This window comes from Brenneria roseae subsp. roseae (assembly GCF_003115845.1).
GTDB classification, from domain to species: domain Bacteria; phylum Pseudomonadota; class Gammaproteobacteria; order Enterobacterales; family Enterobacteriaceae; genus Brenneria; species Brenneria roseae.
Window position 1 is genome coordinate 115,344 of sequence record NZ_KZ819024.1, and the last position, 57,671, is coordinate 173,014.

The following is a 57,671-nucleotide window of genomic DNA, read 5'->3' on the forward strand; positions in this document are numbered from 1 at the left end:
GATCTCTGTATAGTTTATAGGTATAAGGTAAGTTTTATAAAAGAGATTAAACATCTCTTTTATGTTCCAGATAAAATAAAAAAACACATAATGCCCAAAAAAACAAAGAGAGATGCCTAATTACCATATCATCATAGATGGGGATACCAAGATAGTTAAAGAGAGGAGAATCCTCTAATCCATACCCGAAAGCAATAAGATGATAAGAAGCTAATAAGAATAAAAAAACTCTTTTTCTGCGAAATAACAGCAAGCAGATGATTGATATAAACAGGTATAAATAAACAGGCCAAACATAAGAATAAATTACTATGTCATTCATTTTTATTATTTTCTAAATAAATTAACAGTGCACTTATACCGCAAAAAAACAAAGATAAATAGTTAATGCTCACGCTTGAGTTTATAGGGATGTCAAGTAGCGTGAAAAAAGGCGCGTTTTTTAAATCATATCTGAAAGCGATCATATGAAAAGAACCGAGTAAGAATAAAATCACTCTATTCTTACGAAATAGTAATAAAAAGAGTATCGATGTAAATATATATACGTAAATCGGCCATACATAAGAGTAAATTATAGTATCATTCATTTTTATATAAAGTGTAAATTCCGTTGATTGTTGATGCGTCCACAAAACCTTCAAAAATCAAAGGCACCGTTCCCATAGTCTTCCATCCACGAACAAAATCACTATTAATATATCTGAAAAGCCGGAAAGTATCTTCTCTTACAACATTTCTGAATAACCCATAGGCGGAAATCCCTAAATCGACGCTGGCGTAGGCTAGATCAGCATGATTTTCGCTTTGACCTATTGATTGAGCAACAGCTCGATAGGCATCCCGCGTCCAGCCCGACCGGTTTTCCCTAAACAGCAGATAATAACCGTTCTCATACAAATTATTTAAACCGTGGGAAACATTTAGCGACCCGAATCCGGCGCAAAGATAGCCCGCAGAGGCGGCGCAGGTGGCAATACCGGCCACAACCTGTGATCCTCCGCCGATAAAGCCAATCTGTTTTAATATGATATTAAAAGATTGCGCTTTTTTCTCTTTTTCAAAAACATAATACTGCATCATCTTTTGCGTCGATAAGTCAAATTTCTGTTTTTGCAGATTGTTTATTTCTTTATCGAGTAAACGGATAGCCGCCTCTTCCGTTAAGCAGAAGTTAAGCACATCCTGTCTTAGCTGGCTGGTCAACACGGCGATTTCTTTCAGAAACTCCCGGCGGGCCTCATAGCCGTGGATATAAAGCAGCGCCAGTTCATCCGTCAGCCGGTTTAGTTGGGTTATTTTTCCTTCCAGATTAATGGCTGACATCATATCACCATAAACAATAGGCGCTGGTGCCCGCTTTGCAGTGTTCCCACTCGATACAAGCATATTTAAAGGAAACGCTTTCCTGCGGCGGCATATCATTTTGCGTCATTGAATGTGGGGCGGATAGCTTTAATTCGACAATCCGGGCGTCCCTCAGTTTTATCACGAAATACTTCTCGATTCCTCCGCTCTCAGAAATACGATAGAAAACGAATTCACATTGCAATACTTCATGGTTGCTCAGCGACATTGCCAGCAGGGGGGAAGATTTGTCGATCGGTTTTCTTATTTCCAGAGGATGGAGCGAAAGGTTGTCATGGTGTTCAAGGTAACTGATTAAATCATAAATGAAGATTTCATCTTCATGGCCTTGCTGATATTTATTGCCGATGGAAAGGTGCGTGCCGCAGCCGGAAGAGATAAGCCCTTGCTTGTTGCCGTTAATCGATGCGTATATTAAATTTGCCATTTTAAAATCCGTTTTAATTAAATTTTTTAAAAACCCCTTGTTTTATGGTCGGGATGTTATCCGGGAAAATATGTTTTGTAAAGGGATAGGGAACAGTAAAAATATATTCACAATTAATAATTAGGTGGCTAGTTAAGGTATTTTTATTGGCAGCGATACCAAGTGTTACCGGTTATTTTAACGATAATAAATTATGTGATGATCCATTATTCATCGCGTTCGCAAATAGCGCCACGTCGCCATGAGTCACCAGCGAAGATGCTACCCGTTTTGGCGAGCGTTTTTTAAAGTGCGGATAACGGAGGGGGGCTCAAACTGCTAACGGCGGTTGCCGATCGGGACCGGGGCACCCGGTTTATGAAAGAAACCGAGGGACATTTATTCGACGGTCATCGTAAAAAACCGGCACTGTTGCTGGAAACACTGGACGCCGTACTGCAAGATAACGGTAATCTCATCAAGGCAGCGGAACGCCTAGCGATTCACCGAAATACGCTAAACCTGCGTCTATAACGGATTGAACGGCAGTCAGGCCAGTCACTCAGCAATCCTCAATTTCGTTTAAATGCGCAACAGCAGGAGTTTTTATGAAAATTATTAATGCCGCACTTCGACGACAAAACGGACTTTTCACTATCACCGTAGACAACGGTCTGATCGCCTCCATTAATGCCCAGCCGGCGCGATTAACCACAGCGGAAAACAGCGATACGATCGATGCCGGTAGCCAACTGGTCATTCCTCCGCTGGTCGAGCCGCATATTCATCTGGATGCGACGCTGACTGCGGGTGAACCGGAATGGAACATCAGCGGTACGCTGTTTGAAGGCATTGAACGCTGGAGCCAGCGCAAAGCCACCATCACCCACGACGACACCAAACGCCGGGCGCACACCGCCATCGGCATGCTACGGGATCACGGTATTCAGCATGTGCGCACCCATATTGACGTCACCGATGCCAGTCTGGCCGCGCTGACAGCCATGCTGGAAGTGAAGCAGGAAGCGCGGGATTTGATTGATTTGCAAATCGTCGCGTTTCCTCAGGAAGGCATTGAATCCTTTGCCAACGGACGCCAGTTGATGGAGCGCGCCATTAAGATGGGGGCCGATGTGGTCGGCGGGATTCCCCATTTCGAGAACACCCGCGATCAGGGCGTCAGTTCCATCAAATTCCTGATGGATCTGGCTGAACGCTCGGGTTGTCTGGTAGACGTACACTGTGACGAAACCGACGATGCCCAGTCACGCTTTCTTGAAGTATTGGCTGAAGAAGCCCGGGTCCGCCGGATGGGACATCGGGTCACCGCTAGCCATACGGTGGCCATGGGCTCTTACGACAACGCTTACTGCTATAAACTATTCCGCTTGCTCAAGATGTCGGGGATCAACTTTGTTTCCTGCCCAACCGAAAGTATTCATCTGCAAGGACGTTTCGATACTTTCCCCAAACGACGCGGCGTGACGCGGGTGGCCGAACTCGATCGCGCGGGCATGAATGTCTGCTTCGGACAGGACTCCATCAGGGATCCGTGGTATCCGCTCGGTAATGGCAATATTCTTCGCGTTCTGGATGCCGGGATGCATATCTGCCATATGATGGGCTATGAAGATCTGCAACGCTGCCTTGATTTCGTCACGGATAACAGCGCCAGAGCGATGAATCTGGGGGAGAAATATGGCATTGCCGTCGGTCGCCCAGCCAATATGGTGATACTGGATGCCGGGAATGACTATGAAGCCTTATGCCGCCAGGCGAAAGCCAGCGTGTCGATCCGCCATGGCAAAGTCATCATGCGCCGTACTCCGGAACGGTTGAGCTATCCCGATTGAATGTCGGGCATCCGGGTTATCCTCCGGATGCCTCACCGCCTTATGTTCATTGCGCATGGCGTTCTATCGATTGAATCATTGACTGTTTTGCCGTATCCAGATGCTGGCGCAGTTCACGCATGGCGAGTGAGCGATCGCGGCATGCCATAGCGCTCAAAATAGCCAGATGCTCTTCCACCGCCAGCGTATTCCGCTGTTTCAGCGCCCGATCGTCCCATTGATAGTGGAAATGAAAAATCACCGAAATGATTTCGCTCATCTGGTCAAAGAATGGATTGTTGGCGGCGGAGATGAGCAGCATATGCAGTTGCTGATCGAGCAGGGAAAACATCCGGTAATTCTGATTGATGGTGTTGCGCAAATGACGATGGTTTTCGAGTAGCTCACGCACGGTAATCCAGCGGCTGTCACTGTCAGACAGATTCATGAAACAATTCAGCGCATGAACTTCCAGCATTTCGCGCAGTTCAAACAGCTTTTCTGCATATTCCTGATCAAACTGCTTCATTTTCCAGTGTCCGCGCCGCACGCTTTCCATCAGGTCATAGCGGGAAAAGCGGAGTAAAAATTCACGCACCACGACCGGCCGCACATTGCACTGGCGCGCCAGTTGCAGTTCGGTAATGGTATCACCGGGTAGTATCTGGCGCTGATTGATCATGTGGTAAAACCGACTTTCAAACAGCTCAGTCTGCTCATCCATCGTACCGCTGATAACGTCAAAACCGTCAGCGTCGGTCGGCTGACGCGCAATGGCGTACTTACCTCCCGCCTGTTGCAGCACGCCCTGTTCCATCAGATAGCTCAGCACATGGATCACCGTGGTGCGGCTGATGTTAAACATGTCCGCCAGCGTGGACTGCGACGGCAAGGGCGAAGTGATATGTCCCAGCGAGATCGCCTCAATGAATTGATTGATCACGCTGTGGCGTAGTGTTGATGTCCTGCTCATCGACAACCTCAAACTGCTTTTTATGCATTAAAAACCGATTAAGAACTGAAGTCAGTGTGATTAATCACATTACTGAAAACTTTGCGCTACCTAACGGCGCTTTTTAATAAAAGATTCATTCCATAAACAGGATGCCTTGAGGTCGGAATAATGTTATGAAAAGCTTAATTTGCCAACACCCAACACAAATGAAATATATAGATCGCCCCATTCCTGTTCCATCAGACAGTGAGGTTCTGATTAAAGTAAAAACAGTAGGTATTTGTGGTACCGATATTCATGCCTGGGCGGGAAACCAACCTTTTTTTAATTACCCCCGCGTATTGGGACATGAAATATGCGGCGAAGTGATCGCTTTAGGAAAAAAAATAACATCATTCCGTATTGGCCAACAAACCAGCGTTATTCCTTACATTGCCTGCAACCACTGTAGCGCATGTCTGAATAACCGCCCCAACTGTTGTGAAAATATTTCGGTTATCGGGGTTCATCAAGATGGCGGTATGGCTGAATATCTCTCTGTTCCCGCCGAAAATTTACTTTCCGCGGAAAATATTGACCCGATAACGGCCGCGTTAATCGAACCTTTCGCCATCAGCGCCCATGCAGTTCGCCGCGCCGACTGTACGCCCGGCGAAAGCGTACTGGTGGTGGGCGGCGGCCCTATCGGCCTCGGCGTCGCCGCCATCGCACAGGCGGATAAGCTGCATGTCGTATTGGCGGATACACAGCTGGAGCGGCGTGAGCACAGTAAAAATATTTTAGGGATCTGCGTGTTGAATCCGGCCGATGCCGATTTTGAATCCCAGTTGCGTCAAGCGTTTCATGGCGAACTGCCGAACAAAGTGATCGACGCGACGGGTAACCAGCATGCCATGAATAACTGCGTGAATCTCATCCGTCATGGTGGTCAGATTATTTTTGTCGGTCTGTTCAAAGGTAATCTTTCTTTCTCCGATCCGGATTTCCATAAAAAAGAAACCACGATGAAAGGCAGCCGAAATGCAACAACGGAAGATTTCAAAAAAGTTGAAAAACTAATGAGTGAGGGAAAGTTAAAAGCGGAAATGATGCTAAGTCATCGTTTCACCTTTAGCGAACTATCGGATATTTATGAAAGTGAAATTGTTAATAATAAAAACCTGTTAAAAGCTGTCGTGGAATTTTAATCAACACCCGTTATATTCTTTATGATAAACACCTTGTCCCCTACAAAAAGTACAATGAGGTTGTTATGAAAATAAAAATGATGCCGTTATGTTTTGCCGTGAGCTTTTCATTGTTCAGCACATTCGGCGTACACGCTGAAACCAAGGAACTTCGTTTTTCATGGTGGGGAGGAAATCAACGCCATCAGGCTACGTCATTAGCGATTGCGGAATTTGAAAAGGCCCACCCGGATATTAAAGTCAAATCCGAGCCGGCAGGCTGGGACGGCTATTTATCAAAGCTAACCACACAGTTAGCCGGTAATAATGAACCGGACGTTATGCAGACCAACTGGAACTGGATGGTGCTGTTCTCCAAAGACGGCAATGGGTTTTACGACATCGGCAAAGTCGCAACCCAGATTGATCTGACCCAGTTTGCCGATCAGGCGAAAAAAATGGTCACCATGGAAGGAAAACTGAACGCGGTGCCTGTCGCCATGACCGGACGTTCCATGTACTACAACCCGGAACTGTGGCAGAAAGTGGGCCTGGCCTATCCCACAACCTGGGATGAGATGATTGCCGCCGGCCCGATCTTTAAACAAAAACTCGGTGATGACTATTATCCCTTCCTGCTCGCCAACCACGATACCACCATCATGACATTTCTGAATTCCTATATGATTCAGAAATATAACAAAACCATGATTGATGAAAAAAACCAGACCTTCGCCTTTACGCCACAAGAATGGCAGGAATACTTTGGCCTGTATAAAAAGCTGGTCGACAATCATGTGATTCCGTCTATGAAATTTTTTGCCGCTTATGGCAAAGCCAACGCCTGGGAAATACCACACTGGCTGGAAGGGAAAATCGGCGGCGTACACACCTGGAGTACCGATAACACCTTTTCCGGCAGCCTGAAAGCGCCGGCGACACTGGAAGTCGGCCCGTATCCAATGCTGGCGGGCGCGCATGACAGCGGCATTTTCTTCAAGCCCGCGATGATGTTCTCCATTGGCAAAAATACCCGTTACCCGCAGGAAGCCGCGCAGCTTATCAACTTCATGCTGAATTCCCCTGAAGGGGTTAAAGCGATGGGGTTACAGCGCGGCGTGCCGCTAAGTCAGGCGGCGGTTGCTCAGTTAATGGCGGATGGCACGATCAATCCCGATCAGCTTCCGGTTCAAGGGCTCAAACAGGTAGAGTCGCTGTATGGCGATATCCCTCCTTCGCCCTATATGGAAAATCCGCAGTTGCTGGCAGCATTTTTAGAACATTTGCAAAAGTATGATTATGGACAGATGACGCTGGAAGAGGTCGCGCAGTCCTTCCCGCGAAGCGGAGCGCGAATTTTAAAAAGGATCATGTAATGCGACAGCGGAACGCCGATGCATATCGATGTTCCGCTACCGTTTCATGACAAAAACCAGCGATGATAAATGCTGCCGTTCACCCATTTCATTTTACAAAAACGTGAGAAAAAAATGCCGGCTGATAGCAAACAACACATAAATGAAAAATTGGATCTGTTATTTAATGAGATTATTACCGTTCGCACCGACGATCAGGCGCTAAAAAAGCTGAAAGTCATTGCCTCCGATCTCTCCATTGAAAACTGGGACTGGTCGCAAGGCGTCGGGATCTACGGTATCTGGCGTCTCTATCAGGTAACAGGGAAACCGCACTATCTGGATTATATTCACGGCTGGTATCAACGCCGTCTTGAGGAAGGGCTGCCAGAAAAAAACATCAACCGTATGGCTCCGATGCTGACGCTCACCACCATGGGCATTACACAGCAGGATCGCCAACATGACGCCTTGATCCGTGAATATGCCGGCTGGATTGAAAACCAGCTGTTGCGCACACAGGAAAATGGTTTTACCCACTGTACCAGCGACCACCTGAATGAAGAGCAGCTTTGGGTCGATACCTTGTTTATGAGCGGCCTGTTTTATGCCCGTGCGGGCGCTTACCTGAATCGCCCGGACTATCGCGAGGAAGTCTCTTATCAGTTCTTACTCCACATCAAGTATCTGATCGATCGCCAAACCGGACTGTGGATGCATGGCTGGAGTTTTAACGGGCCAGGCAACTATGGCGCCGCCCTGTGGGGCCGAGGCAACGGCTGGGCAGCAATCAGTACCGTCGATTTTCTGGAGATGCTGGATACGCAGGATGCCAGCTACCAGATGATCCTCAACACATTCCGTCGTCAGGCCGACGCGGCGGTGAAATATCAGCATGAAAGCGGCATGTGGCATACGTTGCTCAATCATCCGGACAGCTATCTGGAAGCCTCCGGCACCGCCGGTTTCACCTACGCACTGCTGAAGGGAATACGCCTGGGTTTGCTGGACGAACGTTATCAGGATGCCGCCTGGAAAGGGGTTGATGCACTGCTTAGCCGCATCAATGCACAAGGCGAAGTTGCGGATGTATCGGCAGGCACATCGGTCGGCGCCGATCTGGATCACTATCGCCGCATTGCCATTAAACAACGCGCTTACGGACAATCCCTCACCATGCTGGCATTAACGGAAGCGCTGGCGGGCAGCCAATAACCGCCATCCGTGTATCATGACGCTTTTTTCACGGGAAGATTCCCTGTTCTCTGTAGTCGTTAGGTTGTCCCCGCTCTGCGGGGACTTTTTTATCCTGCGATATCATGTGACCACCTCGCCGGACTCGGACAGCAATCCCTCCCGGCAGCGCTGTCGATAACTTTGCTCAAACGTCTGCATACCCGCCGCCGCCCCCGTTTGAATCAAACTCGGCAACTGATGATGTTTTCCTTCCCGAATCAGGTTCCCTACGGCGGCCGTTGCCGTCAGCACCTCAAACAGTGCGACACGTCCGCCCGATGACATCGGCAGCAACCGCTGCGCCACCACCGCCTGTAAACATGCCGCCAGTTGGCTGCGGACAAAGGCTTTTTCTTCACCGGGAAACGCATCCACCAGCCGGTCGACCGCCTGTGCCGCGCCGCGGGTATGCAGGGTGGCAAGCACCAGATGACCCGTTTCCGCCGCGGTCAGCGCCAGCCGAATAGTCTCGGTATCACGCAGTTCCCCCAGCAAGATAACATCGGGATCCTCCCGCAGTGCCGCGCGAAGAGCCTGCGCAAACGACACGCTATGCTGACCGATTTCCCGCTGCTGGATCAGGCATTGCCGGCTGGTATGGATAAACTCGATCGGATCCTCCAGCGTGATGACATGACGGGGATGCCGTTCGTTCAAGGCGCCGATCATGGCGGCCAGCGTGGTGGATTTCCCGCTCCCCGTCGCGCCCGTGACCAAAATCAACCCATCCTTCCGTTCAAGCAGATCCGCAAGAACCCGCGGCGCCCGCAGCGCATCCAGCGAGAGGCAGGACGATGGGATAAGCCGCAGCGCGATGGAGAGCCCGTGACGCTGACGAAAGACGTTAACCCGCAGGCGCTGCCCATCAACCAGCGTCAGCGCCCCGTCAACCTGCCCTGACTGCCGCAACTGCTGTTGCTGAACCGGCTCAAGCCACGCCGCACACCATTGTTCCAGCTGTTCGGAACATAAACATGGTAAGGTATTTTCAGACCGTAGCCGACCATCAATACGCCATACCGGAGGATGTCCGCTACACAGGTGCAGATCCGAGGCATTATGTTTTACACTAAGCGCCACCCATTCACCCACATCCATAGATTAATCTCCTGAACGACTATGACCACTATCCAACAGAACCTACAGGACATTCGGCAGCAGATCTCAACGGCCGCGCGACAGTGCGCAAGGGCGCCAGAGGACATCACGCTGCTTGCAGTCAGTAAAACCAAACCTGTGACGGCCATCGAAGAAGCAATCAGCGCCGGACAACGGGCATTTGGTGAGAATTATGTTCAGGAAGGCGTGGACAAAATTCGTTACTTCCGGGAAAACCAGCCGGAAACGCATTTGGAATGGCACTTTATCGGTCCGTTACAGTCGAACAAAAGTCGGTTGGTAGCCGAAAATTTTGACTGGTTCCACACGGTGGATCGTCTGCGGATCGCCCAGCGTCTGAGCGAACAGCGCCCGACAACGCTGCCGCCGCTGAATGTGCTGTTACAAATCAATATCAGCAATGAACCGAGTAAATCCGGCATTATGGTCGATGAATTAGCGGAACTGGCCGCCAGCGTGGCGGCGTTGCCGAATCTGCGGCTACGTGGTTTGATGGCTATTCCGGCCCCGGAAACGGATTATCAGCGTCAGTTGGCCGTTTTCCGGCAAATGACCGATCTGTTTCAGCCGTTAGCCTTACATCACCCCCATATCGATACCCTGTCGATGGGGATGACCGATGATATGAAGGCGGCGATCGCAGCAGGAAGTACATTGGTGAGAATCGGTACGGCTATTTTCGGTGCGCGTGACTATTCGGCAGCCTGATTCGTCATCATTAATCAGAGCCCGTCACCGGGACACGGTCTTAACGGAATAACGGTAATCAGCGAGAATTCAGATGCAGCAACGTAAAATAGTGTTTATAGGCGCCGGTAATATGGCGCAGGCCATTATCGCCGGATTAATTGAAGGGGGTTACCCCGCCGGCAATATCAGCGTATGCGCGCCTTCCGGCAGGAATCGCGATGTACTGGCGGCCAGATATGGCGTCACCGGCAGTGCTGATAACGTGCGCTGCGCGCAGGAGGCGGATGTTATTGTACTGGCCGTCAAGCCGCAGATGATGGCAACCGTATGCGAACCATTACGCCAGCAGGTGGATTTCACTGGCAAACTGGTGCTGTCGATTGCCGCCGGGATCAGCATTGACCGCTTTAAGGCGCTGTTAGACGAGAAGCTGAATATCGTGCGCATTATGCCGAATACACCGTCACTGGTAGGGAAAGGCATGAGCGGACTGTATGCGCCGGCGATCGTTAGCGAAACCGACCGGGCATTCACCGCCGAACTGATGAAAAGCGTTGGCAAAGTATGCTGGGTCGGGAATGAATCCGGCATTAACGGCGTTATCGCCGCCGCAGGCAGCGCGCCCGCGTATTTCTTCCTGTTTATGGAAGCCATGCAACAGGAAGCGATTCGCCAGGGATTCGATGAGGAGACGGCGCGTCTGCTGGTACAGCAGGCGGCTTCCGGCGCCGCCGCGCTGGTAGAAGCCAACCCCGGGACGCCGCTGTCAACGCTACGGGAAAACGTGACGTCCAAAGGCGGCACCACGGCGGAAGCGCTGCGGGTGTTTAACGAACGCCAGTTGACGCAGACGGTGGCAGAGGCCATGCAGGCTGCGGTCAACCGCGCACAGGAAATGGAAAAGTTATTTTAATGCAACGCGCTAATCATCCGCCCGTTTACTCTCTTTAATAAGGAACTGATGTATCTATGCTTACCCTGACTTTTCTGGTCAAGACGCTGGTCGACCTCTACGTGATGGTATTGCTGTTGCGCATTTGGATGCAGTGGTCGCACAGCGACTTTTATAATCCTTTGTCGCAATTCGTAGTAAAAATTACTCAGCCGATTGTCGGCCCGCTACGTCGTATTTTGCCGTCACTGGGCCCGATTGATAGCGCATCGCTACTGCTGGCGTTTATTCTGACCACCATCAAGTATCCTTTGCTGTTGCTGATTCAGGTGGGTGCGCTATCGCTCAGCCCGATGAATCTGCTGGTCGGTTTGATCTCCCTGATTAAATCGGCGGGCTATCTGATTTTCTGGGTGGTGATCATTCGCTCGCTGATGAGCTGGATCAGTCAGGGCCGCAGCCCTATTGAATATCTGCTGCACCAGTTGACGGAACCCTTTATGGCGCCAATCCGCCGCATTATCCCGGCGATGGGCGGTATCGATTTCTCCGCCATGGTGGTGATCCTGATCCTGTATATGCTCAATTATCTGGGTATGGATCTGTTTCCGGGATTGTGGTTCTTGCTGTGAGCGCCGTCACCCGCCATAACGACGATCTGATCATTCGGCTGTATATACAGCCGAAAGCCAGTCGCGACCAGATTATCGGACTGCACGGCGACGAACTGAAAGTCGCCATCACCGCCCCACCGGTCGATGGGCAGGCCAATGCCCATCTGACCAAATTCCTCGCCAAACAGTTCCGGGTTGCTAAAAGTCTGGTCATTATCGAAAAAGGTGAACTCGGTCGGCATAAACAGATTAAAATCATCAACCCGCAAACCATCCCGGCAGAAGTCGCGGAACTGATTCAATAAAGACGCAGGAAAACAGGAATGCAAAAAGTGGTTTTGGCTACCGGTAACCCCGGTAAGGTGCGTGAACTCGCCAGTCTGCTGGCGGATTTTGGTCTGGATATCGTGGCCCAAACGGAACTGGGGGTCGATTCCGCTGAAGAAACGGGCCTGACATTTATTGAGAATGCGATCCTGAAGGCGCGCCACGCCGCTCAGATTACCGGCTTACCCGCCATCGCCGACGACTCCGGGCTGGCGGTGGATGCATTAGGCGGCGCGCCGGGCATTTATTCCGCGCGCTACGCGGGGGTGGATGCCAGCGATCGGCAGAATCTGGACAAGCTGCTGCATACCCTGAAAGCGGTGCCTGACGAACAGCGCGGCGCCAGCTTCCACTGCGTGCTGGTTTATCTGCGTCATGCGGCAGACCCTACTCCGCTGGTATGCCTCGGTAGCTGGAAAGGCGTGCTGACGCATGACCCCGTCGGCGCAGGCGGTTTTGGTTACGATCCGATCTTCTTCGTACCGGAGCTGGGCAAAACGGCCGCCGAGCTCACGCGTGAAGAGAAGAACGCGCTGTCTCACCGCGGTCAGGCGCTGCGTTTGCTGCTGGATGCCCTGCGTCATGCTTAAGCTACCGCCGCTCAGCCTGTACATTCATATTCCCTGGTGCGTGCAAAAATGCCCCTATTGCGATTTCAACTCCCACGCGTTGAAAGGCGATATTCCGCATCAGGAATATGTTGACCACCTGCTGGCCGATCTGGATGCCGATCTGCCGCTGGCGGGCGTTCGGCCGCTGCATTCGATATTCATCGGCGGCGGCACGCCTAGCCTGCTGAGCGCGGAAGCGATGCAATCGCTGCTGGATGGCGTGCGGGCGCGCCTGACGCTAACGCCCGATGCCGAAATCACCATGGAAGCCAATCCGGGTACGGTAGAGGCCGATCGTTTCAGCGGCTATCAGCGCGCGGGCATCAACCGCATCTCGATTGGCGTACAAAGTTTCAATCCGCATAAGCTCACCCGGCTGGGCCGCATTCACGGCCCGCAAGAGGCCAAACGCGCCGCTCATCTGGCCGCCGGACTGGGATTACGCAGCTTTAACCTTGACCTGATGCACGGGCTGCCCGACCAGTCGCTGGAAGAAGCGCTGGACGATCTGCGTCAGGCGATTGCGCTCAATCCCCCCCATCTGTCGTGGTATCAACTGACCATCGAACCCAACACGCTGTTTGGCTCCCGCCCGCCCAAGCTGCCGGACGACGACGCGCTGTGGGATATTTATGAGCAAGGGCACCAACTATTGAGCGCGGCGGGTTACCGCCAGTATGAGACATCGGCCTATGCCAAACCGGGTTATCAGTGTCAGCACAATCTCAACTACTGGCGCTTTGGCGATTATCTGGGCATCGGCTGCGGCGCGCACGGCAAGCTGACCTTCAGCGACGGGCGTATTCTGCGCACGGTGAAAACCCGCCATCCGCGCGGCTATATGCGGGGCAACTATCTGGATAAACAGCATGAGGTGGCGAATGAAGACCGGCCTTTCGAATTCTTTATGAACCGTTTTCGCCTGCTGGAAACCGCCCCGCGAGCAGACTTCAGCGCCTACACCGGGCTGGATGAAAGCGTGATTCGCCCGCAGTTGGATCAGGCGCTGGCGCAGGGCTACCTGATTGAGACCGCCACTCACTGGCAGATTACCGAGCACGGCAAGCTGTTTCTAAATTCGCTGCTGGAGCTGTTTTTAGCGGATTAACTCGCGGGAAGCCACAGGAATGGAATCGCGATGAGTTTCTGCAAAAAGTCCGGGATAAAATGCGGACGGAACAACAAAATAATTAAGCTGACGCCGCAAGACGCTGTGCGCAATATTGGATGGATATAGCAAAACTGGGGGCGATGAAAACGCCGCCGAGTCACGCGCTGACTCCGGTGAGAATATTTTGATAAATGTCAGCGTTTTCAGCTTCCTGAGATTGAATTTCCGCGTACGGTTATGACAAAGTGTACGCATGTTGAATCTGCTGGTGACGACGATGAAATATATAAAATTACTCATAGCATCGCTGCTGATGGTCTCGGTATTGAGCGGTTGTAATACCGCGCGCGGTTTTGGTCAGGATGTGGAAAAACTGGGCAGTAAAATTTCCAGTTCAGCCAGTTAACGGCGTATTGCGCGTCAAGCCATACGCTGCGCAGAAGCCCCCGGGAAGGTGATACTCTCGGGGTTTTCTTTATACTCGCAGCATCAATTTCCGGACATTCCCGTTAATTACGTCGTTTTCACGTTGTCGCCCTCTTGCGCGTAATCATCCTGTAAAGCTGACTTGTCAGACGACTCGTCGGCCGCCGGCAACTCCTCCGACAGGGCAATTTGCTGCACCGCCAGTTCGCGAAACCGTTTCGGACTGACGCCGGTATGCTTATGAAAAAAACGGGTAAAGTAGGCTTCATCGTTAAACCCCAGCGACGCCGCCAGCTGTTTGATGGTTTTCGCGGTATACACCAATTCACGCTGAGCCTCCTGCACCACCCGCATATTGATCACATCCAGGCTCGACATCCCCAGAGCAATACGACACAGCCGGGAAAGGTGGCCGGGCGACATGCCCATTTCACAAGCATAGTCATTCACGGAAAGCCGCATCCTGAATTGCCGATCCACGCTACGCAGGAACTTATTAATCTGCGCCGCCTTGCGTGAACAAGTGGCGAGCTCCTGCTGCTCCAGCGACAAATGGCTAATGCGCGAGATATAAATAAATAGCGAGGTAAACAGCGACATACACATCGCCGTCTGGTTGACCGTCGGTACGCGAAGTTCGCGCAGCATAGCTTTGTAAAAACCCAGCACGGTTTTTTTGTCGCCCGCCGTTTTATCCAGCGCGATAACGCACGGCTGGTGAATCAGTTTCATCAAACTCGGCGCCAGCAGGTTTGCCATTGATTCCAGTGGTTTCTGAGAAGCGGTAACGGTCAGTCCTTCGGTGTCCGGCGTGTAATGAAAGGCATGAACGGTCTGCGCGGGCACCAGGATAAGGCAGGGAGACACCGCCGTTAAGCGGGCGCAATTGAGTAACACATCAACCTGCCCTTGCTGAATAAACAGCACCTGAATTAATGATTCATGCAAGTGTGGACTAACTTTCCAGTTATAGACTTTTGAGCGATAAGAAATATTTTCGACATTAAAGAAGTTTTCCCAGCTTAACTCTGATTTTTCGCCATATAAGGCATAGGCGGGAATAGTGTTCGTCATCAGCGTTCCCCTTAAATCTGTCCGATCTTTCGGTTAATCATCTTGAATACAGTAGGGACTTCCGACGTTTGAGCCGGCGGATCAAAGCAGTGGCGTTATCACCGCAATGACTTATTGGCTTCATATTCCCGCCCGCAAACTCATGGATAATCGGCTTAGATGAAATGTGGCGCGTCCATGGCAACGGATATCGTTCCACCGCCGTAGACCGTATCGCGTGACAGGCTGTCCTGTATTCATGCACATGTTTGCTGCCGGCATGGCCGCATCATTCAACAGATTCTGACTGAGGATGAAGGATCACCGCGCCTTCAGCCCTAAGGCTGTCAATCTCCGCCGCTGAATAGCCATACTGAGAGAGGATTTGCCGGGAGTGATAACCCAACGCCCGCGATGGGAGAATACGGGCCGGCCCCATTTCCCCGATGTTCACCGGCGGCGTGGTCAATACCCGCTGGTTACCCGTGGGGTAAGTCACCTGACGCAGACAGTCATTCGCCCATGCCTGCTCATCCTCCAGGATCTCGTCAGGCGTATAACCTTTCTCATGGGCAAAATCGTTTTGCTTGAGCATGGTCATCATTTCGCTCAACGTTTTCTGAGCGATCTGTTCACTGATGATATCGATAATCGCGCGGTTGCGCCCATGACGGTTGACGTCGTCAATCCGGCAGAAGTCAGGGCTGTCCACCAGATCCGCCCTTCCAAGCAGCGTCATGAATTTATTAAAAAAGCGGTCATATTCAGGAATACAGATCACCATCCAGCGGCCATCTTGGGTTTGATAGGTGTTGTTGAACGGGTTGGCCACTTCACGGCGGGATTTCGGATAGCGGTTGCCGTACTGAGCAGACACCACGGCAATACTCATCATAAACAGGGCCGTATGATGCAGACTTACGGTGACTTTATCGCCTTTGCCGGTTTTATAGCGTGCCAGCAGCGCCGCGCAGATGCCCGAAACCAGGCACATCGAAGCCTGAAAATCACCGAAACCATTCACCGAATTGATCGGCGTTTCGCCCCGTTCGTTGGTGGAACCCAGGATCCCGCCCCGGCACACGTAGGCGGTGGCGTCAAATCCCGCCGTATCCTTCTCCGGCCCCTGTTCACCGTAGCCAAGGATCTGCGCGAAGATCAGGCCGGGAAAACGCAGGTGCAGCTCTTCATAGGAGAAACCCAGACGCTCCAGCGCTTTCGTCCGATAGTTGGTCACAATGACGTCCGCCGTCGCCAGAATTTTATAGGCGATCGATTTTGCCCGATCGTTTTTCAGGTTAAGGCACAGGAATCGCTTGTTGGCATTGGCAATATCAAATGCCGGGTTTTCCTCATCGCTGTAGGGCATATTGAAAACCGACGCCTGCGTCCGGCCGGGATCCCCGGCCGGCGGTTCGATCTTAATCACATCCGCGCCCCAGTCGCCCAGAATGCGGGGCACCGTGGGCGCCGCCAGAAAAGAGGTCAGATCGACGACTTTCACTCCCTCCAATGGTCTCATGATATTTACTCCTTCACTCAGTAGATAATCTGGATTTTATTAAAATATCAAAAAGTTACATTCTCAGCGTTTGATGAACCACCGGATGATCCCTTTTTTCGATTGGCTGAATACGCACCATCAGAATGATCAGCGCGCCGACGATGGCGACCGTCGCGCCGAGGTACAGGGCGTATTCATATTTGCCTGTGATATCAATGATCAAACCGGAAAATACCGGCGAAAGAATGCCGGCGGCCGTGCCAAACACGCCGTTCAGCCCCACCAGTACGCCGGTGTTTTTCTGGGAAAAAACCATAGGAATAGAGAAATGCGATGCCATGGTAAAACACAAAAAGAAGTTGGAAGCGGAGATCAATCCGGCGGCGCTCCACAGGCTGCCGGCGCGCGTGCCCAGAATTAAAAACAGCCCGGCCAGCAGCAGCCCGAGAATCGGCGATAGTTTCCTGCCGAAATTTTGCCCAAAGCGCTGAGAAGCGCTATCGGCCACCAGACCGCCCAGCGGATAAGCGAAAATCGCCACCAGATAAGGCAGCATGGAGTAAATGGCACTCTGCTTCAGGTCAATCCCCCGTCCCATGGCAAAATAGGTGGGCAGCCAGGTCATAAACAGAAAGAAAAGATAGTTGGTGCAGAAATAGCACAGCGAACATCCCCAGACCGAGGGCGTGGAAAAGATATCGCGCTTACTGAGTACCGGTACGCCGTCCGTGTTGCTTGATGAAACGCCGGCTGGTGGGGCGATCTTTTGCCCGGCCTGAATATAAGACAACTCGGCAGGCGTGATATGGGGATGCTGCTCCGGCCGATTTTTACCTAACCGCCACCAGATAAGGCACCACAGGATGCCCGGCAGGGAAACGACATAAAACGCCATTTGCCAGCCCCAGGTTTGGATAATCCAGGCGGAAAACACCATCGAAGCGGCGATGCCCGCCGGACAGCCTACCTGCAATAACCCGGTGGCCTTGCCGGATTCATTTTTCGGCACCCAGTTGGCCAGCAGTGAAAAATTAGCCGGCACCAGCACGCCCTGCCCGATGCCCACCAGAATACGCAGCAACATCATTATCCCCAACGTCGAGCCAAAGGGGGTTAAAAATGTGAACAGCGCCCACCACAGGGTGCCGGTCACCAGCACGACGCCGCCGCCAAAGCGGTCGGCCAGCGCGCCGGCGGGCAACATGGTTACGGCATAGCCGATAAAAAAGGCGGTGGACACCCAACCGAACTCCGTTGCGTTCCAACCATACTGCTGCATTAACGCCGGCCCGCACATGGACATACTGCTTCTGGCGACAAACATGACAAAATAATCAATGATCAGCAGAACCACGATGTTCCAGCGTGTATTACCAATTGATGTACTCATATGCCACTCCCGCGATAAAACGAAAATGGCTACACCAGCGATGACGCCAAGAGATGCAGCCATTGTGATCGGTGATGATGACGCTGCTAGCGAGGCATCACGCAATAACGCCGGCGCTGGCAATCAGCGGGCGGGCAATCGTCAGGCGCTGAACGGTACGCGGCCCTTCTTCAAACCATAACGCTCTGGCATCGCGGTACATTCTTTCGACCGGTCCGTAGGGGTTATCCTCGAAATACCCGATTCCCCCGAAGATCTCCAGGCAGCCATCCGATACGGTACGGACGGTATCAATGCCGTGCAGCTTGCACATGGCGGAGACCATTTCGATATCCTCGCCGCGATCGAATTTTCTGGCGCAGTCCTGCAACATCACCCGCAGCGCATGGACCTGCGTTCCCATGTCGGCAAGGGTCTGCTGGATGGCCTGGCGCGCGGCCAGCGGTTTACCGAACGTCACGCGATCTTTGGCCCGCGCGATGGCGAGTTCCAGAAAGCGTTGGGACATGCCCAGACAGGTGACGGCGATCATGGCGCGGGAGTGCGCCAGCGCATCCATGAAAATATCCAGCCCGTCGCCCTCTTTCCCCATAATGTTGTGTGCGGGAACCTCGCAGTTCTCAAAGCGCAGATAGGCGTGGCCCGCGCCGCGGCATCCCATCATGTGCGGCATGGGATCGATGTAATAACCGGGAGTGTTGGTTTCGATCAGGAAGGCGGTCAGACCGCCTTTTTTGCGTTTATTTTCATCCGTGACGGCAATGACATAGCTGGCATCGGAGATGTCGGTGTGGGAGATCAGCGTTTTTGAGCCGTTAAGGACATATTTGTCGCCTTTCCTGACCGCGGTGGTGCGAATATCCGCCCCGGAACCGCAGCCGGCCTCAGTTAACGCGAAGTTGATGTAGGCGTCTTTATTCGCCAGTAACGGCAGCCAGCGGGCCTTTAAATCTTCCGCGCCGTGATCGCGCAGGATGCGCCAGTTCAGACCGTTGGCATGATGCAAATTCATTCGCATGCCGCCCGGCCCGCGGCAGAACTCTTCCATAACCGAGAAAAACTGTTCGCAATTCAGTCCCAGGCCGCCATATTCTTCGGGGATAGCCAGGCGGAATAAATCATTTTTACGGCACACATCATAATAGGCTTCAGGAAAGACATTGGTTCTTTCCACTTCCAGTTGCAATTCTTCCAGATCGGTTTCTGTCACTCTACGGACTTTTTTCTTCAAGGCATCCAGTTCTTGTTGCGATAATATGGCCATATACCACCTTCTATTTATCATTGAGTGAATACGAAAGTTATGATGGTGATTAAATTGGTATTTAATCGTTTCCACGCATTGCGAGGATTTTATTCTCTGTAAATAATTCGCTGCATGGTTGGCGATAATCAGATTATAGGAACAGGATGCATCATTTAAACATTGACATTTTCAACTAATCACAGGACAAATCGAACATTGCGATAAACGCCCTAGAGGAAACAAAATAAAAACAATTAAAAAACAATAATTTATAAAATAAACACTTTTATATTAAATATTTATTTTTATGATTCATTCCTGTTTTTGCGAGAGAGATCAATATTTATTAGCAATGTGTATTTACGCCATATAAGGTTAAATCAATGTTAATCAATATAATTAAAATTCACAGCAATGATCTATATCCCTTATCTCATAAAAAAAGAAATGTCTATTTTGTCCAAGTAATTGTCATGATTGTCTATATCTAAGCGACAATAGTTATTCTATGCTCGCCGGGTACCAGAAAATAAAACCATTAAAAACCCACTAAAAATATCCATCGCCATAAATAACAGTATTCAATGAATAACGGCAATACCGAAAAAAATATTCATTGAAAATGATAAAGGGAATATATCCCACGACAGCCTTTAATGAGGAGACGTTATGGACTTCCAGGCCAGTAATAATCAGGAGCAATCATGGACTTTTTGCTAACCGAAGAACAGGAACTGCTGCTCGCCAGTATCCGCGAGCTTATCAGCCGCGATTTTCCTGAAGAATATTTCAAAACCTGCGATGAAACGCGCAAGTTTCCCCATGAGTTCTTTTCCGCATTGGCGGAAAGCGGCATCGGTCTTTTAGGGATCCCTGAGGAGCTGGGCGGCGTTCCCGCCGATATGCTGACCCAGGTGTTGGTGCTGGAAGAGATCGCGCGGATGGGCGCGCCCGCCTACATCATGACCGAAGGGCAGTGCATTCATAATATGCAGCGCTTCGGCAGCCCGAAACAGCTGGAGAAAACGGCCGAAATTGGTCTGTCGGGTATTCCCGCCTACTCGCTGGCCTTTACCGAACCGCAGGCTGGTTCAGACAACAACCGCATTGCCACTACCTACACGCGCAAAAACGGCAAGGTTTACCTGAACGGACAAAAAACCTTTATTACCGGCGCCAAAGACTACCCTTACATGCTGGTGCTGGCGCGCAATCCCGAACCGGACGATCCCAAACGCTGCTTTACCTTATGGTGGCTGGATCCCAACGCTCCCGGCGTAAAACGCAACGATCTGCACAAAGTCGGCTGGCATATGGTCAGCAATTGCGAGGTTTTCCTCGATAACGTGGAAGTGGAGGAAAGCGATATGGTGGGCCGCGAAGGTTACGGCTTCATCCATATGATGGAAAACTTTGAGATTGAGCGTCTGGTTATCGCCGCACACTCTCTCGGCGTTGCCGAGTGCGCTTTTGAAGATGCCGCCCGCTACGCCAATCAGCGTATCCAGTTCGGCAAACCCATCGGCCAGTTCCAGATGATCCAACTCAAACTCACCCAGATGGCCATCAAAATCCAGAACATGAAGAATTTTGTTTACCGGGTGGCCTGGGAGTGCGACAGCGGCCTACCCATGCGTCTTTCCTCGCCGATGTGCAAGATTTACTGCGCGCAATCTGCCTGCGAGGTGATCGACGACGCCATGCAAATCATGGGCGGTCTGGGCTACACCGACGACAGCCGTATTTCCCGATTCTGGCGGGATACCAGGGTAAATCGCATTGGCGGAGGCACCGATGAAATCATGGTGTATATCTCCGCCCGCCAGATCCTGAAACAGTACGAAAGCCGATAGGGGGAATAATGAAAATCATCACCTGTTGCAAGCTGGTGCCCGAAGAACAGGACATTGTGATCACACCTGAGAGAACGCTGAATTTTGATCGCGTCGACGCCAAGATCAGCCAGTTCGACCTGAATGCGCTGGAAGCGGCGGCTCAGCTCGCCGGCGCTGGCGATCGGATCGCCGCGCTCAGCGTCGGCGGCAAACTGCTGGAAAATTCCAAAATCCGCAAGGATCTACTATCCCGCGGCCCCGACGAGCTTTATCTGGTGCAGGACGAACGTCTGGAACGCGCCCTGCCTTACGACACCGCGCAGGCGCTGGCCGCCGCCGCCGGCAAGATCGAATTCGATCTGATGCTATTCGGCGAAGGTTCCGGCGATATGTATGCCCAACAGGTCGGTCTGCTGGTGGGGGAAATGCTTCAGTTGCCTACCCTGAATGCCGTCAGCGCGATTGCGGTGACGGAAAACCGCGTCAGGGTCGAGCGCTCGCTGGAAGATGAAGTGGAAGTGCTGGAAATCCCGCTGCCGGCCGTGCTGTGCGTCACCTCCGATATTAACGTGCCGAAGATCCCTTCAATGAAAGCCATTCTGGGCGCGGGGAAAAAGCCGGTGACGCAATGGCGCCCGGACGACATCGGTTGGACGCCCTCGCCCCCGCACAGCGAACTGGTCAGCGTCTTTGCGCCGGCCCAGACCGCGCGCAAACACATCATTATTGAAGATGACTCACCCGAAAGCATCAGCCAACTGGCCGACTACCTGAGTAAGGCGCTGAACTAGAGAGGAAACCGCCATGAATAAACTGACTAACGTATGGGTGTTCAGCGATAAGAACGATCGCTATGCCGAACTGCTGGCCGGCGCCCGCCAGTTGGGAGAACAGGTTACGGCGCTGGCGGTCAACGCCGACGGCGTCGAACATATTCGGCGACTGGGCGCGGCGGATACCCTGTACTGGCTGGGCGAGATGCCGGCGCTACAGCGGATAGAAAATTATGCGGAAACCATTGCCGCGATGATAAATCATACGCTTGAGCAAACCAATCCACGACCGGCCACGCTCATCCTGTTGGCCGCCACCAAACGCGGTAAGGCGCTGGGCGCCAGACTGAGTATCCAGCTCAATGCCGCGCTGGTTAACGATGTCACCGCCCTGAGTATCGAATCCGGCGGGATCTGCGCCGAACACCGGATGTACGGCGGATTGGCCTTTGGCCGGGAACGCATCGCCACGCCGCTGGTTATCGCCACCGTCTCTCCCGGCGTGTTTGAACCATTGCCGGAAAATACGCCGCGCGCCTGCCTGGTGACAGAGAAGGGCTACATCACGCCCCGGCAGGAAATAGTTTGCCTGGAACGGCGGGGAAAACCCGCCAGCAGCGTAGACCTGAGTAAAGCCAAACGCGTGGTGGGCATCGGGCGAGGCCTGGCGGCGCAGAACGATCTGCGCATGGTGCAGGATCTGGCGGCGCGTCTTCAGGCCGAGGTGGGCTGTTCGCGGCCAATCGCCGAAGGCGAACATTGGATGGAGCGCGAACGCTATATCGGCGTTTCCGGCGTATTGCTGAAATCCGATCTCTATCTGGCGCTCGGCATTTCCGGGCAGATTCAACATATGGTCGGCGGAAACGGCGCCAAAACCATCGTCGCCGTCAACAAAGACAAAAACGCCCCCATTTTTCAGTACGCCGACTATGGCCTGGTCGGGGATATCTACAAGGTCGTACCAGCCTTAATTGAACGGCTAAGCCGCTAATAATAAGAGTCCGCTCGTATAAAAACGGTCGCGGGCCAGGGAGCAAAACCCATGTCGGAAGAAAAATTCGATGCCATCGTGGTCGGGGCGGGCGTCGCCGGATGCATCGCCAGCTACGTGATGGCTAAAGCCGGGCTGGATGTTCTGGTGATAGAACGCGGCAACGCGGCCGGCAGTAAAAACATGACCGGCGGGCGTCTTTATGCCCACAGTCTGGAAAAAATCATGCCCGGCTTTGCGCGGGAAGCGCCGGTTGAAAGAAAAGTCACGCGGGAAAAAGTTTCATTTTTAACCGCGGAAAGCGCCGTCACGCTGGACTTTCATACCGAGCGGCCAGACCAGCCGCTGCAAAACTCCTACACGGTATTGCGCAGCGAGTTTGACCCGTGGCTGATGGAAAAAGCGGAAGGCGCGGGCGCGCAGTTTATTGCCGGCGTCCGGGTTGACGCCCTGCTTAAAGAGGGCGACAGGATCACCGGCGTACAGGCGGGCGAGGATACGCTGGCGGCCAATATCGTCATCCTGGCTGATGGCGTCAACTCCCTGCTTGGCCGCGATATCGGTCTGGTGCCGCCGCCTTCTCCACACCACCTGGCGGTTGGCGTTAAAGAGCTGATCTCACTGCCGCAATCACAGTTGGAAGACCGCTTTAATTTACCTTCCGGCGAAGGGACGGCCTGGCTGTTTGCCGGTTCGCCATCGGACGGACTGCTGGGCGGCGGATTCCTTTATACCAACCGCGATACGCTTTCTCTCGGGCTGGTTTGCGGGCTGGGAAATGTCGAAAAGGCACATAAAAGCGTGCCGCAAATGCTGGAAGATTTTAAGCGACATCCCACCATTAGGCCGCTTATTCAGGGGGGAACGTTGCAGGAATACTCCGCGCACATGGTGCCGGAAGGCGGAATGTCGATGCTGCCCCGGATGGTCGGCAATGGCGTAATGATCGTCGGAGACGCTGCCGGCCTTTGCCTGAATCTGGGCTATACCGTACGCGGTATGGATCTGGCTATCGCCTCGGCGGAAGCCGCCGCCATCACCGCGATCAATGCCAAACAGACGCAGGATTTCAGCGCCGACGGCCTGATGGACTATCGGCGGCAACTGGAACAGAGCTTCGTTTTGCAGGATATGCATCGTTACCGCAAGCTGCCGGCCTTTATGGAAAACCCGCGTTTATTCAACCAATACCCGCGCATGGCCGCCGACCTGATGTCCGATTTATTCGTCATTGACGGCCAACCCGGTCAATCCGTTTTAGCCAAAATCTGGTCCCGCAGCAGACAGGTCGGCCTGCTTAATCTGCTGAAAGATGGGGTCAATGGAGTACGTGCGCTATGAACAATGTCAATGTCAATGTCGATATCAAACTGGGAGTCAATAAGTTCCGGGTTGATGAAAGCAATCCGCATATCCTGCTGGTTGACGCGCCCGATCCGATTCAATTCAGAAAGCTGGTCATCGCCTGCCCCGCCGGCCTGTATAAACAGGACGCCGAAGGCAATGTTCATTTTGACTACGCAGGCTGTCTGGAGTGCGGCACATGCCGGGTGCTGTGCGGTGATTCGATTATCCAGAAGTGGGAATACCCGCAGGGTACGTTTGGCATCGAATACCGTTTTGGCTGACGGCCCGCTCCCGCTACGTATTGCACGACGTTAACCCAATAAACACCACCATGACGTATCGACTGAAACAACAACGAATGGAGATGGGTATGTCTGGTCAAAAACAAATTGATATCAGTACCATTTTAGATTCTCAGCCCATTACCCCGCGGCAATGGCTGATTATCTTTCTGGGTTTTATTACGCTGGCCGTCGACGGTTTTGATGTAACCGCCATGGGCTTTATTGCCCCGGCCTTGATCGATGACTGGCAAATTTCCCGCCATGAATTAGGCCCGGTCATGATGAGCGGACTGCTAGGACTGGCCTGCGGCTCATTAATTTCCGGCCCGTTGGCCGATCGCCATGGACGTAAGACGCTGATTGTCGGTTCAGTGTTGTTTTTCGGCATCGGCAGCCTGATTTCGGCCTGGTCGTGGGATCTGCTCAGTCTGATTATCTTTCGTTTTCTCACCGGGCTCGGCCTGGGCGCGGCCATGCCCAACATCACGACGCTGGTCGCCGAATACGCGCCTAAACGCTGCCGCTCACATATGTCGACCGCCATCCACTGCGGATTTAATACCGGCGCCGCACTCGGCGGGCTGGCGAGCGAACGGCTGATCGAGATGTTCGGCTGGCGCTCGGTGTTCCTTGCCGGTGGCGTGCTGCCGCTGATGCTGACCGTCGTCCTGCTGCTGTATTTACCCGAGTCCATGCGTTTTCTGGTCCTGCATACCCGATATCAACAGCGGTTAGCGCGACTGCTTAACCGTTTTGTTCCCCAGGTCGCCGACGCCAATACCCGATTCATCAATTCCGAACCGCGAATCACGCAGAAAAGCGCCATCGGATCGCTCTTTCACGCGCCATATGCCACCGGCACGCTGGCTATCTGGGCCACCCTATTTATCGGTTTATTCAGCGTTTATTTACTGTCGAGCTGGCTGCCATTAATGGTCAGGGATGCGGGGTTGACGTTATCTCAGGCGGTCATCATCGGTGCCATATTCCAGGTAGGCGGCATCGCCGGCAATTTCTGCATCGGCCTGGAAATGGATCGCTGGGGGAAACACCGGGCCATTGCGCTGACGCTATTGGGCGGAGCCTGCGGCGCGCTGCTATTAGGCCTGCACATGCCAACATTGCCGTTGTTATGTTCACTGGTGCTGCTGCTTGGCTTCACGATCAACGGCATCAATCCGGGGTGTTATGCGCTGGCAGCCCACTTTTACCCCACGTTCATGCGTGCGACCGGCGTCAGTTGGGCCACGGGGATCGGTCGGCTGGGAGCGATCAGCGGTGCGGGCATCGGTTCCGCGATGCTGGCCGCCAACTGGTCGTTCAGCGATGTCTTTCTGTTTCTGCCATTGCCTTTGCTGTTCGGGGCGTTGGCGATGTATCTCAAAAAACAAAATACGGCGACGGCATATACCCAATAACCGGCAAGACGTATGAAACCGCTACATCGGCAACGTGAAAGATAACGGGATATAACTGAGAACCTACTGATGAGTGTCACCATCAAATTTAATCCGGCGCGCAGAACGCAGTACCGGAAAATGGGCTATTGGGGCGATGCGTCGCTGGCGGACTACTGGCATATGTCGGCCATCACCGCGCCGGAAAAAATCGCCGTAACCGATAATCAGGGCGCCGAATATACTTATGCGGAACTGGATACCGCGGCGGCGCGCGTCGCGTCTTACCTTCTCGACGCGGGGATACAGCCAGGGGACAGAGTGGCGTTTCAGCTTCCCGGCTGGTGTGAATTCACGCTTATTTATCTGGCCTGTCTGAAAGTCGGGGCGGTATCCGTTCCGCTGCTTCCCGCTTACCGCGAAGCCGAACTCACCTGGATACTCAACAAATGCCGGGCGCGCCTGTTATTTATGCCGACGCGGTTTAAAAACGCCGCGCCGACGTCCGTCATCGCCCCACTGCGCGCTCAGTTGCCCGACTTACAGCAGGTTGTCGCCGTCGATAAGCTGGCTCCAGCCGAATCCGGGGTGTCGTTAAGTCAGATCCTGCGGGAGACGCCTCCGCTGGAGCGCCGCATTCAGACCCAGGGCGACAGCCTTGCCGCGGTGTTATTCACCTCCGGCACCGAAGGTTTTCCCAAAGGGGTGATGCTGACGCACAATAATATCCTCGCCGGCGAGCGCGCCTATTGCGCCACGCTAAACCTGACCTGGCTGGATACCATTCTGATGCCCGCCCCGCTGGCGCACGCCACCGGATTTTTACATGGCGTCACCGCGCCTTTTATCATCGGCGCCCGCAGCGTCCTGCTTGATATCTTCACCCCGGCCCAATGCCTGACGCTGCTGGAGCGGGAAAAATGCACCTGCATTATGGGCGCGACGCCCTTTTTGTATGACGTCTTGTGTACCCTGCAACAGCACCGCTACGATTTGTCTTCACTGCGTTTTTTTCTATGCGGCGGTACGACGATACCGAAAAAAATCATCAAAGAGTGTTTGCAGGCGGGGATCCCGGTTTTCAGCGTATACGGCGCAACGGAAAGCGCGCCTCATACCGTGGCAAAACCCGGCGCGCCGCTATCGCGCATCATCAATACCGACGGAACCGCCACGCCCGGCGTGGAAGTCAAAGTCGTCAATAAGGCCCGGCAACCGGTGCCATTCGGAGAAGAAGGGGAAGAGGCCTCCCGCGGACCAAACGTTTTTATGGGTTATCTGGATGAGCCGGAATTAACGGCCAATGCGCTGGACGAAGATGGCTGGTACTACAGCGGCGACCTGTGCCGCATGGACGAGGACGGCTACATCAAAATTACCGGACGCAAGAAAGATGTGATCGTGCGGGGCGGCGAGAACATCAGCAGTCTGGAACTGGAAGAAATTCTGCTGCAACATCCCCGGATCCGCGAGGCCGGCGTAGTCGCCATGCCCGATGAGCGGTTAGGGGAACGCGCCTGCGCCTATATCGTATTGAAGGAACCGTACCGGACGCTAACGCTGGATGACGTCATTACATTTTTCAGCCGTAAACGCGTCGCAAAATATAAGTATCCCGAGCATGTGGTGGTCATCGATCGTTTACCGCGCACCGCTTCAGGCAAGATTAAAAAATACCTGCTGCGCCAGGATATTATTCATCGGCTCGGACTGGACGACCATCACACCCCGGCGGAAAACGTCATTACGCCCTCCCCCTTTTTTTCACCATAGTGGAGGATGCGTTTATGTTAACCAGAAACAAAAATGCGGACGGGCGCGGCGTCGGACATAAAACCTCAACTCGCGTCAGAAACAGCACCAAGCCGACATTCTCTACTGCCGCACCGGCCTTTTATCGTTGCTCACGCTGCCGCCGGCTGCTGGTGCAGCAATACGCGGGACAGGGCACGTTATCCATCATCTGCTGCGGTGAGCCGATGGTCGAATTGAAACCACAGGGGCCGACAGATGCCGCAGCCGAACAGCACCTGCCCGCCATGGTGGTATCCGGCGGGTTTGAATCCAACGCGCTATCCGTCACCGTCGGCGCGCCACCGCATCCGATGGACGGTGAACATCATCTGGAATGGATTTATCTCTACACATTCCAGGGCGGGCAAATCAAATTCATCGCGCCGGGCGACAAGCCTTCAGCGATCTTTTCGCTGGCGGAAAGCGATGCCTACGTCTATTGCGACCGCGCGGTATGCAAAGGCAGCCAGTGCAAGTTTAACTGCAAACGGGGATTCACCGCCTACGCGTATTGCAACCGGCACGGCCTGTGGAAAAACACGTTTTAGGCAGACGACTTAATCGGGCGCAGCGCGGGACGGATCGTGAATGCGTTCAACGATGCGTCGTGAGGTATCCGCACCTACGATGAGGCGCCGGAAAACATATCGATATGCGCAATCCCATCTTCATCGTAGACGCTCCCCGTCGCGACAAAGCCAAAGCTGGCATAGAACGATTGCAGATGTGCCTGCGCGGATAGAAAAATCGCTTTCTGCGGCCAATGGCGCGCGCAGACAAGCAGCGCATGTTCCATCAGTTGATTCCCCAGTTGCTGACCCCGGACATGGGGCGCGACGATCACTCGACCGATGGTTACCGCATCCTTGCCTGGCGCCGGCGCCAGCAGCCGCGCATAAGCGGACAGCTTCCCGTTATCGTATGCCGCAATATGGCGATTGCCGTCAGCCAAATCGCGACCGTCAATATCCAGATACGGGCAGGTTTGTTCAACGACAAAGACCTGATTACGCAGAGCAAGAATGTCATGCAATGAATAGACGTTCAGGTCCTCAACCCCCCAGTCATGCCATATCAGATTCATACCTGTCTCTTAAGACCCTCGCTATGATTGCCTTAACGCCGCTTGGTGAAAATCAGCCATCCCCACAGCAATGCAATCGCCAATGCGAATAATACGCCGAAACCGATCCCGATAGTGATAACCGATACGCCGAGTTTCACCACCAGCGAGTAAAGCCCCAGCATCAGCAGCATCGAGGCGTTTTCACCCAGATTCTGCACGGCAATGGCATTGCCGGCCCCCACGCTGATTTTGCCACGTTCCTGCAACAGCGCATTGAGCGGCACAATGAAAAAGCCGCCCAGCGCGCCAAGCAAAATCAGTAAACCATAGGCGCTGATCAGGTTGTGCTGAAGGGTAAAAATCACTACCACGACGCCAATCAGCACGCCCGCTGGCAGACAGCGCTGTACCGTTTTCAGCGTCACCAGTTTAGCAGCGGCCCCGGCCCCCAGCACGATCCCCACCGCGACCATCGCGTTCAGCAACGTAGGCGTCGCATTATCCGTAATGCCCAGCGCCAACGGTACCCACAGCACCAGCAGAAAACGCAGCGTCACGCCCGCGCCCCAAAACAGGCTGGTGCCAACCAGCGAAAAGCGGGTTTCCCCGTCACGCCACAAAACGCGGCAGGCAGAGAAGAAGCGGTGCATCATCCGAGCCGGATGCCACTGCTGTCCCGGACGCGCCGCATTGAGGCGAGGGATCAACATGTTCGCGCCCAGCGCAATGCCATAGGTAACGGCGCAAATCGCCAGCGCCGCGTACAGGTTCCAGTCGGCCAGCACGCCGCCGGCAACGGACCCGGTCAGGATCGCCGCAATGGTGGAAGCCTCCATCAGGCCATTCGCCTTGACGAGTTGGTCGCCGCGGGTGATCTCGCCCAGAATCCCATACTTGGCTGGCGAATAAGCCGCCGCGCCAACCCCCACCAGCGTATATCCCAGAAACGGATTTCCCCCGATCAAAATCAGCAGCGCGCCGGCCAGCTTCAGAGCATTGGCGAACATCATCACCCGCCCTTTGGCAAAACTGTCCGCAACCTGCCCGACGAAAGGCGCCAGAATGATATACGCCACCACGAAGCCCATCTGTAAAAACGGCTGACTCCAGTCGGGATAAACGAGTTGCTTGATCAACGCCAGCGTGGCAAACAACAATGCATTGTCACCAAAGGCGGAAAAAAACTGCGCGATAATGACCGCGTTCATGCTGCGCGACAACAACGGCGTCGTTGGTTCCGGCGTCTGACTCATGATTCCTGCTCCCGTTCTTCGGCATGTTCAGCCATCTGGCGCAATGTGACAAAATCAGGTTTACCACTGCCGAGTAACGGTAATGCCTTCACGTACCGAATATCCCGCGGCACCATCAGCTCAGGCGCGCCGCCACTACGCGCCTGCGCCAGCAGTTTCTCACGGGTCAGCTGGCCGTCGGTGGTAAACAACACCAGCGCTTCTCCTTTACTGCTGTCGCTTTTGGCGCTGGCGGCATGCTGCGCGTCCGGGGAAGTTTTTATCGCCAGTTGCTCCACGCTTTCCAGCGACACCATCTCACCCGCCAGCTTGGCAAAGCGTTTAACCCGCCCGACGATGGTACAGAATCCTTTGTCATCCAGTTCGACAATGTCGCCCGTGTCATACCAGCCCATCTGCAATTCACCTTGTGCGTTTTCCGCCGCCGGCACTTCCAGCACGCCCGGATGTTCAACCCGCAGATAGCCTTTCATGATATTCGGCCCGCGCAGTTGCAGGCGCCCGCCGCGATCGATCCCCGGCACGGCGATCAGCCGGGATTCCATTTCCGGCAGCAGACGCCCCACGGTGTGAATTTTGGCCGCCATCGGCACATTGATCGCCACCACGGGCGCACACTCCGTCACGCCATAGCCTTCCAGAATACGAATGCCGAATTTGTCCTGCCATATCTGGCGGGTCGATTCCGACAGTTTTTCCGCCCCGGCCACCACATAACGCAAACGGGCAAAGTCATAAGGGTGCGCAAAGCGCGCGTAATTGCCCAGAAAGGTGGACGTGCCGAACAGCACGGTGCAATTCTGGTCATATACCAGCTCCGGCACAATGCGATAGTGCAGCGGGCTGGGATAGAGAAACACTCTGGCGCCGGTGATCAGCGGGGTCAGCAGACCGACCGTCAATCCAAAGGCATGGAACAATGGCAACGCAGACATAAAGCGGTCACGCGGGGTGAAATCCGCCACGGTGCGGATCTGCTCGACATTCGCCAGCAGGCTGTCGTGAGAGTGCACCACGCCCTTCGGATTCCCCTCCGAGCCGGAAGTAAACAGCACTATCGCGGCATCGCCCGCCTGCTGCGGCAACATCGCCCTGGCAGGAAACAACAGGTGAAGCAGAATCCACAGTTTGTCCGCCAGCGTCACCGTATCTTTCAAATCTTCCAGATAGACCCAGTGGGCCTCACTCACCTGCTTAGGCAGGTCGGTTAGCTTGCCCTTTTCCAAAAACTGGCGTGAAGTCACAATGGTTTTGATCGTGGCGGCCTTCATCGCGCTTTGCAGCCCTTTGGCCCCCGACGTGTAATTCAACATCGCAGGGACGCGGTTGCGTAACGTTGCCCCCAGAATGGCGGCAGCCGCGATCGTCGCGTTGGGCAGTAACATCCCCACATGCTCATCCGCCTGAGTAAAACGTTGCAGAATTCGCGATACGCCGAGCGACTTTTTCAGTAATCCCTGATAGCTGTCCTCTTTGAACGCAATATCCGTAATACAGGGAGAACTGCGGCCATAGCGCTTGCGGGCAGCAAGAAACGCCTGATACAGCGTTTGGTTCGGGCGCGTGGCCATCCTCGCATCCATCATAATCCGATGCAGATGCTCACCCGCCAATATACGGCGTTCTCTGGCGCTGCCTGCCTCGGGCATCGGTAGCCGGGTGGGGGGCAGATAGCTGATGGTGATTTGCGGAAACCAATGACGTTTAAAAATGCCGCCCAGACGACCAAATGGCGAAAGCTCCGCGCCATCAATCCGCACGGGAATAATCGTTGCGCCCGATTTGGCCGCGACAAACGCCGCGCCGCTGTATATTTTCATCAGCGACCCCGTGACGGTAATCCGTCCCTCAGGGAAGAGCACCACTGGCTGTCCACCATCTATCATCTTAATCAATCCCTTGATGGCTAGTGGCTTGGTCGGATCCAGCGGCACAAAATCAATATAGGGTTTCAGCCAGCGCATAAACCAGCGCTCTGAAATGGATGAATACACGGCAAAGACGGGTTTGATCGGCAAGAATAACGCCAGCAGCGCACCATCAAGAAAGGAAACGTGATTGGGCGTAATCAACAATTTTGATTGCTGAAAACGGCTGCTGTCGCCCTCAATCCGGATGCGGTACAGACGGCGGAACACCCAACGCAACAGGGTATAAATCATGTCTTCTCCCGTAGACAGATTAAACGGTGTGGCCTGTTTGAAACAGACCGTGATCACCCCGTAAAAATACTATAGTGACCCATTCATCACCAGAATAACCGACGCATGACCAGCAGTAAGGTAACTTATTAGGATAATTCGCCTTTAGTATAAGCGTACACGGCTGAAACTGTCTCCCCATGCTGTCATGCCGGAATAATGGTGAAACAGGCAATATCAGCGCATGATAAACACTGGATATATCATTGCCGATAATGACCTGACGCTGAGCGCCGGCAATATTAATACCGATAACACTTTTGAAATAGCTTAAACAAGTCGTCGTTCACTCGCGGGGGAGAAATTTAAGGTGGGTGATAAAGCAATAATAATTTAATCTGGACTCATTCGGCGAAGTAAGTTTGTTGCTTCTATTTGTAGCGCGCGTAATGCTTTATTAGCGAAACGAGCGTTTATTGTTATCGGTAGATGTATTTTCCCGATTTAACGATCGACTGGCAGAAACGACAGGCAAAAAAAACCTACGCATCCGCGTAGGTCGGTGTAATTAAATGGTTCAATGTACAGAGTACATTGATACATCACCAATCAATACCTCTGGGACTTTTTACTCTAAAGAGGCGTAACCCGATAAACCAGTGAGTAATCGAAAGAGTTCTGCCAGAAGTGCAACCAACTGTAAAATTCTGCCGTATCCTGTAAGAACACGATAGCCTGTTCCTCAGGATCGACGCATCTCACTGCCCTTTCATAAACAAACCACCCGGCTGCCGGCTGATCAAAGTCAGACTTACCACCGATGATAATAATCCAGTTTATTTTTCAACATACAATGTCTTTATTCCGGGAATAAATAACAAACAGAAAACAAATGACGTTCTTCGCCTTCGGCAGCCACAATAACCCGGCATTAAACCGCTCACGGAATTTATAAGAAACTTCGATTAAGTAATAGAAAAAACAAATATAACACCCGAATTAAGACCTGTTTATTTCTTACCTGATGGCGACCATCAGAATAGAAGGTAATTAAGCCGCTTTTTCAACGAAATCTATAAAATAACCAGGCGTACTATCTAAAAGTCCTGCCAAAGGGCAGGTATTGACTTCCACATAAGGGTTTATAAAAAATAATGAAGAACTACAAAATCGGTACCCGGCTGGCCGGAGGATTTGGTTTACTCATCCTATTTTCTCTGGTGATGCTGACCAGCGGTATTTATCAACTCAACCAGGTCTCTCATAGTACGCAACAAATGATGCAAGAACCGCTTCGTAAAGAACGTCTGGCATCGGATTGGCACGCCGCGCTGGTCGCAGGCGTGCAACGGAGTATGGCGGTTGCCCGCAGTAATGACGATTCACTGGCTGAGCTGTTCGCCGCCGAGAACGCCGCGGCGAGCAAACAAAGCAGCAAACGGCAGGAACAATTTGCCAGCCTGATTTCCACCCCTGAGGAGCAATCCTTATTCGACAAGGTCGGCGAATACCGTCAGCTTTACATCAAAAAACGCGACGCCATCATCACGGCAAAGTCGGCGGGCCAGTTTGATAAGGCCGTCGAGCTATTCGAAAAAGAGTTTATACCGGCGTCAAACGGCTATCTGGCAAGTGTCGAGGCGCTGAGTGACCACCAGCGCGCCAGCATCGACCAGATGGGCGAAAGCATCAATCAAAGCGCAAGTCAGGGTTACCTTTTCCTTGGCATCATGGGGCTGCTAAGCGCCGCCGTCGGCGCACTGGTTGCCTGGATGCTCACGCGCAGTATCGTTCAGCCACTGGCTCGTGCCGTACAAGCCACGCAGGCCGTGGCGGCAGGCGATCTGACATATGCCATACAGCCTGAAGGGCGCGACGAAGCGGCCCAGCTACTTCATGCCTTGCAAGACATGACCGTTCGTTTGCGCACTATCGTCGGTGAAGTCCGGCAGGGCTCGGAATCCATCGCCGGCGCATCGTCGCAGCTCGCCGCAGGCAACATCGACCTTTCCAGCCGAACCGAAGAACAAGCCAGCGCGCTACAGGAAACCGCCGCCTCTATCGAAGAATTGAGCGCAACGGTACGACAGAACGCGGATAACGCCCGGCAAGCCAACCAGCTCGCACAGGCGACCACCGGGCAGGCGCAGTCCGGCGGGCAACTGGTGACTGAAGTTGTCGAAACCATGGGGGCGATCGACGCATCATCTAAAAAGATCGTGGATATCATCGGCGTTATTGACAGTATTGCGTTCCAGACCAACATTCTGGCACTCAATGCGGCAGTAGAGGCGGCGCGGGCGGGTGAACAAGGCCGTGGCTTTGCCGTGGTTGCCAGCGAAGTCCGGAGCCTGGCACAGCGCAGTGCATCAGCGGCCAAAGAGATCAAAGAGCTGATCGATCATTCAGTCGAAACCGTAGAAGCGGGTAACCGTTTGGTCGAGCAAGCGGGCGTTTCCATACAGGAAATCGTCAACGGCGTGCGCCGGGTCAGCGACCTGGTGGGAGAAATCAGTTCCGCCAGCAACGAACAGACGCTGGGCATTGAACAGGTGAACGTTGCCGTGAACCAGATGGAAGTCACCACCCAGCAGAACGCCTCGCTGGTTAATGAAGCCTCATCGGCGACTCAGTCTCTGCAACAACAGGCGGCACAACTGGCTCAGACGGTGAGTATATTCCTGTTGGACAACGACAGCCGGCTTGCCAATACGCCGACTGTCGCACCGTTAACGCTCAAACCGGCGCTGGCGTCGCCGGGTGGGAAAAAGGCGTCAGCGAATGAAGGGGATTGGGCCTCTTTCTGAGTAGGGTATCTGGTCACAACATTAAAGAGCCGTGGTGATCCCGCGGCTCTTTGTCTGGCGCGGACGATGAAATCGCCTGAAAACACGTTGAGTCCAGCACACAAATCCATTTTCACCGCCATGCTATAACCCTTGACGATATAGCCTCACCGTTTTATCAGGATAATCCAGTCCATCCCCGATATACTGCCAGCCGAATTTTTCGTAATAGCCGCTGAAGGTCGCGTACAGATACAGGTCTGCAAACCCGGCGCGGCGACTATAATCCAGCACATGGCGCTGTAGCATCTGCCCCAGTCCTTTATCACGCTGATTTTCATCGACATACAGCGCCGCCAGCCAGGGGGTCAAATCCTGACGGCTGATCAAATCGCAGCGCCACAGCCCAACGGTGCCAACCAGGCGATCCGCTTCCAGTGCAATGAACGTCACGGGCAATGCGGGGGGATTGAGGCTGCTACGCACCACACTGGCAAAAAACTCACGGCTGCTGTGACTGCCAAACGCCTGCCACAACCAGTCCGTCACCTGCTCCTGATGCTGAGGGTACTCAGCCAGATAAACAATTTTTGCCATGTCTACGCCCGTTGCTCCTGAAAGATCGGTACGGAATCAAACAAATACACGCCAAAATCCTATTGTCCGACTGATGCCAACGCTGATATTAAGGAACAATAATCGGCCTACTTTACCAAACTCAGCGCCTGATCAAGCACTTTCGCACCATTTAATGTCCCGTATGCCACAGGATCGATCACCGCAATGGGAATCTGATAGCTATCCGTCAGCTTTTTATTTTCATTCAGCTTAAAACGTACCTGCGGCCCCAACAGCACGGCAATAATATCATTGCCATATTCCTGAAGCTCATCACGCAGGTTTTGCTCCGGAACGGCGTAAATCTTGAGTTCCAGTTCACGACGCTCCGCTTCCTTTTCCATTCTGGCTGCCACCAGCGAGGTGGACATGCCCGCAGAACAGGCCAGTATGATTCTTTTCATCAGTCCGATCTCCATCTCATCCCTCAGCATAAGTTGATTCTTATAAAAAATCGCCATATCCAATACGATAATAAAAAGGCAGAAATTATATTAAGACTAACATCTTTAACTCTTTTTTTAATACATAAAAACAAGAAAGGAAAAACAAAAATAAGAAATGAAATCACCCCAGTAAAATCTCTAACATCATCAACAACAAAAGCTCTAAAAGCCATACATGCATTTAATATTTCTTTTCCGTCAATATAAATTTCTTCTTCAAATGAGGATAAAAAATATATTGCAATACAACAAAAAATCAACAACATGATTTTTATATATACCATCACATCAAATCCCTTTTAAAATTCGATAGTAGCATTAGATGACTTATTCGTACCATTAATCGTATCATTAATCATCTGTCTAAACTGCAAAACACCATAAGCTTTTAATCTTTCAGGAACTCCGCCAACTTCAGCTATAGCAACACCAGCCAGCAATAAAACCGGAACTTTTTCTTCATGAGCATACCTTATTATTTTATCTCTATTGTAGTACAAATAAGCAGCCTTATAAGCCCATAGATAAGATTTTCCAGTAACATATTTAGAGCTATCCGGTAAGTGATATCTTATAAAATCAAACCCTGTAAATTTTGGAAAACCTAAATCATCAACATCACAAAATTGATTCTTCATTTATTCTATCCTTAAAAAACACTTTCACTCCATAAACTATATCCTGATGTTCTGGCAATATGAATATTTCACTATGGTTATTCTATTACTTCTCAGTAATTCGTCTTATTGTGTCCAGATACGAAAAAATCAGAGAATGGAATAAAAAATGAGGCATCGATCAATGCCTCACCTCCCCAAATCATCCCGATTAAACCGACTCCAGCGCCAGCAACGCTTCCAGCGTCTGACGGCGGCGAATCAGCCGCGGTTTACCTTGCTCGAACAACACTTCCGGCAGCAGCGGCCGGCTGTTGTAATTGGAGGACATGGAGGCACCATAAGCGCCGGTATCGTGGAAGACCAGATAATCACCAACCTGCGCATCCGGCAACGCGATGGTTTCCACTCCCCCGCCAGCCTGCTGGGTAAACACGTCTCCGGATTCGCACAGTGGTCCGGCAATGACGCTGTCGCGCAGCGTTGCCTGGCTCAGATCGCGATTGTCGCCCGGCAACAAGGATACGTGGTGATAGCTGCCGTACATCGCCGGACGCATCAGATCGTTGAAACCTGCGTCCACCAGCACGAAATGGCGGCTTCCCATCGTTTTCACCGCGCGGACTTCGGCCACCAGCACGCCCGATTCCGCCACCAGAAAACGCCCCGGCTCGATTTCCAGCGTTATCGGATGACCCAGATGAGCAGCAATTTTTTCACGCGCCGTATTCCACAAACCGTAATAGTGTTCGGTATCAATCGATTCCTCCCCCTCACGATACGGAATAGACAAGCCGCCGCCCGCAGAAATCGCCTGAACGTCCTGACCCAGCGAGATAACCTGCCGCACCATGGCATCACACACCTGTTCCAGGTGGCCGTAGTCCACGCCGGAACCAATGTGCATGTGAATCCCCACCAGTTGCAGCTGGTAGCGCTGGATATGCGCCAGCGCCAGCGGCAGATCGCCATACCAGATGCCGTGCTTGCTGTTTTCGCCGCCGGTGTTGGTTTTCTGACTGTGGCCGTGACCAAAACCGGGATTAACGCGCAGCCAGACCGAATGGCCCGGCGACTGACGGCCCAACTGTTCCAGCATATCCACCGAACCGGCATTTACCGGGATATTCAGCTCCGTTACCCGCTGTAATGTCGGACGATCCAGCAGGTCGGCGGTAAACACGATTTCGTGCGCCGCCGTTCCCGGCACAAAACCAGCCACCAGCGCCCGCTCGATTTCCCCCAGCGATACCGAATCCACTTTCACACCCTGCTGGCGCATCAGACGCAGAATGTGCGTATTGGAACAGGCTTTCTGCGCAAAGCGAATGGTATCGAACTGACGCAATTGCGCGATGCGATCCACGATGGTCTGCGCATCATAAGCCCAGACCGGGCAACCAAAGCGGACGGGAAGTTCACGCAGGCTTTGTGCATTCAGCGCGTGCGTCATGTCGTTCAGATCGTGTGGCATGATTTTTATTACCAACTATGCATATAAAGTTTGAAATTACCGATCCCCACTATAAAAAATTACCAAAGTGGTAAACAAATATCGTTTTAGGCATAGTCTATTCATTTATGATATGGGTTGGCGCATTTGATTAGGGGGAAACATGGCGGCAATATCATTGCGACACATTGAGATTTTTCATGCGGTCATGACGACCGGTAATCTGACGGAGGCGGCAGCATTGCTGAACACCTCGCAGCCGACGGTCAGCCGTGAACTGGCGCGGTTTGAAAAGCTGATTCAGATGACCCTGTTCGAGCGGGTGCGAGGGAGACTGTATCCCACGGCGCAAGGGTTACAGCTGTTTGAAGAAGTCCAGCGTTCCTATTACGGGCTGGACAGAATTATCAGTGCCGCCAGCGACATCCGCCGTTTTCAGCAGGCGCAGCTTTCGATCGCCTGCCTGCCCGTGTTTTCCCAGTCGTTGCTGCCTGATGTATGTAAACCGCTGTTGACCCGCTATCCCCGGCTCAGCCTGCACATCATTCCGCAAGAATCGCCGCTGCTGGAGGAGTGGCTCTCCGCCCAGCGACACGATCTGGGACTGACGGAAAACAACCTAACGCCAGCCGGTACGGAGCGCCAGACGCTGATGCTGCTGAACGAAGTCTGCGTGCTGCCCGCCGGACATCCTCTGGCGGCAAAAATCGTGCTCACTCCCGCCGATTTTGCCGATGAACCCTTTATCAGCCTGTCGAGCGCCGACAGCTATCGCCAACTGCTGGATAAACTGTTTCAGGAACAGGGCGTGGCACGACAGATGGTATTGGAAACGCACAGTGCGGCTTCGGTCTGCGCCATGGTTCGCACTGGCGTCGGTATTTCGATTGTCAATCCGCTGACCGCCCTGGATTACGCGGCGTCCGGCGTTGTCGTGCGTCCTTTCAGTATTGATGTTCCGTTCACCGTCAGCCTGATTCGTCCACTGCATCGCCCTGCTTCGGCGCTGGTGGATAGGTTTATCGACCAGCTTAAACGCTATGCCGCTGACGTCCCCAGACGTTTACAGCAAGTGCTACAGCAGTGACGAGCCGAATGCCGTATGGGGAGGGAAAAAGATTTGAACGAGGCATCAGCATACGCTATCAAATCAGGCGCTTTTGAACGGGTCACGAAATGTGCCGGCGTGAAATCTATTGTGGGCATAGCGCATGATCACCGTGTCAGCGCCAGCCAACAAGCCATCTTATGGTATAGTGCATAGTATTATCCTTTTATGACCTTTTCCCTGCGGGGAAAACGACGCAACCACTGACCTAATAAGATCCATGCCACAACATAGCCAAGTCACCCAGCACGCAGCATCACACGCCACATTCCCGTCAGGACGCTTCTCCGTTGCGCCGATGCTCGATTGGACCGATCGTCATTGCCGTTATTTTCTCCGCCAGTTAAGCCGCCATGCCTTGTTATATACCGAAATGGTCACTACCGGCGCGATTATTCATGGCAAGGGCGACTATCTGGCTTATAACGAGGAAGAGCATCCGCTGGCGTTACAGTTGGGCGGCAGCGATCCCGAGGCGCTGGCGCAATGCACCTATCTGGCCGAACAGCGCGGCTATGATGAGGTGAATCTGAATGTCGGCTGCCCGTCCGATCGCGTGCAAAACGGCCGCTTCGGCGCCTGCCTGATGGGAGAAGCTACGCTGGTGGCTGACTGCATCAAGGCGATGCAAGATCGGGTTTCGATCCCGGTGACGGTGAAAACGCGTATCGGTATCGACGATCGAGACAGCTATGAATTCCTGTGCGATTTTATCCAAACCGTGGCCGTTCGCGGCGGCTGCGATACCTTTATCGTCCACGCCCGCAAAGCCTGGCTATCTGGCCTTAGCCCGAAAGAAAATCGCGAAATCCCGCCGTTGGATTACCCACGCGTCTATCAGTTGAAACGAGACTTTCCGGCACTGACGATTGCCATCAACGGCGGTATCAAAACGCTGGAAGAGGCCAAAATCCATCTGCAATATCTGGATGGCGTGATGATGGGCCGTGAGGCTTATCAAAACCCCGGCATACTGGCGCAAGTGGATCGCGAACTGTTCGGCGAACAGGCGGCCAGCCCGGATATCGCCGCCGTTGTGGAATCCATGTATCCCTATATCGAACGTGAGCTCTCGAACGGCGCCGCGTTAGGCCACATTACCCGTCATATGCTCGGCCTGTTTCAGGGCGTGCCGGGCGCACGCCAGTGGCGGCGTTACCTGAGCGAAAATGCGCATAAACCGGGAGCCGATGCCGCCGTTGTTGAACGTGCGCTGGCATTAATCAATCCCACCGTGACGGCCCGTAAGGGCGACGGGCAGGATAACCCGTCATAAAACAGACTAACTGTTAGTCGTTTTGACTAACACCATGCTTTCCCTTCTCCGGCTGTCGCTGATAAATCAATAAGTTATCAGCGATACGTTTTGGCACGATTATTGTAATTACATGATAACCGCCATTGCGTTTTGCTATCGACACAGGCGACGAATCACGCTTAACAGGCAAAAATAATCAACCGCCACAGGAGCACACCATGTTGGAAATTTTCTTCGTTATTGGATTCTTTATTATGCTGATGGTCACCGGCGTCTCGCTGCTGGGCGTGATTGCCGCACTGTTTATCGCTTCGATTTTTATGCTGATTGGCGGACTGTTCGTCGTCACGCTCAAAGTCTTGCCGTGGCTACTGCTGGCCGTCGCCGTGGTTTGGATATGGCGTCATTTTCAGCAAAAACCGGTGCGCTATTACCGCTGATTCGGCAGACAATCTCCTTAACAGGGTATGTGACCAACCAGGTTGGACCACCACTGAAGGATAAAGGGATATGCAAAACTGTGCGCCAGCAGATATTTTTTCCTGATAACGGCTGCTAGGATGTCGCCACAATTTATTGCCCGTCTTGCCTGACATCAGGTTTTATCATTATCTGAAAAAACAGCCTATTAAAGGCAGCTGGCAAAACGATTTCATCATCGTCAGGAAACATAATAGTCACGCAGTGGCACCTTCATGGCGACTACCCCGCTGTACCCTACATACAGCTCGATGAAATTAGCGTAATGGCAAAGGCCTCCCTTGGGAGGCCTTCTGCTTTTCCAACATCGGCGATGGAAACGCCCGATTACCGTCCCGGTATCAACAGGCTGGAACCTTGAGTACGACGGCTTTCCAGCGCCTGATGCGCGGCCTGAACGTCGGACAAGGCAAAGACCTGTTCCGGTGCGACATCCACCTTGATCGCGCCGCTGGCAATAAGCGAGAACAGCTCGCTGCTCGCCTGATCCAGTTCAGTACGGTTAGTGACATAACCGTGCAGTGACGGACGGGTCGCATACAGTGAACCTTTCTGATTGAGGATGCCCAGATTAACGCCGGTCACCGGACCTGACGCATTCCCGAAACTGACCATCAGCCCGCGACGATGCAGGCTGTCGAGAGACGCCTCCCAGGTATCTTTCCCCACCGAGTCATACACCACCGAAACCTTGTTGCCATCGGTCAGTTCCGCAACCCGCTGAGCAATATTTTCAGTACGGTAGTTAATCGTTGCCCAGGCCCCTTCCTGTTTGGCTCGCCGCGCTTTTTCATCGGACCCCACCGTACCGATCAGTTTGGCGCCCAGCGCTTTCGCCCATTGGCAGGCAATCAACCCCACGCCGCCGGCTGCGGCATGAAACAGAAAGATTTCATTAGGTTTGATTTCATAAGTCTGACGCAGCAAATAGTACACCGTCAGCCCTTTCAGAAAAGAGGCCGCCGCCTGCTCAAAACTGATGGCGTCCGGCAGGATAGCGACCTTATCTTCCGATACATTATGTACATCGCTGTAGGCTCCCAACCCCGACTGAGCATAAACCACGCGATCGCCGACCTTAACCGTACCGACGCCGGCGCCGACTTTCGTTACCACGCCGGCCGCTTCCGACCCCAGCCCGGAAGGTAAATCGGGAACCGGATACAAACCGCTGCGAATATAGGTATCGATGAAATTGATGCCGATGGCGCGGTTTTCCACCTGAACTTCACCCGCCGCAGGCTCATTGGGTGTAAAATCAACATATTGCAGAACCTCTGGCCCACCGTAAGCTCTGAACTGAACTCGTTTTGCCATGTTATCTCCTCAACCGTGACGGTTTCATTGTCTCGCCATAATACGTATTGCAGTGTGGCATTTCCTGCGTTCAGATATACAATGCCCTCTAATCCAATGGCAAATCAACCGGTAAAGACCTCGCTTCATGGCAGAAAAAAGACCAACCAATAAATCGAATGAACCCCGTGACCGCCAAATGGAAGGATTAAAGCTTCCGCCACACTCGCTGGAAGCGGAACAATCGGTATTGGGTGGACTGATGCTCGATAATGAACGCTGGGACAACGTGGCAGAGCGTGTTGTTTCCAACGATTTCTATAATCGCGCCCACCGCCTGATCTTCACCGAAATGCAGCGTCTGCTGGAAATGAACCGGCCGATCGACCTGATCACCCTGTCAGAATCACTGGAGCAGAAAGGCGATCTGGAGTCGGCCGGCGGCTTTGCCTATCTGGCCGAACTGGCGAAAAACACCCCCAGCGCGGCTAACATCGGCGCTTACGCCGACATTGTGCGGGAACGAGCCGTCGTACGCGAGATGATCGCCGTCGCCAACGAAATCGCCGATGCCGGTTACGATCCGCAAGGGCGCAGCAGTGAAGACCTCCTCGATCTGGCCGAATCCCGCGTTTTCCAGATAGCCGAAAACCGCGCCAGTAAAGATGAAGGCCCGAAGAGCATCGATCGCATTCTGGAAGATACCGTTTCCCGTATCGAACAGCTTTACCAGCGCCCGCATGACGGCGTAACCGGTGTTTCCACCGGTTATCAGGATCTGGACAAGAAGACCGCCGGCTTGCAGAAATCCGACCTGATTATCGTCGCGGCGCGTCCTTCAATGGGGAAAACCACGTTCGCCATGAACCTGTGCGAAAACGCCGCCATGATGCAGGATAAACCGGTGCTGATCTTCAGTCTGGAGATGCCCGGCGAACAGATCATGATGCGTATGCTGGCTTCGTTGTCCCGCGTCGACCAAACCCGTATCCGTACTGGTCAGTTGGATGATGAAGACTGGGCGCGAATTTCCAGCACCATGGGCATCCTGCTGGAAAAGCGCAACATGTATATCGACGACTCTTCCGGCCTGACGCCAACGGAAGTGCGTTCCCGCGCCCGTCGGGTATTTCGCGAACATGACGGTCTGAGCCTGATTATGATCGACTACCTGCAATTAATGCGCGTACCGTCCCTGTCAGATAACCGTACTTTGGAAATTGCGGAAATATCCCGTTCACTCAAAGCATTGGCAAAAGAATTGCAAGTTCCTGTTGTTGCACTGTCCCAGCTTAACCGAAGCCTGGAACAGCGTGCGGATAAACGGCCGGTAAACTCCGACCTGCGTGAATCGGGATCCATCGAGCAGGATGCCGACCTGATTATGTTTATCTATCGTGATGAGGTTTATCATGAAAACAGTGACCTAAAGGGAATTGCAGAAATTATTTTAGGGAAACAGCGTAACGGCCCGATCGGTTCCGTACGTTTGACCTTTAACGGGCAGTGGTCGCGCTTTGATAACTATGCCGGCCCACAATACGATGATGAATAGCGCACAATGATAATCATGCGCTAAGGATAAAGAATGAAAACGGCAACTGCCGTCATTAGCCGCCGGGCTTTGCGTCATAACCTGCAACGGGTTCGCCAGTTGGCTCCTGAAAGTCGTCTGGTCGCGGTGGTAAAAGCCAATGCTTACGGTCATGGTCTGGTTGAAGCGGCACAGACTTTTCACGACGCCGACTGCTACGGCGTCGCTCGACTCTCGGAAGCCCTGACGCTGCGTGCCGCGGGGATCACCAAACCTATCCTGCTGCTTGAAGGTTTTTTTTCTGCCGACGATCTTCCCCTGCTGGCGACCCATCAGCTTGAAACCGCGGTTCACAGCCCCGAGCAGCTTGCGGCGCTGGAACAAGCCGACCTCCCCCACCCGATTCGCGTCTGGATGAAACTCGATACGGGAATGCATCGTCTCGGCGTACTGCCGGAACAGGCGGATGCGTTCTGGCAGCGGCTAACCGAATGCCACAATGTGGTGCAACCGGTGAACATCATGAGCCATTTTTGTCGCGCCGATGAACCAGAATGCGGTGTAACAGAACGTCAACTGGCCTATCTTGATGCGTTTGCGCAGGGAAAACCGGGGGCACAGTCCATCGCGGCATCCGGCGGCATTCTGCTGTGGCCGCAGGCGCACCGCGATCAGGTTCGTCCCGGTATTATTCTGTACGGCGTGTCCCCCCTCGACAATGAAAATGCCGTCCATTTCGGCTTCCAGCCCGCCATGACGTTAACGTCGCACCTGATCGCCGTGCGCGAACATAAAGCAGGAGAATCCGTCGGTTATGGCGGCACCTGGACCAGCAAGCGCGATACGCGGCTTGGGGTGGTCGCCATCGGCTACGGCGATGGTTATCCGCGCTGTGCGCCGGCAGGCACGCCGGTATGGATAAACGGACGTGAAGTTCCGCTGTCCGGTCGGGTTTCCATGGACATGATTACCGTCGATCTCGGACCAGACGCGCAGGACTACGTGGGCGATGAAGTCATCCTGTGGGGACCGGCCCTGCCGGTGGAGAGAATCGCCACCCATACCGGCGTCAGCGCCTACGAGTTGATTACCCGCTTAACGCAGCGCACGCAGTTGGAATACCTTGATGATTAGCAGCACCGGACCGCATAAAACGAACGGATAAAAGCGAAAGGAAGCGCCGTTGGCGCTTCCCTGGTCTGAAATGTGATTACTGTCCGACGGCCAGCCACTCGCCGACAATCGTCTGATACGCACCTGTCGCCTTGGTCAAGTGCAGCCACTGATCCACATACAATTTCCAGCTCATATCTTCGCGCGGCAACATATACGCTTTTTCCCCGTACTGCATCGGTTTGTCCGGGTTAATCGCACACAGTTCCGGGTAGTGTTTCTGCTGGAACAAGGCTTCTGATGCCTCGGTAATCATCACATCCGCTTTCTTATCCACCAATTGCTGGAAAATAGTCACATTGTCCTGCAACATCAACGTTGCCTGCGGCAAGTAAGCCCGGGCGAACGCTTCGTTGGTTCCTCCCGCCGGTTCAATCAACCGCACGGATGGTTGATTGAGTTGCTCGATGGTCTGGTATTTATCTTTATTCTCGCAACGCGCCAGCGGAATTTTCCCGTCCACGTCCAGCGTCTGGGTAAAAAACACCTTTTTCTGCCGCTCCAGCGTGACGGAAATTCCGCCCATAGCGATATCGCATTTACCGGACTGAAAATCAGGCATCAGCGTTTTCCAGGTGGTTTTCACAAAATTCACCTTAGCGCCCAGACTTTTTGCCAGTGATTCCGCCATGGAAATATCGATCCCCTCGTAGCTACCATCGTCATGCAGAAAGGTATACGGTTTGTAATCGCCAGTGGTACACACGTTCAGCACGCCTTGCTGCTGAACCGTATCCAGATGAGATTCGGCGCTTACCCCTCCGGCGACCAGCAACAATGCTAATGAACCCCATTTCATCATGATTTTCCCCCTATAAAAGACATTCGGATTTTATTATTACGTTAATCATTCCCTTCACAGCCCGATCGGTATCAGCAAGACCGAAATCTGAATTTCCGGCGCCATCGCCATCATCACCAAAATACCAGCCAGGAACAGCAGACCCGTCACATTGGTGATGAAATAGCCAGGATTTTAAACGCGTTTCCTGATGCGACAGCTTTTTCGCCGAACGAAATTGCAGATAAGTAATGTAAATCATTGCCCAGTTGATAACACCATGAAAACAGTGATAATTTAAATTCATCTTGAATTTCACGCTTCATGCATGAAATGCGAAATTTTGGTTTATCTGGCGCACTAACAGGCTGATTTTCGCTCGAATTGACCCTTTGTCACGCCGGGGATGCGTACAAATGAACCATCATGGTGCAAAACAATCCGTTACGGTCTCTGTGGCAATAAAAAAGTCGTAGGCAAAGAGAGATAAAAAACTGTTAGTCTGTCAATTCAACTGTCTGACGCCGTTTGGGGAGAACCATGTACACCATTGATGACTTCGATCTGAAAATCCTGACGCTGCTACAGGCCAATGGCCGTCTGACCAATCAGGAACTGAGTGAACTGGTCGGGCTTTCGGCCTCTCAGTGCTCCCGACGCCGTATTGCACTGGAACAGGCGCGGCTGATTCTCGGCTACCACGCCCGCTTATCTCCCAACGCTATCGGGTTGGAATGTCTGGGATTGATCGAAGTCCGCCTGATAAACCACACCACCGAATATGTTGAAAGATTCCACCAGATGCTGGGGGAAGTGGATGCCATTATTGACGCTTATAAAACAACGGGTGATGCCGATTACCTGCTGAAAGTGGCCGTTGCCGACCTGCCGGGATTAAGTACGCTGATTAGCCAGATCCTGTCGCAAAACAAAAGCGTGGCGCACCTGAAAACGTCCGTGGTACTCAACCGACTCAAAGAAAATGGCCTGATGGCTCCTGAAATGCCGCTGTTGCCCTGATATAGGGCAATATGCTTCTCTCTGGTGCAATAAAACCATCAACCCTCGCCTTTTAGATGAATATAATGCACAAATCAATCACAAAAACCGCAATCAATGCGTCATTCGTGCAATATCTTCAAACTTATAATTCAATAAGTTACCCTTATTCCTGCCTTTAATCTGCCGAATTACGCCCAATATTCCACGCATCTGGTGCGATTTTTGCTTAACAGACAGGTGCTTACTGACCGTACATTGAATACTTCTTATGGATAACGTTATCACTACCGAAAAACTGTCACATACATTGCTGGAAGATATTCTGGCCATGCTTATCGGCACGCTGATGGTTTCTTTTGGCGTCATTTTGCTACGTCAGGCCGGTGCGTTGACTGGCGGTACGGCTGGCCTCGCCTTTCTACTGCATTACCTGACGCAGGTATCCTTTGGCGTGGCTTTTTTCCTGCTGAATCTGCCATTCTATTATCTGGCTGTTCGCCGTATGGGCTGGAAATTCACCGTGAAAACCTTTTGCGCCGTTGGACTGGTTTCCGTATTTTCCGATCTGCATTCGCTGTTTATCCATTTCGATCGGCTCAACCCGTTTTATGCCACGCTGTTTGGTAATATCATCATGGGGTTGGGATTCATTGTACTGTTTCGCCACAAGGCCAGTCTGGGCGGCGTTAATATCCTGGCCCTCTATTTACAGGATAAATACGGACTGCGGGCAGGGAAATTACAAATGGGCGTGGACGTTGTGATTGTACTGGCTTCCTTGTTCGTGGTAAGCATACCTATGCTGATTGCTTCCATACTGGGAGCAACCGTTCTGAACCTGATTATTGCGATGAATCATCGCCCCGGCCGCTATACTGTCTGATGGTCAGAGCCAGATAAAAAGATGATTTACCGAGTCGAGAACCCGATACCCTATAAATATTTCCAGGAGAGCGACACTGTGTTCCAAAATGTTGATGCCTACGCGGGAGATCCCATCCTGTCACTGATGGAGAAGTTCAAACAGGATCCGCGCGCGGACAAAATAAACCTGAGTATCGGGCTGTACTATAACGAACAAAATATTATTCCTCAGCTTCGCGCCGTCAGCGCCGCAGAAGACGCCCTGCAACAATTACCCAAGAGCGCCAGTTCCTATCTGCCGATGGAAGGTTTGCAATCTTACCGTACTGCCATTCAGCACCTGCTGTTTGGAGAGAACCATCCGGTATTGAACGCCAACCGGGTTGCCACCATTCAGACGCTGGGCGGTTCCGGCGCACTGAAAGTCGGTGCCGATTTCCTGAAGCGTTACTTCCCGGATTCAGAAGTATGGGTCAGCGATCCAACCTGGGAAAACCATATCGCCATTTTCGCCGGCGCCGGTTTTAACGTTCACACCTATCCTTATTTTGACGCTGACAGCCTGGGCGTGAAATTTGATGCCATGCTGGCTACGCTGCAACAGTTACCCGCACACAGCATTGTGCTGTTGCATCCGTGCTGCCATAACCCAACCGGTTCAGATCTGACCAACGAGCAGTGGGACCGCGTTATCGAAGTGGTAATCAGCCGTGAACTGATCCCGTTTATGGATATTGCCTATCAGGGCTTCGGCGCGGGGATCACAGAAGATGCCTACGCTATTCGTACCATCGCCCGAGCAGGCGTTCCGGCATTGATCGCCAATTCGTTCTCCAAAATTTTCTCGCTATACTGCGAGCGTGTCGGCGGACTTTCCATCGTGTGTGAAGATACCGACAGCATGCAACGCGTGCTGGGCCAGTTGAAAGCCACCGTGCGCCGCAACTACTCTTCTCCGCCGAATTTCGGGGCGCAGGTCGTTTCCAAAGTGTTGAACGATACGGAACTGAGTTCCAGCTGGCGCGCGGAAGTGGAAGAGATGCGCTCGCGCATCATTGAAATGCGTCAGACGCTGGTCACCGCGCTGAAAGCGGCTTTGCCAAACCGTAACTTTGATTATCTGCTGACCCAGCGCGGTATGTTCAGCTACACGGGTTTCAGCCCGGAGCAGGTTGATCGTCTGCGCGAAGAGTTTGGCGTTTACCTGATTGCCAGCGGCCGTATGTGTCTGGCGGGCCTGAACCACGGCAACGTCCAGCGCGTTGCAGCGGCTTTTGCAGCCATTCAGTAAACAACGAATAGAATATTCGAAGCCACCGGGTTTAACCGGCCCGTAATTCATAACAATTATGGATTTGGTTAATCCGGTGGTTCTTTTTTAACAGGGAATAACGGTCATGCACAGCAGTGCATGACCGTTATTCTTTCCTGCCAATCCAGCGTGTGTTTCTAAACTGCCTGTACGGCGGTGAACGTTACCTTTAAATGGTTTTAGAAGGCCTTTTATTTCTAAGCTGCCTGTACGGCAGTGAACGCGTTTCTCGCCATCTTTCAGGGTAATGCCGTTTTCTAAGCTGCCTATACGGCAGTGAACGAAGCTGCGGTCCGTAATGAACGCTCCCTGGATTTCTAAGCTGCCTATACGGCAGTGAACAAGCCGGAAAACGACGCTCTTGTCTCGATTACTTTCTAAGCTGCCTATACGGCAGTGAACTTCCGCCTGATTGGCGGCGTTTACCTGCTGTTTTTCTAAGCTGCCTATACGGCAGTGAACATAGCTTCCCGCTTCTCACGCTCTGCGCGTTCTTTCTAAGCTGCCTATACGGCAGTGAACTTATTTGTCGATCAGGTTGTTGTAATCGTTGTTTTCTAAGCTGCCTATACGGCAGTGAACAAGCCGATCTGATCGGTGAGTTCGCCACCATTTTTCTAAGCTGCCTATACGGCAGTGAACGGCCAAACATGACAACACCGCCGCCGATACCGTTTCTAAGCTGCCTATACGGCAGTGAACGCGGAAAGTGCAGCGTTTATTGCTGATACATCTTTCTAAGCTGCCTATACGGCAGTGAACAGACGGGCGGTAATGTTCAAGCCACGCGATAATTTCTAAGCTGCCTATACGGCAGTGAACGCCAGTTTTAACATGCAAGTACCACACGCTCTTTTCTAAGCTGCCTATACGGCAGTGAACATCCATATACAGGAGTAGATCATGGGGAAGACTTTCTAAGCTGCCTATACGGCAGTGAACCGTAGCCTTTTCACTTTAACGATTTGTTTTATCAGCAGCAATTATCATTTTTATATGCCAACCCCTTTTTTCCAGGCTTCTTATAACTTATTGATTATTAATACGTATAAGTCAGGCAAATAAAAAAGGGTCATCACTGATGGAATATTATTTGTGGCAGTAACTTTCCATCGCACCACTGTGCTAATCTGAGTTCTCTATCCTTTATCTTTCCTATCGCAGGGACATTGTCTCCCCCGCAATTCGAAATTTATTGGGTGTCGTTTCCAGAGCATGACAAATTTCTCTATTAAATAATTAGTCTGCGATTTATTTCGTCGGTGTCATTATAGTTATCGCTGCGACAGAGAATATATTATGGATAATGTCTTTAGTCCTTCAGATTTAAAAACGATTCTGCATTCCAAACGCGCCAATATTTATTACCTCCAGCACTGCCGAATTCTGGTTAATGGTGGTCGGGTAGAATATGTCACGGAAGAGGGAAACCAGTCGTTGTACTGGAATATCCCCATTGCTAATACCAGTGTTGTGATGCTAGGTACTGGAACATCCGTGACGCAAGCGGCAATGCGGGAATTTGCCCGCGCGGGTGTGATGATCGGCTTTTGTGGCGGCGGTGGGACACCGCTATTTGCAGCTAATGAAGCCGAAGTGGCGGTGTCCTGGCTATCGCCGCAAAGCGAGTATCGGCCAACGGAATATTTACAGGACTGGGTCAGCTTTTGGTTTGACGATCAAAAGAGGTTGGCCGCAGCGGTGGCGTTTCAACAGGTGAGAATAGCGCAAATCCGTCAGCACTGGCTCGGTTCTCGTCTGTCCCGGGAACAACGATTCACGTTTAAATCAGAGCATCTTCAGGCATTATTGGATCGTTATGAAAAAGGGCTGGCGTCCTGCCACAACAGCAATGAGGTGCTGGTGCAGGAAGCAATGATGACCAAAGCACTGTACAGACTGGCCGCCAATACCGTGAACTACGGTGAGTTTACCCGAGCCAAACGCGGCGGGGGTACCGATTTGGCCAACCGTTTTCTCGACCACGGCAACTATCTGGCTTATGGACTAGCGGCAGTGGCAACATGGGTATTGGGCCTGCCGCATGGTTTGGCTGTCTTGCACGGTAAGACCCGACGCGGTGGACTGGTGTTTGACGTTGCCGATCTGATCAAAGATGCATTGGTACTGCCGCAGGCATTTATTGCCGCGATGGCCGGTGAAGATGAGCAGGAATTTCGCCAACGTTGCCTGACGGCATTTCAGCAATCAGATGCGTTGGATGTCATGATCACCAGCCTGCAAGAGGTGGCTGGACAGCTTAGTCAGGTGGGCAGATGAATATTCTGCTGATATCAGAATGTAGCAAACGAGCGCTGGTAGAAACCCGCCGGGTGCTGGATCAGTTTGCCGAACGTAAAGGTGAACGCAGTTGGCAAACAGCTATTACTCAGGAAGGATTGAATACACTACGCAAACTGCTGCGTAAAACGGCACGTCGTAATACCGCCGTAGCCTGCCACTGGATCCGCAGCGCCAACCATACCGAATTACTGTGGATTGTTGGTAATCTCCGACGCTTCAATGCCCAGGGAAGCGTCCCAACGAATACCACCAGCCGGGATATTCTGCGTACGAAAGATGAGAATCCGTGGCACAGCGCCGAGGTATTCAGTCTGCTGGCGGCGATTGCCGGGTTGTTTCATGATTTCGGCAAAGCCAATGCCTTGTTTCAGGCGGGATTGCTCGAAAAAGGCCCTCGCAGCCAGCCTTATCGGCATGAATGGATATCGCTACGCTTGTTTCAGGCGTTTGTTGGCAAGCAGGATGATCGCGCCTGGCTAACGGCGCTCAGTACCATCACCGCGGAAGCGGAAACGGCGTTACTGTCCCGTCTGCAACGGGATAAGACACCTGCGGGCGACAGCCCGTTTCATTCTTTACCGCCGCTGGCACAGGTTGTAGCCTGGCTGATTGTCTCCCACCATCGGTTGCCGGTGTTTAATCCCTCGCCTGAACTGGCACCGGACAGATCACAACCACAACTGGATTACCTCGACCGCTGGCTGACCGACCATGTATCTCCGCAATGGAATGCCCTCAATCATTGTAACCCCGACTGGCGCCCATCCGATCTGGAACAGGTATGGCAGTTCCCGCACGGCACGCCGTTGCGCAGCAAAATCTGGTGTGAGAAGGCCCGCAAGTTTGCCGGACGAGCACTGAAATTACCGTCGCTGGCGCACTTCGGCCAGTTGGATCAACGTCTGACCGTGCATCTGGCACGTCTGGTGTTGATGTTGGCTGACCATCATTATTCCGCCAGCATCGCAACGGTTGGCTGGCAGGATAAGGATTACCCGGTGTGGGCCAACACCGATCGGCAAACGAAGAAATGCAAGCAGCAACTGGATGAACATTGTGTTGGCGTCGGTCAGAACGCCCTGCTGTTAGGGCGCAGTCTGCCACATTTACGTGATACGCTGCCTGCCATCACCCGTCACAAGGGATTCCGCCAACGCAGCACACACGCACGTTTCCGCTGGCAGGATCGCGCCTTCGATCTGGCCTGTTCCATCCGTGCTACCAGCGCCCGACAAGGGTTCTTCGGCGTCAATATGGCCTCCACGGGGCGGGGGAAAACTTTCGCCAATGCCCGGATTATGTATGGGCTGGCCGAAGAGAGCATTGGCTGCCGCTTCTCGATCGCGTTGGGGTTAAGAACGCTAACGCTGCAAACTGGCGATGCCCTGCGGCAACGATTAAAACTGGAAGAGGACGATCTGGCGGTGCTGATCGGCTCCCAGGCAGTGCGGGATCTGTATACATTGCAGCAAGAAGATAAACATCGCCGGCAGGAAGTACTGTATCAAAGCGGTAGTGAATCGGCTGATCCACTCTTTGCCGAACATCAATATGTGCGTTACGACGGCACTCTGGATGACGGCCGCCTGAAAGCGTGGCTGGAGCAAGGCTCCACCCTGCATCAGTTACTCAGTGCGCCGGTACTGGTCACTACAATTGATCACCTGATGCCCGCCACCGAAGGGTTACGCGGCGGCCGGCAGATCGCGCCGATGTTGCGGTTATTGACCGCCGATCTGGTGCTGGACGAACCGGATGATTTTGGTCTGGAGGATTTGCCTGCACTCTGTCGACTGGTGAACTGGGCCGGCATGTTGGGATCGCGCGTGCTGCTCTCGTCAGCCACGCTGCCCCCGATTCTGATCCGCGCGCTCTTCGCCGCCTACCTTGATGGGCGCGCAGCCTGGCAGCAGGCTTATGGCACACCGGACACCGCGCTGAACGTGTGCTGTGGCTGGTTTGATGAATTTGACTGCCAGTACCAGCAACATGGCAATGATAGCGATTTCTTTACCGGGCATGAGTCATTTATCAGTAAGCGACTGAAGAACCTGGCACAACATGAGTTACCGCTACGCTTTGCGGCAATTACCCCTGTGAGCAGCGCCAGCACGCGTGATGAGGATGTTCATCTGGCGGTGGCGCAAACGCTACATCCACTGATGTTCGACTTGCACCATCAATATCACCAGAGGCATAAAAACGGTAAAACCGTTTCACTGGGGTTGATCAGGATGGCGAACATCGATCCGCTGGTGGCCGTCGCTCGTCAACTACTGGCAATGCCATCGCCATCGGATACCTGCATTCATTATTGCATTTACCACAGCCAACACCCGATGGCGATGCGTTCCCACATCGAACAAAGGCTGGATACGGCGCTGATGCGCGGCGATGCCGATGCCATATGGCAGGTAGAGGAAATTCGTGACGCGATGGGAAATACCCCACAGCGACACCATCTGTTCGTGGTGATAGCGACCTCGGTGGCGGAAGTGGGCCGCGATCATGACTATGACTGGGCGATTGTCGAACCTAGCTCAATGCGGTCGCTGATTCAGCTGGCTGGCCGGATACTTCGTCACCGACAGGATGAACAGCATGTACCGTCAGCACCCAATATTTATCTGCTCAGCCGAAACCTGCGATCGCTAAAGGGCAAAAAAGTGGCGTACTGTAAACCCGGGTTTGAATCTGAAAAGCTAAAACTCACCAGACACGATCTGCATCAATTGTTAAAAGAAGAAGAATACCGCCACCTCAGCGCCTCACCCCGTATTTTGCAGCCAAAACCGATCACCAGCCCGTTGACCTTTGTCACACTGGAACATGTGGCATTGGGCGATACGCTTTTTGGCCTGAAGAATCGCGATTCGCAAAAACCGACCGCCGCACTCTGGTGGCAAGCCCATCCCCACTGGTGCGGCGAGCTTCAGCGACGCACTCCGTTTCGTAAGTCGGCCAAAGAGAGTCTGTACTGCTTATGGATCGCCGATGAAGACGAAGCGCCGGTTTTCATGGTTCAGGATGACGGCCCCAGTGGCTGGAAACCAATTGACATTATTCGCTCTGTGACACAGCACATGGCGGACGGCGTAAGCGCCTGGATCGATCCCGACTACCACGCCTTGTATCAACGACTGGCCGAGGAGAAACAGTGGGAACTGAGCTGGGTCAGCGCCCGTTTCGGCGAAATCCGCCTGCGGGATAGTGATAATAGCTGGTGCTGGCATCCGCTGTTAGGGGTGTTTGGCGCACTCAATTGAATGCGCCGCTACCTGTACGGCAGTTAAAGTTAAACTTCATTTCGCCTACTTCTAAGCAGCCTGTACGGCTGTCCGAACGATAGTAAAGGGGAGGGCTTAGTATTTCAAACTTAATATTTCTTAAACTACATTTTACCTAGGACTTAAAGTGTACTATTCTTCTTGTTGAATTATATCAAGAGGAGTTCCCATGAAAAAAAAATCGGGAAAGAAAATGGTGGCTTTAGTTGTGCTTCTTTTTCTAACACCGCCATCAATAAACTTTAATTTTTATGTTGATATCGCTAACCAGTATTCAACATCAGTGTTATTACAGGTGCTTAACAAGCACCTTCTATGAGATAAGCCATTCAATTACATAGGGTGCGCGAAATGAAGGATGGATTAACAGCATTCATTGTCTCCTACATCGAAAATCGACGGCAGGCCAAGCTGGATGCCCATGATAAAGAGGCGGAGAAGAAACGATCTGAGCTGAGCGGTGATGCCCTGGCCGCCGCTGAATCAGAACTAGTACAGAAACGCAGGGAAATAGAGCAACGCCATGAAGTTCGGGCCTGGTTAACGGACGCCGCCAGCCGCGCCGGACAAATCAGTCTGGTAACGCATGCGCTGAAATTCACTCACAGCGATGCCAAGGGCAGCAGCATCTTTAGCGCCGAAACTGTCATTGATGCCAAAACGCTCTCCACCGCAACGCTAACAAAATCGACTATTGATGCCGTAGGCAACGCCGCCGCACTGGACGTCGCCAAGCTGTTGCAGACCGAGCACCAGGGGGATTCGCTGGTAGCGGCATTACAACGCAATGACCACAGCGCATTGGCCGCGTTAGCCGAAAATCCGGAACAACTGGCGCAATGGCTCGCCGGATTTCAGCAGGTATTCACCGATCGTCAGCCAAGTTCACACAAGCTGGCAAAGCAGATCTATTTTCCGATTGGAAATGGCGAATATCATCTGCTCAGCCCACTCTACCCTTCCTCGCTGGCACAGGCGCTGTATCAGCGTATAAATGCGGTTCGCTTTGGTGATGAGGCAAAAGCGATCCGTCAGGCGCAGAAAGAAAATCAGTGGCACGACCAGCTCTCGATTAGCTATCCCAATCTGGCCGTACAGAATATGGGGGGTACCAAGCCACAAAATATTTCCTCGCTTAACAGCACCCGAAGCGGACGCTCCTACCTGCTCAGTTGCGCCCCGCCGCAGTGGCGGAGTGTAGAACAACCGCCGCAGCGGCATAAATCCATTTTCCGCGAGCGTGGCGAAGCGGATTACTACACCCGAACAACACTGATACGGATGCGACAGTTTTTACTCAGCGTCAAAACAGTGGAAAACAACCGGAACATCCGCCATCAGCGACTACGCTATCTCGATCAAGTGATCGACCAGCTCTTCTTTTACGTTGCCAGCGTACAGAACCTGTCATCCAGTTGGAGTGCGGAATCCGAGCTAAACCGTGCGCAACAGCTGTGGCTCAATCCACACCGCTGCGTGGATGATGCCGCCTTTCGCCATGAACGCGAATCAGGAGACTGGCAGAAAGAGGTGGCTCATGACTTTGGCCACTGGTTAAACCGCCGACTTAAGCATGATGAATTGATTTTTGGTGAAGTGGAACGCCGCGAATGGTCGACCGCCGCCCTGTTTAAACAACGTATGCGTGAAATGGAAAGTATCTTGAAGGAGGAATTAGCATGAGTACGCTCATTGTATTCCGCCGTATTCGGGTAGAAAACGCCAATGCGATTGCCGGATTGACCTACGGCTTTCCCGCCATTACCCATTTTCTGGGATTTACCCATGCGCTGTCACGCAAGCTGCAAGCCAGTCACGATCTGACACTGGAAGGCTGCGGTGTGGTAAGTCATCAACATCAATTACACGCTTACGGTTCCAGTTGGGAGCGTAGTTTCGCTTTGACCCGTAATCCGTTAACCAAAGACGCCAAGACCGCCGCCTTTAACGAGGAAGGCCGCATGCATATGACGGTATCGCTGCTGATGGCATGTCAGGGGCCGCTACCCGCTGATATCGCCGCACTGCGTGAATACCTTACCCAGTCAGCGCTATGCCAGAGGCTGGCGGGCGGGACGATCGTCGATATAGAGCAAGTCACTGTGCAGCCATTACCGGAAACGGAGGCCGATACACGCCTGGTGATGCGTCGTTTATTGCCGGGTTTTGTACTGCGGGATCGAACGACACTATTGCATAGCCATTTACAGACGCTGCGGCAAACCGACCCACAATCGGAAATGCTTGATGCCTGGCTTGATTTCTCAGCCCTGAAAATGCGTGCAGAGCGGTCGACAGAAGATAATACCGTGCAATGGCAATACGTCGCCAAACCGGGAGAAGGCGGTTTTCTGACGCCGCTAATGATCGGCTATCGCGCAATTTCTCCGCTGCATGCCCCCGGTGAAGTGGATAAAACCCGGGATCCCCAAACACCATTCTGTTTTGCCGAAGCGGTCTACGGCGTGGGGGAATGGCAAGGGGCGCACCGTATTCATGATATCCGGCATATTCTCTGGGAATATGACTATCAGGACGGGGAATATCATTGCCGCCAACGAGCAGACAGTGATCAACAATCAGAAGAAACAACCTACGAATTTGACTACTAAGGATTGAATCATGGCAAAAACAGCAACGACGTTAAAAACCGCTTCAGTACTGGCTTTTGAACGCAAACTGGCTAATTCGGATGCCCTGATGTATGCAGGAAACCGGGCACAACAAGATAACTGGGCGCCGCTTGCCATTCAGGAAAAATCGGTACGGGGAACGATTTCCAACCGGTTGAAAAACACGCTTACTAGCGATCCAGCTAAACTGGACACAGCAATTCAGAACGCTAATTTACAAAAGGTCGATGTAGCCGCCCTCCCTTTCGACGCTGATACCCTGAAAGTGGTGTTTACCCTGCGGGTATTGGGTAATCTGACACAGCCGTCGGTGTGTAACGATCAGGACTATCAGGCGGCGCTAGGGCAAATCATTACAGGCTATGCCAGTGAGCAAGGGTTTGACGTACTGGCAGCGCGCTATGCGGAGAATATCGCCAATGGACGCTTTTTATGGCGCAACCGTATCGGCGCAGAAGCTATCCGCGTGGTGGTCACCACTCACCAGCAACGCTGGGAATTCAACGGTGAGGATTATTCGCTACGCCAGTTCAG

Annotated in this window: 53 protein-coding genes and 1 CRISPR repeat array (1 of these 54 only partly in view); of the genes, 34 read left to right on the plus strand and 19 right to left on the minus strand. The window is 52.7% G+C overall.

Features of this window, described 5'->3' with window-relative positions:
- Positions 1-582: 582 nt before the first annotated feature.
- Both DDT52_RS04845 and DDT52_RS04850 read right to left on the minus strand, forming a co-directional pair.
- On the minus strand, positions 583-1,326 hold the full coding sequence (locus DDT52_RS04845) for a DUF4225 domain-containing protein (RefSeq protein WP_168709733.1): 744 nt from the start codon (positions 1,324-1,326) through the stop codon (positions 583-585).
- A gap of 4 nt (positions 1,327-1,330) precedes the next feature.
- Positions 1,331-1,795, minus strand: coding sequence for an Hcp family type VI secretion system effector (locus tag DDT52_RS04850; protein ID WP_109052568.1), 465 nt, complete (start codon positions 1,793-1,795; stop codon positions 1,331-1,333).
- 357 nt (positions 1,796-2,152) lie between these two features.
- On the opposite strand from DDT52_RS04850, the gene DDT52_RS04855 reads away from it, so the two are divergent.
- Entirely contained in the window at positions 2,153-2,308 is a 156-nt protein-coding gene (locus DDT52_RS04855) for a helix-turn-helix domain-containing protein (protein ID WP_247595485.1), read from the plus strand.
- 74 nt (positions 2,309-2,382) lie between these two features.
- A complete protein-coding gene (codA, locus tag DDT52_RS04860; RefSeq protein ID WP_136155363.1) occupies positions 2,383-3,627 on the plus strand; it encodes a cytosine deaminase in 1,245 nt (414 codons plus the stop codon).
- A gap of 46 nt (positions 3,628-3,673) precedes the next feature.
- Here codA and DDT52_RS04865 read toward each other — a convergent pair whose 3' ends face one another.
- Positions 3,674-4,579, minus strand: a complete 906-nt coding sequence (locus DDT52_RS04865) for a GntR family transcriptional regulator (protein ID WP_136155364.1) — start codon at positions 4,577-4,579, stop codon at positions 3,674-3,676.
- Between the two features lie 155 nt (positions 4,580-4,734).
- On the opposite strand from DDT52_RS04865, the gene DDT52_RS04870 reads away from it, so the two are divergent.
- From DDT52_RS04870 to DDT52_RS04880, 3 genes are all read left to right on the plus strand, one after another.
- Positions 4,735-5,748: a zinc-binding alcohol dehydrogenase family protein gene (locus DDT52_RS04870; protein ID WP_136155365.1), complete on the plus strand. Its 1,014-nt coding sequence runs from the start codon at positions 4,735-4,737 to the stop codon at positions 5,746-5,748.
- Positions 5,749-5,813: 65 nt separating this feature from the next.
- Positions 5,814-7,103 carry an ABC transporter substrate-binding protein gene (locus DDT52_RS04875; RefSeq protein ID WP_136155366.1) on the plus strand — a complete coding sequence of 430 codons (1,290 nt, stop codon included), beginning with the start codon at positions 5,814-5,816 and terminating at the stop codon, positions 7,101-7,103.
- Positions 7,104-7,217: 114 nt separating this feature from the next.
- The gene (locus DDT52_RS04880) at positions 7,218-8,297 is read left to right on the plus strand and encodes a glycoside hydrolase family 88/105 protein (protein ID WP_168709734.1); all 1,080 of its coding nucleotides are present in this window, start codon (positions 7,218-7,220) and stop codon (positions 8,295-8,297) included.
- Positions 8,298-8,399: 102 nt separating this feature from the next.
- Here DDT52_RS04880 and DDT52_RS04885 read toward each other — a convergent pair whose 3' ends face one another.
- Positions 8,400-9,416 (minus strand): type IV pilus twitching motility protein PilT, encoded by a 1,017-nt coding sequence (locus tag DDT52_RS04885; RefSeq protein ID WP_136155368.1) that lies wholly within the window; start codon positions 9,414-9,416, stop codon positions 8,400-8,402.
- A gap of 21 nt (positions 9,417-9,437) precedes the next feature.
- Between DDT52_RS04885 and DDT52_RS04890 the strand changes: the two genes are divergently transcribed.
- The 7 genes from DDT52_RS04890 to DDT52_RS04920 all read left to right on the plus strand — a co-directional run bounded on the left by DDT52_RS04890 (position 9,438) and on the right by DDT52_RS04920 (position 14,088).
- Positions 9,438-10,145, plus strand: a complete 708-nt coding sequence (locus DDT52_RS04890) for a YggS family pyridoxal phosphate-dependent enzyme (RefSeq protein ID WP_136155369.1) — start codon at positions 9,438-9,440, stop codon at positions 10,143-10,145.
- A gap of 73 nt (positions 10,146-10,218) precedes the next feature.
- Positions 10,219-11,040, plus strand: a complete 822-nt coding sequence (proC, locus tag DDT52_RS04895) for a pyrroline-5-carboxylate reductase (protein ID WP_136155370.1) — start codon at positions 10,219-10,221, stop codon at positions 11,038-11,040.
- Between the two features lie 56 nt (positions 11,041-11,096).
- Positions 11,097-11,651, plus strand: coding sequence for a YggT family protein (locus tag DDT52_RS04900; RefSeq protein ID WP_095833248.1), 555 nt, complete (start codon positions 11,097-11,099; stop codon positions 11,649-11,651).
- Positions 11,648-11,938 carry a DUF167 family protein YggU gene (gene yggU, locus DDT52_RS04905; RefSeq protein ID WP_095833247.1) on the plus strand — a complete coding sequence of 97 codons (291 nt, stop codon included), beginning with the start codon at positions 11,648-11,650 and terminating at the stop codon, positions 11,936-11,938. Before DDT52_RS04900 ends, yggU begins: the two co-directional genes overlap by 4 nt.
- 18 nt (positions 11,939-11,956) lie before the next feature.
- Positions 11,957-12,550 carry an RdgB/HAM1 family non-canonical purine NTP pyrophosphatase gene (gene rdgB / locus DDT52_RS04910; RefSeq protein ID WP_095833246.1) on the plus strand — a complete coding sequence of 198 codons (594 nt, stop codon included), beginning with the start codon at positions 11,957-11,959 and terminating at the stop codon, positions 12,548-12,550.
- Entirely contained in the window at positions 12,543-13,679 is a 1,137-nt protein-coding gene (gene hemW, locus DDT52_RS04915; RefSeq protein ID WP_136155371.1) for a radical SAM family heme chaperone HemW, read from the plus strand. Before rdgB ends, hemW begins: the two co-directional genes overlap by 8 nt.
- Positions 13,680-13,959: 280 nt before the next feature.
- Positions 13,960-14,088, plus strand: a complete 129-nt coding sequence (locus DDT52_RS04920; RefSeq protein WP_095835687.1) for an entericidin A/B family lipoprotein — start codon at positions 13,960-13,962, stop codon at positions 14,086-14,088.
- Positions 14,089-14,195: 107 nt separating this feature from the next.
- On the opposite strand, the gene DDT52_RS04925 is transcribed toward DDT52_RS04920, so the two are convergent.
- From DDT52_RS04925 to DDT52_RS04940, 4 genes are all read right to left on the minus strand, one after another.
- Entirely contained in the window at positions 14,196-15,182 is a 987-nt protein-coding gene (locus DDT52_RS04925) for a helix-turn-helix domain-containing protein (RefSeq protein ID WP_095833244.1), read from the minus strand.
- Between the two features lie 268 nt (positions 15,183-15,450).
- Complete coding sequence (locus DDT52_RS04930) at positions 15,451-16,683, minus strand: CaiB/BaiF CoA transferase family protein (RefSeq protein WP_136155372.1); 1,233 nt, start codon at positions 16,681-16,683, stop codon at positions 15,451-15,453.
- Between the two features lie 55 nt (positions 16,684-16,738).
- Positions 16,739-18,055, minus strand: coding sequence for an MFS transporter (locus DDT52_RS04935; RefSeq protein ID WP_095833242.1), 1,317 nt, complete (start codon positions 18,053-18,055; stop codon positions 16,739-16,741).
- Between the two features lie 97 nt (positions 18,056-18,152).
- Positions 18,153-19,319: an acyl-CoA dehydrogenase family protein gene (locus DDT52_RS04940; RefSeq protein ID WP_095833241.1), complete on the minus strand. Its 1,167-nt coding sequence runs from the start codon at positions 19,317-19,319 to the stop codon at positions 18,153-18,155.
- Positions 19,320-20,005: 686 nt separating this feature from the next.
- On the opposite strand from DDT52_RS04940, the gene DDT52_RS04945 reads away from it, so the two are divergent.
- From DDT52_RS04945 to DDT52_RS04980, 8 genes are all read left to right on the plus strand, one after another.
- Complete coding sequence (locus DDT52_RS04945) at positions 20,006-21,154, plus strand: acyl-CoA dehydrogenase (protein WP_136155373.1); 1,149 nt, start codon at positions 20,006-20,008, stop codon at positions 21,152-21,154.
- A gap of 8 nt (positions 21,155-21,162) precedes the next feature.
- Positions 21,163-21,927, plus strand: a complete 765-nt coding sequence (locus DDT52_RS04950; protein ID WP_136155374.1) for an electron transfer flavoprotein — start codon at positions 21,163-21,165, stop codon at positions 21,925-21,927.
- 13 nt (positions 21,928-21,940) lie between these two features.
- Positions 21,941-22,903, plus strand: coding sequence for an FAD-binding protein (locus DDT52_RS04955; RefSeq protein ID WP_136155375.1), 963 nt, complete (start codon positions 21,941-21,943; stop codon positions 22,901-22,903).
- Positions 22,904-22,954: 51 nt separating this feature from the next.
- Positions 22,955-24,244 carry an FAD-dependent oxidoreductase gene (locus DDT52_RS04960; protein WP_136155376.1) on the plus strand — a complete coding sequence of 430 codons (1,290 nt, stop codon included), beginning with the start codon at positions 22,955-22,957 and terminating at the stop codon, positions 24,242-24,244.
- A complete protein-coding gene (locus DDT52_RS04965; RefSeq protein WP_136155377.1) occupies positions 24,241-24,531 on the plus strand; it encodes a ferredoxin family protein in 291 nt (96 codons plus the stop codon). Before DDT52_RS04960 ends, DDT52_RS04965 begins: the two co-directional genes overlap by 4 nt.
- An 89-nt stretch (positions 24,532-24,620) precedes the next feature.
- Positions 24,621-25,952 carry an MFS transporter gene (locus DDT52_RS04970; protein WP_136155378.1) on the plus strand — a complete coding sequence of 444 codons (1,332 nt, stop codon included), beginning with the start codon at positions 24,621-24,623 and terminating at the stop codon, positions 25,950-25,952.
- Positions 25,953-26,021: 69 nt separating this feature from the next.
- Complete coding sequence (gene fadK / locus DDT52_RS04975) at positions 26,022-27,704, plus strand: medium-chain fatty-acid--CoA ligase (protein WP_136155379.1); 1,683 nt, start codon at positions 26,022-26,024, stop codon at positions 27,702-27,704.
- Between the two features lie 14 nt (positions 27,705-27,718).
- Positions 27,719-28,273 carry a desulfoferrodoxin family protein gene (locus DDT52_RS04980; RefSeq protein WP_136155380.1) on the plus strand — a complete coding sequence of 185 codons (555 nt, stop codon included), beginning with the start codon at positions 27,719-27,721 and terminating at the stop codon, positions 28,271-28,273.
- A gap of 74 nt (positions 28,274-28,347) precedes the next feature.
- Here DDT52_RS04980 and DDT52_RS04985 read toward each other — a convergent pair whose 3' ends face one another.
- The 3 genes from DDT52_RS04985 to aas are packed head-to-tail and all read right to left on the minus strand — an operon-like array spanning position 28,348 to position 32,206.
- Positions 28,348-28,809 (minus strand): GNAT family N-acetyltransferase, encoded by a 462-nt coding sequence (locus DDT52_RS04985; RefSeq protein ID WP_136155381.1) that lies wholly within the window; start codon positions 28,807-28,809, stop codon positions 28,348-28,350.
- Between the two features lie 32 nt (positions 28,810-28,841).
- The gene (gene lplT / locus DDT52_RS04990) at positions 28,842-30,044 is read right to left on the minus strand and encodes a lysophospholipid transporter LplT (protein WP_136155382.1); all 1,203 of its coding nucleotides are present in this window, start codon (positions 30,042-30,044) and stop codon (positions 28,842-28,844) included.
- On the minus strand, positions 30,041-32,206 hold the full coding sequence (gene aas, locus DDT52_RS04995) for a bifunctional acyl-ACP--phospholipid O-acyltransferase/long-chain-fatty-acid--ACP ligase (RefSeq protein ID WP_136155383.1): 2,166 nt from the start codon (positions 32,204-32,206) through the stop codon (positions 30,041-30,043). The genes lplT and aas overlap by 4 nt, the downstream gene beginning before the upstream one ends.
- Before the next feature lie 1,133 nt (positions 32,207-33,339).
- Here aas and DDT52_RS05000 point away from each other — a divergent pair.
- Positions 33,340-34,992, plus strand: a complete 1,653-nt coding sequence (locus DDT52_RS05000) for a methyl-accepting chemotaxis protein (protein ID WP_136155384.1) — start codon at positions 33,340-33,342, stop codon at positions 34,990-34,992.
- 123 nt (positions 34,993-35,115) lie between these two features.
- On the opposite strand, the gene DDT52_RS05005 is transcribed toward DDT52_RS05000, so the two are convergent.
- The 5 genes from DDT52_RS05005 to lysA form a co-directional block, all read right to left on the minus strand.
- Entirely contained in the window at positions 35,116-35,568 is a 453-nt protein-coding gene (locus tag DDT52_RS05005; protein WP_136155385.1) for a GNAT family N-acetyltransferase, read from the minus strand.
- Between the two features lie 107 nt (positions 35,569-35,675).
- Positions 35,676-35,993, minus strand: a complete 318-nt coding sequence (locus DDT52_RS05010) for a PTS sugar transporter subunit IIB (protein ID WP_136155386.1) — start codon at positions 35,991-35,993, stop codon at positions 35,676-35,678.
- 23 nt (positions 35,994-36,016) lie between these two features.
- A complete protein-coding gene (locus DDT52_RS05015; protein ID WP_136155572.1) occupies positions 36,017-36,319 on the minus strand; it encodes a DUF2645 family protein in 303 nt (100 codons plus the stop codon).
- A 15-nt stretch (positions 36,320-36,334) separates the two neighbouring features.
- Positions 36,335-36,673, minus strand: a complete 339-nt coding sequence (locus tag DDT52_RS05020; RefSeq protein ID WP_345719084.1) for a hypothetical protein — start codon at positions 36,671-36,673, stop codon at positions 36,335-36,337.
- A gap of 190 nt (positions 36,674-36,863) precedes the next feature.
- Complete coding sequence (gene lysA / locus DDT52_RS05025; RefSeq protein ID WP_136155387.1) at positions 36,864-38,126, minus strand: diaminopimelate decarboxylase; 1,263 nt, start codon at positions 38,124-38,126, stop codon at positions 36,864-36,866.
- Between the two features lie 142 nt (positions 38,127-38,268).
- Here lysA and DDT52_RS05030 point away from each other — a divergent pair, with 142 nt between their 5' ends.
- The 3 genes from DDT52_RS05030 to pspG all read left to right on the plus strand — a co-directional run bounded on the left by DDT52_RS05030 (position 38,269) and on the right by pspG (position 40,911).
- Positions 38,269-39,192: a LysR family transcriptional regulator gene (locus DDT52_RS05030; RefSeq protein WP_136155388.1), complete on the plus strand. Its 924-nt coding sequence runs from the start codon at positions 38,269-38,271 to the stop codon at positions 39,190-39,192.
- Positions 39,193-39,433: 241 nt separating this feature from the next.
- Positions 39,434-40,489 carry a tRNA dihydrouridine(20/20a) synthase DusA gene (dusA, locus tag DDT52_RS05035; RefSeq protein ID WP_136155389.1) on the plus strand — a complete coding sequence of 352 codons (1,056 nt, stop codon included), beginning with the start codon at positions 39,434-39,436 and terminating at the stop codon, positions 40,487-40,489.
- Positions 40,490-40,689: 200 nt separating this feature from the next.
- On the plus strand, positions 40,690-40,911 hold the full coding sequence (gene pspG / locus DDT52_RS05040) for an envelope stress response protein PspG (RefSeq protein WP_136155390.1): 222 nt from the start codon (positions 40,690-40,692) through the stop codon (positions 40,909-40,911).
- A 367-nt stretch (positions 40,912-41,278) separates the two neighbouring features.
- Here pspG and DDT52_RS05045 read toward each other — a convergent pair whose 3' ends face one another.
- On the minus strand, positions 41,279-42,268 hold the full coding sequence (locus tag DDT52_RS05045; protein WP_136155391.1) for a quinone oxidoreductase: 990 nt from the start codon (positions 42,266-42,268) through the stop codon (positions 41,279-41,281).
- Between the two features lie 127 nt (positions 42,269-42,395).
- Here DDT52_RS05045 and dnaB point away from each other — a divergent pair, with 127 nt between their 5' ends.
- On the plus strand, positions 42,396-43,802 hold the full coding sequence (dnaB, locus tag DDT52_RS05050) for a replicative DNA helicase (RefSeq protein ID WP_109052532.1): 1,407 nt from the start codon (positions 42,396-42,398) through the stop codon (positions 43,800-43,802).
- Positions 43,803-43,835: 33 nt separating this feature from the next.
- Positions 43,836-44,915 (plus strand): alanine racemase, encoded by a 1,080-nt coding sequence (gene alr / locus DDT52_RS05055; protein WP_136155392.1) that lies wholly within the window; start codon positions 43,836-43,838, stop codon positions 44,913-44,915.
- Between the two features lie 76 nt (positions 44,916-44,991).
- Here the strand turns inward: alr and DDT52_RS05060 are convergent, their stop codons facing one another.
- Both DDT52_RS05060 and DDT52_RS05065 read right to left on the minus strand, forming a co-directional pair.
- Positions 44,992-45,756, minus strand: coding sequence for a transporter substrate-binding domain-containing protein (locus DDT52_RS05060; RefSeq protein ID WP_136155393.1), 765 nt, complete (start codon positions 45,754-45,756; stop codon positions 44,992-44,994).
- Positions 45,757-45,766: 10 nt separating this feature from the next.
- Positions 45,767-46,042, minus strand: a complete 276-nt coding sequence (locus DDT52_RS05065; RefSeq protein WP_247595486.1) for a hypothetical protein — start codon at positions 46,040-46,042, stop codon at positions 45,767-45,769.
- Between the two features lie 233 nt (positions 46,043-46,275).
- Between DDT52_RS05065 and DDT52_RS05070 the strand changes: the two genes are divergently transcribed.
- The 8 genes from DDT52_RS05070 to csy3 form a co-directional block, all read left to right on the plus strand.
- Positions 46,276-46,755: an Lrp/AsnC family transcriptional regulator gene (locus DDT52_RS05070; protein ID WP_136155394.1), complete on the plus strand. Its 480-nt coding sequence runs from the start codon at positions 46,276-46,278 to the stop codon at positions 46,753-46,755.
- Between the two features lie 250 nt (positions 46,756-47,005).
- Positions 47,006-47,620, plus strand: coding sequence for a YitT family protein (locus tag DDT52_RS05075; protein ID WP_136155395.1), 615 nt, complete (start codon positions 47,006-47,008; stop codon positions 47,618-47,620).
- 78 nt (positions 47,621-47,698) lie between these two features.
- Positions 47,699-48,892 (plus strand): amino acid aminotransferase, encoded by a 1,194-nt coding sequence (locus tag DDT52_RS05080; RefSeq protein WP_136155396.1) that lies wholly within the window; start codon positions 47,699-47,701, stop codon positions 48,890-48,892.
- 155 nt (positions 48,893-49,047) lie between these two features.
- A CRISPR array of direct repeats spans positions 49,048-49,855; the repeat unit is 28 nt; unit sequence TTTCTAAGCTGCCTATACGGCAGTGAAC.
- 357 nt (positions 49,856-50,212) lie between these two features.
- Positions 50,213-51,193, plus strand: a complete 981-nt coding sequence (cas1f, locus tag DDT52_RS05085) for a type I-F CRISPR-associated endonuclease Cas1f (protein WP_136155397.1) — start codon at positions 50,213-50,215, stop codon at positions 51,191-51,193.
- Positions 51,190-54,483, plus strand: coding sequence for a type I-F CRISPR-associated helicase Cas3f (gene cas3f / locus DDT52_RS05090; protein WP_136155398.1), 3,294 nt, complete (start codon positions 51,190-51,192; stop codon positions 54,481-54,483). Before cas1f ends, cas3f begins: the two co-directional genes overlap by 4 nt.
- 372 nt (positions 54,484-54,855) lie before the next feature.
- Positions 54,856-56,187, plus strand: a complete 1,332-nt coding sequence (gene csy1, locus DDT52_RS05095; protein ID WP_136155399.1) for a type I-F CRISPR-associated protein Csy1 — start codon at positions 54,856-54,858, stop codon at positions 56,185-56,187.
- Positions 56,184-57,116 (plus strand): type I-F CRISPR-associated protein Csy2, encoded by a 933-nt coding sequence (gene csy2 / locus DDT52_RS05100; protein ID WP_136155400.1) that lies wholly within the window; start codon positions 56,184-56,186, stop codon positions 57,114-57,116. The genes csy1 and csy2 overlap by 4 nt, the downstream gene beginning before the upstream one ends.
- 10 nt (positions 57,117-57,126) lie before the next feature.
- Positions 57,127-57,671 carry the 5' portion of a type I-F CRISPR-associated protein Csy3 gene (gene csy3, locus DDT52_RS05105; protein WP_136155401.1) on the plus strand. It continues 466 nt past the right edge of the window, so 545 of the gene's 1,011 nt are visible here — the first part of the coding sequence; the start codon lies at positions 57,127-57,129; the stop codon falls past the right edge of the window.

Coding starts and splice junctions, on each gene's coding strand:
- DDT52_RS04845 (WP_168709733.1), bottom strand. CDS start 1,326: ATGTCAGCCATTAATCTGGAAGGAAAAATAACCCAACTAAACCGGCTG.
- DDT52_RS04850 (WP_109052568.1), bottom strand. CDS start 1,795: ATGGCAAATTTAATATACGCATCGATTAACGGCAACAAGCAAGGGCTT.
- DDT52_RS04855 (WP_247595485.1), top strand. CDS start 2,153: ATGAAAGAAACCGAGGGACATTTATTCGACGGTCATCGTAAAAAACCG.
- codA (WP_136155363.1), top strand. CDS start 2,383: ATGAAAATTATTAATGCCGCACTTCGACGACAAAACGGACTTTTCACT.
- DDT52_RS04865 (WP_136155364.1), bottom strand. CDS start 4,579: ATGAGCAGGACATCAACACTACGCCACAGCGTGATCAATCAATTCATT.
- DDT52_RS04870 (WP_136155365.1), top strand. CDS start 4,735: ATGAAAAGCTTAATTTGCCAACACCCAACACAAATGAAATATATAGAT.
- DDT52_RS04875 (WP_136155366.1), top strand. CDS start 5,814: ATGAAAATAAAAATGATGCCGTTATGTTTTGCCGTGAGCTTTTCATTG.
- DDT52_RS04880 (WP_168709734.1), top strand. CDS start 7,218: ATGCCGGCTGATAGCAAACAACACATAAATGAAAAATTGGATCTGTTA.
- DDT52_RS04885 (WP_136155368.1), bottom strand. CDS start 9,416: ATGGATGTGGGTGAATGGGTGGCGCTTAGTGTAAAACATAATGCCTCG.
- DDT52_RS04890 (WP_136155369.1), top strand. CDS start 9,438: ATGACCACTATCCAACAGAACCTACAGGACATTCGGCAGCAGATCTCA.
- proC (WP_136155370.1), top strand. CDS start 10,219: ATGCAGCAACGTAAAATAGTGTTTATAGGCGCCGGTAATATGGCGCAG.
- DDT52_RS04900 (WP_095833248.1), top strand. CDS start 11,097: ATGCTTACCCTGACTTTTCTGGTCAAGACGCTGGTCGACCTCTACGTG.
- rdgB (WP_095833246.1), top strand. CDS start 11,957: ATGCAAAAAGTGGTTTTGGCTACCGGTAACCCCGGTAAGGTGCGTGAA.
- hemW (WP_136155371.1), top strand. CDS start 12,543: ATGCTTAAGCTACCGCCGCTCAGCCTGTACATTCATATTCCCTGGTGC.
- DDT52_RS04920 (WP_095835687.1), top strand. CDS start 13,960: ATGAAATATATAAAATTACTCATAGCATCGCTGCTGATGGTCTCGGTA.
- DDT52_RS04925 (WP_095833244.1), bottom strand. CDS start 15,182: ATGACGAACACTATTCCCGCCTATGCCTTATATGGCGAAAAATCAGAG.
- DDT52_RS04930 (WP_136155372.1), bottom strand. CDS start 16,683: ATGAGACCATTGGAGGGAGTGAAAGTCGTCGATCTGACCTCTTTTCTG.
- DDT52_RS04935 (WP_095833242.1), bottom strand. CDS start 18,055: ATGAGTACATCAATTGGTAATACACGCTGGAACATCGTGGTTCTGCTG.
- DDT52_RS04940 (WP_095833241.1), bottom strand. CDS start 19,319: ATGGCCATATTATCGCAACAAGAACTGGATGCCTTGAAGAAAAAAGTC.
- DDT52_RS04945 (WP_136155373.1), top strand. CDS start 20,006: ATGGACTTTTTGCTAACCGAAGAACAGGAACTGCTGCTCGCCAGTATC.
- DDT52_RS04950 (WP_136155374.1), top strand. CDS start 21,163: ATGAAAATCATCACCTGTTGCAAGCTGGTGCCCGAAGAACAGGACATT.
- DDT52_RS04955 (WP_136155375.1), top strand. CDS start 21,941: ATGAATAAACTGACTAACGTATGGGTGTTCAGCGATAAGAACGATCGC.
- DDT52_RS04960 (WP_136155376.1), top strand. CDS start 22,955: ATGTCGGAAGAAAAATTCGATGCCATCGTGGTCGGGGCGGGCGTCGCC.
- DDT52_RS04965 (WP_136155377.1), top strand. CDS start 24,241: ATGAACAATGTCAATGTCAATGTCGATATCAAACTGGGAGTCAATAAG.
- DDT52_RS04970 (WP_136155378.1), top strand. CDS start 24,621: ATGTCTGGTCAAAAACAAATTGATATCAGTACCATTTTAGATTCTCAG.
- fadK (WP_136155379.1), top strand. CDS start 26,022: ATGAGTGTCACCATCAAATTTAATCCGGCGCGCAGAACGCAGTACCGG.
- DDT52_RS04980 (WP_136155380.1), top strand. CDS start 27,719: ATGTTAACCAGAAACAAAAATGCGGACGGGCGCGGCGTCGGACATAAA.
- DDT52_RS04985 (WP_136155381.1), bottom strand. CDS start 28,809: ATGAATCTGATATGGCATGACTGGGGGGTTGAGGACCTGAACGTCTAT.
- lplT (WP_136155382.1), bottom strand. CDS start 30,044: ATGAGTCAGACGCCGGAACCAACGACGCCGTTGTTGTCGCGCAGCATG.
- aas (WP_136155383.1), bottom strand. CDS start 32,206: ATGATTTATACCCTGTTGCGTTGGGTGTTCCGCCGTCTGTACCGCATC.
- DDT52_RS05000 (WP_136155384.1), top strand. CDS start 33,340: ATGAAGAACTACAAAATCGGTACCCGGCTGGCCGGAGGATTTGGTTTA.
- DDT52_RS05005 (WP_136155385.1), bottom strand. CDS start 35,568: ATGGCAAAAATTGTTTATCTGGCTGAGTACCCTCAGCATCAGGAGCAG.
- DDT52_RS05010 (WP_136155386.1), bottom strand. CDS start 35,993: ATGAAAAGAATCATACTGGCCTGTTCTGCGGGCATGTCCACCTCGCTG.
- DDT52_RS05015 (WP_136155572.1), bottom strand. CDS start 36,319: ATGGTATATATAAAAATCATGTTGTTGATTTTTTGTTGTATTGCAATA.
- DDT52_RS05020 (WP_345719084.1), bottom strand. CDS start 36,673: ATGAAGAATCAATTTTGTGATGTTGATGATTTAGGTTTTCCAAAATTT.
- lysA (WP_136155387.1), bottom strand. CDS start 38,126: ATGCCACACGATCTGAACGACATGACGCACGCGCTGAATGCACAAAGC.
- DDT52_RS05030 (WP_136155388.1), top strand. CDS start 38,269: ATGGCGGCAATATCATTGCGACACATTGAGATTTTTCATGCGGTCATG.
- dusA (WP_136155389.1), top strand. CDS start 39,434: ATGCCACAACATAGCCAAGTCACCCAGCACGCAGCATCACACGCCACA.
- pspG (WP_136155390.1), top strand. CDS start 40,690: ATGTTGGAAATTTTCTTCGTTATTGGATTCTTTATTATGCTGATGGTC.
- DDT52_RS05045 (WP_136155391.1), bottom strand. CDS start 42,268: ATGGCAAAACGAGTTCAGTTCAGAGCTTACGGTGGGCCAGAGGTTCTG.
- dnaB (WP_109052532.1), top strand. CDS start 42,396: ATGGCAGAAAAAAGACCAACCAATAAATCGAATGAACCCCGTGACCGC.
- alr (WP_136155392.1), top strand. CDS start 43,836: ATGAAAACGGCAACTGCCGTCATTAGCCGCCGGGCTTTGCGTCATAAC.
- DDT52_RS05060 (WP_136155393.1), bottom strand. CDS start 45,756: ATGATGAAATGGGGTTCATTAGCATTGTTGCTGGTCGCCGGAGGGGTA.
- DDT52_RS05065 (WP_247595486.1), bottom strand. CDS start 46,042: ATGAATTTAAATTATCACTGTTTTCATGGTGTTATCAACTGGGCAATG.
- DDT52_RS05070 (WP_136155394.1), top strand. CDS start 46,276: ATGTACACCATTGATGACTTCGATCTGAAAATCCTGACGCTGCTACAG.
- DDT52_RS05075 (WP_136155395.1), top strand. CDS start 47,006: ATGGATAACGTTATCACTACCGAAAAACTGTCACATACATTGCTGGAA.
- cas1f (WP_136155397.1), top strand. CDS start 50,213: ATGGATAATGTCTTTAGTCCTTCAGATTTAAAAACGATTCTGCATTCC.
- cas3f (WP_136155398.1), top strand. CDS start 51,190: ATGAATATTCTGCTGATATCAGAATGTAGCAAACGAGCGCTGGTAGAA.
- csy1 (WP_136155399.1), top strand. CDS start 54,856: ATGAAGGATGGATTAACAGCATTCATTGTCTCCTACATCGAAAATCGA.
- csy2 (WP_136155400.1), top strand. CDS start 56,184: ATGAGTACGCTCATTGTATTCCGCCGTATTCGGGTAGAAAACGCCAAT.